Consider the following 54,978-nt stretch of genomic DNA (forward strand, 5'->3'; position numbering starts at 1 on the left):
TTAATGAACCTGAGAGCAACTTTTCTGGTGCTCATTTCAATTCCTATTTCAATTGCCATTGCACTTGTGGTTATGGCGTGGCTTGGCGTCTCGGCCAACTTAATGTCGCTAGGCGGTATCGCAGTCGCGATAGGGATGTTAGTTGACGGCTCAGTGGTGATGGTAGAAAACATCTTTAAGCACCTAACAAAGCAAAAGGAAAGTGATGACTTTTCTGTAGGACTCATTGTTGAGCTCGCAGGAAAGGAAGTGGCAAGGCCAATCTTTTTTGCTGCCAGTATTATCTTAGTGGTATTCACCCCGTTATTTAGTTTTGAAGGAGTTGAAGCTAAGTTATTTCAACCCATGGCAATCAGTATTATTTTGGCTGTTGTTGCGGCGATATTTGTTGCCCTTATCATTGTCCCAGCGCTTGCGACCTACTTATTTAAACATGGCGTTAAAGCGCGAGAGAGTATAATTCTCGTCGCGCTAGAAAAAGGTTACCGCTGGACGTTAAATCGAGTGTTGCATAGGCAAAAGTTGTTGATGGCAATCGTCATATTATTGATGGCGGCGGCCGGTTTTACGTTCACTAAAATTGGTACCGAGTTTGTCCCAGAGCTTGAAGAAGGCACCATCAACCTAAGGGTAACGCTAGCGCCTTCCGCCAGTCTTGAAACCGCGCTTAATGTTGCGCCTGAGCTGGAAAAAATGCTGCTCACTTTTCCTGAAGTAAACTACGCACTAAGCAGAATTGGTCGAGCGGAGATAGGTGGCGATCCTGAACCGGTAAATAACATTGAAATCTATATTGGCCTTGCGCCAGTAGCACAGTGGCAAAGCGCAAATAATCGCTACGAATTACAAGCTTTGATGGAACAAAAACTATCGGCTTATCCCGGCTTACTGTTTAATTTTTCACAGCCTATTGCGACGCGTGTCGATGAATTACTCTCAGGTGTTAAAGCGCAGTTGGCGATTAAGTTGTTTGGCCCAGACTTAGCTGTGCTTGCAAAAAAAGGCAAGGAAATTGAAGCGGCCGTGGTGCAAGTTGAAGGGACTGAAGGTGTACAACTTGAGCAAATAGCAGGTGAGTCACAGCTGATCATCACCCCAAAACGTCAAGCGTTATCGCGCTACGGTTTAGCTGTCGGAGACGTAATGGCATTAGTGCAAGATGGCATTGGTGGCAGTAAAGCGGGGCAGGTCATCAACGGTAACGAACGCTATGATATTTATGTCCGCTTGGCACCCAAGTACCGTCAAAGCAAACAGACTATTGAAGAAATACGTTTACAATCAAGTTCAGGGGCGTGGATCCGGTTGGCTGATGTTGCGAATGTTGAATATCAATCTGGTCCTCCGCAAGTAAGACGAGATGACGTTCAACGTCGAGTGGTGATCCAAGCTAATGTGCAAGGTCGTGATATGGGCAGTGTAGTAAGTGATATTCGCACGGCTATTGATAGTAAAGTTGACTTACCAACAGGTTATGGTGTTGAAATCGGTGGTCAATTTGAAAACCAGCAACGAGCACAAAAACGCTTGGCAATCGTGGTGCCGTTATCTTTGGCGCTAATAGCACTCTTGCTTTACTTTGCATTTGGTTCAATGGCTCAGGCTGCGCTTATTTTAGTGAATGTGCCGCTTGCGGTCATTGGTGGGGTATTTTCTTTATATATCTCAGGACAATATCTCTCGGTCCCAAGCTCGGTTGGGTTTATCACCTTATTCGGTGTCGCGGTACTCAATGGTGTGGTCATGGTTGAGAGCATAAACCAGCGATTGGCTGCGGGAGAATTGCTTCATTCGGGTGTCTTTGAGGGAGCAGTTTCAAGGCTTAGACCCGTGCTTATGACTGCGATAACCTCAGCGCTGGGACTTATTCCCATGCTGCTATCGACAGGAGTGGGCGCTGAAATTCAAAGGCCGCTTGCCAGTGTAATTGTTGGTGGATTATTAACGTCAACCTTGCTGACTTTGTTTGTATTGCCAGCACTTTATCCACTATTCTCAAAGCAAATTAAAAATTCGTAATGCCCGTGGGGGCCATTGAAAGTGGCCCCTTCTTCGGATCAATAAATAGGATTTAGTATGTCTCACGCACATCATCACCATCATGGAAATAAGCTCGGTTGGGCCGTATTTGTTAATATTCTACTGAGTGTCGCGCAGGTCGTTGGTGGCATTCTTTCTGGTAGTCTCTCTTTGGTTGCTGATGCGCTACATAATTTAAGTGACGCCGGTGCGCTTATTATCGCGTTAGTCGCGCAAAAAGTTGCAAGAAAGCCGGCCTCACTTGAACTCACTTATGGCTATCAACGTGCTGAAATAATTGGGGCGTTAATTAATAGTGCGACACTCATCGTTGTTGGGGTTTATCTGTTATTCGAGGCGATTTCTCGATTTTTAAATCCAGAGCCAATTGATGGCTGGATAGTGGTGTGGCTCGCGGCCTTGGCGTTAGTTATCGATGTTATCACAGCACTTATTACTTATTCTGCAGGTGCAAAAACCAGCCTAAATATTCGTGCGGCATTTATTCATAATGTTTCTGATGCTGCGGCTTCCGTTGCGGTGATCGTGGCTGGAACATTAATCATCTTATATCAATGGTATGTGGTGGATCTTATCGCCACTGTATTGATCTCCGCGTACGTGATTTACCATGGTGTTGAACTGAGTAAAAGTAGTATTAGAATTCTCATGCAGGCGACGCCAGATAATTTGAATATTCAAGAGGTTAAGGAATACCTTGAGACTCAAGAGAATGTTAAGACAGTAAGCCATATTCATGTTTGGCAGCTCAATGAGCATGATTATATTTTAGAGGCGCAAGTTGTCATTACGTCCTTGAGCGACCAAAGCACGCTAGTGCGGTTGAAAGAGGGGTTACAGTCGCGGTTTGGATTGTCGCATACCACACTTGAATTAACCGAGGACTCTTTGGTAACACATCAGTGTGTAGAAATTAAATAAATACAAATGAAAATAGTTTGCATTAATGTTTGTGTGATCATATAGTGCTCCAATAGCTCATACTGGTTTGCTTGCACAAGTAAGCTAGTTCGGTATAAGGGTAAAATATGAAAAATCGCATGGGCCTTAGTGCAAATCGCTTAGCAAGCGGAGCTTGCGCGTTATCTTCAGTGTTGTCACCTTGGCAAGCTAAAATACTCTCTGGTAATCAAGCATATCAAGCGCAAATATTTCTGCGTGCCCGTGATGAATATCAGGTTGCATTGACACTCGCGACAGGTATTTTAGATGAGTTTTTATTATGCCAAAAGGACAGCGTCGTGATGAGTGCCATAGAGCACAGTTTACCAGCCGTCGTAGTATCCGCACATAATCTAGCTGATACCTTTATTGCGCTTGACCAACCAAATAGAGCGTGCCAGCAACTTATCTCAATCCATCTGAAGATACATGCAACCTACCTTGAATATAACAATGAACTTGCGCCTACCGTCTTACATCATTTGCATAAAACTCGACAAGAGCTGATCCATTTTGCAACACGCTATCCTCATTTACCTGAGCTTATTCATCAAATTAACGAAGCGATGCTGGTAACGCACCAGCATTCTCGCGTTTTACATTAACATTTGGAGGTCGAATGGCTTATACCTTACCTGAATTACCGTACGTATATGATGCACTGGAACCACATATCGACGCGAAAACGATGGAGATCCATCATACTTTGCATCATCAGACATATATAAATAAAGCAAACGCAGCATTAGAGGGGACGGAGTTCGAGGGTAAAGACACCGAAACGTTGCTGAGAAACATTAAAACGTTACCTGAAACCTTACAAAAAGCAGTGCAAGAACATGTCGGCGGGCACAATAACCATAGTTTGTTCTGGCAAATTATGACTCCGAATTCTGCGCCTTTGTGTGATGGGCCGTTAAAACAAGCGATAGAAAGTGAATTCGGCGGTTTTGATAGCTTTAAAACTGAATTTACAAACGCTGCTGTCAGCCGATTTGGCAGTGGCTGGGCATGGTTAGTTGTAGATGAAAATGGCAAGTTAGCGGTGACGAGTAGTCTTAACCAAGATAGTCCCTACATGGAGCAGCACACCCCAATATTGGGCTTAGATGTGTGGGAACATGCCTATTACCTCAAATATCAGAATCGTCGACCAGAATACATCGCGGCTTTTTACAACGTCATTAATTGGTCTGAAGTCGAGCGCAGATATAATCAAGCAATAGGTTAGTACTTTTTCCTCAGTTATTTAACCTGAGGTTTGGGTAAGTAATGAGCTAACATATAGTTTTAAAATTTATCTTGAATGACTTTCTGTCTAGCCAGAGAGTTTTAGGGATAACACCGCTTCCGCGTCCTGCTCTCGCTAAGGTACCTACTTCCTGTAGGCAAGGCGAATTTACGCATTAATAGCGGGCTATTGGAAGTGAATTCAACGCAGTTAGCGCTAAAACTGGCTGCTAGAAAGGCATTAGTTATCCGAAGCTCAGGTTAGAAAGCCCCTAGCGGGCTTTTTTCATGAATACTCCAAATATGGTTGAGTACCAAAAATGGCTAGTTTGCTATAGTGATAGCTATTAGACTGAGTGAAAACGAAGTACGAGCGAAAGTCATGTATACACCAGAAGTTTGTTCTCAAGCTAGAAATAGTCGCGATGCTAGATTTGATGGGTTGTTTTTTGTTGCGGTAAAGAGCACCGGCATTTATTGTCGGCCAATATGTCCAGCACCTGCTGCAAAAGAAAAAAATGTTGAGTATTTTCAATTTGCCCACAATGCAGCGCAAGCTGGCTTTAGACCTTGTATTCGCTGCCGCCCTGACAGCGCACCGGGTAGTTATGCATGGCTTGGCACGGAAACAACCGCAGTCAGAGCCAAAAAGTTAATCGACGAGGGGGCCTTGATACGTCATTCGACAGAAGACTTAGCCGATAGGTTAGGCATTTCGGTCCGTTATTTAAATAAAGTATTCAATCAATATTTTGGCACCAGCCCCAAACAATATGCACTTTATAAGCAATGTGACTTAGCTAAGCAGCTATTACAGCAAAGTGACCTTCCTGTCACGCAAGTCGCGTTTGCCGCCGGGTTTAATTCATTGCGACGCTTTAATGATGCATTCCAAAAACTGTATCAGTTATCACCAAGTCAACTCAGAAGAGACGCAGGTAGTGGCTCAGCCATTGCGATTTACTTGTCTTATCGACCACCGTACAACTGGGATAAAATGCAGCAGTTTTTAGCAATGAGAATTGTGCCAGGTATCGAGTGGTTAACAGAAAACGGTTATGGGCGAACCGTGATGATAGAAGGGGAAACAGGGCGCTTCACCGCGACTATTGAGCCTGAAAAACATCGCTTTAAAGTGGTTATCGCGCTCAGCGATTTATCCTTGTTAGTTCCGATGATTGCGCAGATCAGGCGTGTGTTAGATTTGGATGCGGATACCTGTTTTATTGAGTCTCACCTTCATGAAGCCGCACCTGATTTGCCGCTACAAGAGGGACTCAGATTACCTGGGATCTGGAGTGAGTTTGAAGCGGGAATGAGAGCTATTTTAGGTCAACAAATCAGTGTTCAAGCGGCGAGAAACTTACTTGCTTTATTGGTTGAAACACTTGGTGAGGTAGCTGAAGATGGCATGCGTTACTTCCCTAAGCCTAAGGCCGTATTTGATAGTGATCTCGCCTTTTTCAAAATGCCTGAGCGGAGAAAAGCGGCTATTAAAGCTTTCGCTGAGCAATATGTTGGTTCGGAACATGTTGAACTTGATGACTGGTTAAAGATTAAAGGGATAGGCCCTTGGACTGTCGACTATGCAAAAATGCGCGGATTGAGTCACCCAGACATATACTTGGGTGGTGATTTGGGTGTCAAAAAGGCAATGGAAAAATCCTTAAAAACAATAGATATCGAAAAGTGTGCTCCTTTTCGTTCTTATTTAACTTTTCAACTATGGCAACAATTATGATTGAAACTACATTAGCCTCGCCCACTGGAGAGTGGATAATACAAGCATCCAATAATGGTTTACGATATGTTGGTTTTTTTCCAAAGACGCGTTATGAGCAAGGGGAAAATCGGCATACAGAAATGGCAAAAAAACAGTTAACAGAATACTTTGCTGGCAAACGCCAACGCTTTGATGTGGTACTTGATGTGGATGGTACGCACTTTCAAAAGCAAGTCTGGCAGGTGTTGGCACAAGTACCATTTGGTGAAACGCATAGCTATGGTTGGATAGCTGAGCGCTTAGGTAACAAAAATGCTGTCCGTGCTGTTGGCGCTGCTAACGGCAAAAATCCAATTAGTATCATAGTGCCTTGTCATCGCATTATTGGTGCAAATGGCAAACTAACAGGATATGCTGGTGGACTTGAAGCGAAAGAGTGGTTGTTGCAACACGAGGGAGTAAGCTTTAAAAAATAGAGTATACTAGTGGTTAATCGTTGTTATTTCGATTTACTACATGTTTGGAGTGAATGTTGAGACTGCTATTTATTGCTTTTTGCGTTTTTACTTCGTGGACCTGTATGGCAACAGAGGTTCGCTTTTGTTATGAAGATAAACATGCTCCACCCTTTATCCATGGTGCAGGGCAAACTGTGCCATCGGCAAATCCAGGCGTCACGATCCAGATAGTGCAACAGCTTGACGAGCACGTAAAAGAGGTGAACTTCACTTACACTCGAAAGCCATGGAGCCGTTGCTTGCATGAGCTGGAAAATGGCAAAGTTGATGCTGTGGTGGCAAGTCACCGAGCATCCAGAGAAGAGCAAATGGCGTATCCAAAGAATCCCGATGGCACTATTGCACAGCAATATGCAATTAATCGGATCAGCACTTGTTTACTCAAAAGCAAAACTAACAAAGCAACATTAAATCTGAGCAAAGAAATAGAACTCGCAGTACCTCGTGGGTATGCTATTCGAGAAAGTATGCCCAAGCATTTTTCCATATTCGAAACCGACTCGTTGGAGCATGCTATTGCACTGGTTGAAAATGAATTACTAGATGCGACCATTGGCCTTTGCCAAATCGGTAATATGCCAATCACATTATCGCCTCCCTTTAACCACTTGGAAGCGGTTTTTCCACCGATAGAAACGTCGTTTGGTTTTATGGCATTTTCTGAGCAGTTTTATCAGCAGCACCCTGAATTAAGCTGGAAAGTGTGGCGTGCAAGTCAGCTTATTAACCTCGACACCTTATATAGTGAGTATTTGCGTTCACAACCCAGCCAAATGGATAAGCAATAGATCTTTTAATCGTTAGCCAGTAAACTAGCGCGAATTTTTATTTCGAAATATCTATTATGGCCCAGCTTTATTTTTACTATTCGGCAATGAATGCCGGTAAATCTACAACTTTATTGCAGTCGGCATTTAACTACCGAGAGCGAGGCATGCGCCCGTTTATTATCACTGCTGCAATTGATAACCGTGCTGGTGTGGGCAAAGTAGCGTCGCGTATCGGCTTAGAAGCTGAGGCGCAAGTTTTTGAAAGCCAAACAGATGTGAAAGCACTGCTGATGTCTGCCCACACCGAGAGTAAAATTGACTGCGTATTGGTAGATGAGTGCCAGTTTCTAACAAAAGCTCAAGTCGCAGAGCTGACGGATATCGTCGATGAGCTGCGGATCCCGGTATTATGCTATGGTCTGAGAACTGACTTTCGTGGTGAGCTGTTTGAGGGCTCACAATATTTACTGGCGTGGGCAGATAAATTGATTGAGCTAAAAACCATCTGTCACTGTGGTCGTAAAGCAAACCGAGTGCTTCGCACCGATGAGCATGGCAAGGCCATTGCGGATGGTGATCAAGTTGTGATTGGTGGTAACGATAGGTATGTTTCTCTTTGTAGAAAACACTATAAGGATGCGCTAAACGCATAAGTATATTTAAACCTGATGTACTGCGAAGAGTGGCTTCTTAACAGTACAGATCCCGTTCTATCGTCACTCAGTATTTTTTCCTACCATAACGCTAAATTTATACTATTTTCTGGTTCGAATAATTTGGTAAACCTGTGGATTTGTACCATCCTAAAGAAATAGGAGTAAGGGTGTCATTTTAATGAGTCAGCAGCAGCCATTATCATTCTTAAACGTTTCAGAGCCTGATGAACAAAACCTAGACGAGTCTGCATCTCCTTGGGTGGTGTTGATTGTCGATGATGAACCTGAAGTTCACGATGTGACTAAACTTGTGTTAACGGCTTATCGGTTTGAATTAAAACCGCTCGAGTTGCTTCATGCCTATAGCAAAAAAGAAGCGATTGATATCTTAAGCAATCGAGATGACGTTGCATTAATTTTACTCGACGTCATCATGGAAAGTGAAGAAGCGGGCTTAGAATGTGCGCAATACATACGTGAAGAACTTGGCTATCATAACGTAAGAATAGTACTGCGCACTGGCCAGCCCGGCAGTGTGCCGGAACATGAAGTCATGCTACGCTATGATATTAATGACTATAAAAATAAAACTGACCTCACAAAATCTCGTCTTTTCACTATGTTAACCAGCTCGCTACGCTCTTACCGAGATTTAAATCGACTTGAGTTGTTGACCGATGAACTAACCAAACTTAACGAAGGATTGGAAGAAAAGGTCAAGCAGCGCACTCATGAACTTGAATCGTCAAATGATGCCTTAAGAGAGGCATATAACCGTATTGCTGAGCAGCAGCAAGCCTTGATCCAATCAGAAAAGCTCGCATCGGTAGGGCAGTTTGCTGCAGGTGTCGCCCATGAAATTAATAATCCGCTTGCGTACTTAAAAAGTAACTTAGAGTTTGTACAAAGTTCGTTGGTTAAGTTGTATCGAGCTTGGCAATTTTTGGCAAATAATTCGCAACTCTCTCCTGAATGTGCAAAATCGCTGAGTGAATTGGAAAAAGAGTATCAACTAAACTGGGCCTTGAGTGAAAGTGATGATGTGATGGCAGAAATGCACTCGGGACTCGACAGAATTCAATTGATTGTTAAAGAGCTGAGTGTGTTTTTTGAAAGCAATCAAACCCAGTTTCAGCAAGTAGAATTCTATTCTCAAATTATGGACTCTGTGATGATTAATTTGGAGTTGGATGGTACAAACTTGAGCCTGATTGAATTTGAAAAAGGTGAACGGTTTGAATTGCACTGTGCCCCTGCACTTCTAGAACACGGTATTTATTGCCTCATAAAGAACGCCTTAGAAAGTACCGGTAGAATGCGCAAGGCCATTAAAATCACCACGAAAGTTGAGAGTAAAACGCTCTCTATCGATATCTTCGATTGTGGTGAAGGGATTGCGGATAAGTTGGTGCATAAAGTATTTGATCCGTTTTATACCACTAAAGCCTCAGAAAAACACGTAGGACTTGGGTTAACGATTGCATCTAATATCATTAAATCTCACGGTGGTGAACTATCTTTAACGTCAGTGATTGGTAAAGGTACCAAAGCAGCCATCACTTTACCCTTAATCTGATTGCTAGTGTACTCTCTACTTTACCTTCGATGCTAAAGTTAGCATGATAAGTGCTATCAGCGCTTCCTCTGCGCTCACACTTATCATGCTTTATTACTTTGTTATTTTACCAAAGTTAATTGAGTCTTATCACTTCGCCAAGTCCTAGCGCCGTTAGGCGATTAGCTTGCGTTTTTGCATCTCCAACCACGATATATATTAGTTTATTCGGATGAATATACTGCTTGGCAAGTCCCTTTATGTCATCAACTCCCAGGCTTTCGATTTGTTCGTTGCGCTGCTGCATAAAGTTGTTTGCCAAATTCAGAGACCCAATTTGCTCAAGTACTTTAACTTTTGCTGTTAAGGTTTCAAAGCGTCTGGCATTACTTTTTAAATAGTAATTTTTTGTCGTTGTTAAATCGGCTAAAGTATACGTGTTCCCGTACTCTTCGACGATTTGTTTTACTAACTCCAGAGACTCCAAAGTGACATTGCTTCGGACGTTAGATTTTATTTCAAACATTGAAGAGACTGGTGTAGCGTCAAATTTTGAACGTATATGATAGGTATAACCTTTGTCTGCTCTTAGATCCTGAACAAGGCGAGAAGAAAACCCACCACCGCCAAGGATGTAATTCATCGCTGTTGCGTTAAAGTAGTCAGTGTGATTTGCTTTAAGTGACGGATGAGCAATTAGTAGTGTCGATTGCTTTGCCTGTGGAATATCATAAAAATATATTGCTGCAGAATTAAGTGCATTTGGCTCAGGTAAAAGAGGAAGTGTTGCTTTTGATGCGGGCCAGTGGTCAATTAGCTGCTCAAGAGACTTTTGAATATCTGCATGTTTGACAGCACCGGCTACATATAATTTTGCCAATTGTGGGGCTATATTTTTTTGATGGTAGGTTTTTAGGTCATCAATTGTTATCTTCGAGATACTTTCTTCTGTGCCCAGTGTATTATTTGCCAACGGGTGATGTCTTGGATATGTAAGCTTGTATAGCTCTTTTTGGGCGATGGCTTCGGGATCTGCTGATGATTGTTGTAGTTGTCCGGTAACCGTTTGTTTAGCAAGTTCAAATTCAGTTAAATCCCACCTCGGTTGAGTCAGTATTTCACCAATTAATGCCATTGTGGCTTCATAATTACGTGCCAGAGTACTTGCTTTTAGCACTATTTGCTCGCGCTCTGCTGTTACTGTGATAGTTGAGCCTAGCTGTCTAATCTCATTGTTTAACTCTTCAGCTGATTTTGTCGCTGTCCCCCGGGTCAGCATATTTGCAACTAAGTTAGCGGTACCATTTTTATCTGGCGACTCGAGTAACAATGCACCATCAATAGTAAGTTTTATTTCAACCAATGGCACTTCGTCACTGTATAACGAAAAAACCTCTAGTCCATTTTTTAACTGAGCTGTTTTTACATCTGGCGTTGGTATTACCGGAGTTTTTCCAAACTCGGGTTCAATGGAACGATCAAAGCTAGATGGTGTTTTGCTAATCTGGAGTGGCTTGGCTGTATCGAGTTCGCTGATGTCTTCAAGGTTGATCTGCTCTTCTTTAATCACTGCCTTTTGGGCGGTGTCAACAGCGAGTTTTTTACTACCTTTGGGTACAAAACTAGTTGAAACAAAAGGCTTATTCTTTAGGTATGTGTTATAAACACGCCAGATATCGTCTGCGCTGACTGCACGCATCAAGTCAATTTCTTTATTAATGTATTCAGGATCATTTAGCAGCAAATTGTAATCGGCAAGCGCGACGCCTTTATTTACAACACTTGATAGATTCCGATAATACTCAGTTTCTATACCCACTTTTACACGATGAAGATCGTCTTGTGAAAATGCTTCTGTTTCGAAGCGCTTTAGCCCAATTTCAATCGCTTGCTCAACTTGATCTAAATCGGCACCGTCGTAAGCGGTTATCATCATGAGTAACTCGCCAGCTAATTCAGAGCGGATATCAAGTAGCATTAAACCAGAGCTTAATTTCTGCTTCTCAACGAGCTCATTGGTTACAGGCGCTTGGTTGCCATCAGTTAATAGCTTAATTAGCACATCCATCGCATAGCTATCTCGGTGAAAACGCGGCATAGAAGGCCAAGCTTGTGTTAACTGAGGAACTTGCGCAAAACTATCTTCATGATAGCGTTTTTTGCTGCTCGTCAACACGATGGGTTGCTTTGGTTGGGGTGAAACTTCCGGTCCTCTTGGAATATCGTTAAAATATTTCTCGACCCAAGCTTTTGCCTGGTTACTATCAAAGTCTCCAGAAATAACTAACGTAACATTATTCGGTCCATACCACCGTTTATAGAAGTCTTTGACGTCTTCGACCGTAGCGCTAGCTAGGTCTTCAAGAGAGCCTAATGGCAGCCAGTTGTATGGGTGATCGACTGGATACAAATTTTTTGTAATTACATCAAATACATGACCGTAAGGTTGGTTAGTGACGCGCTGACGCTTTTCGTTCTTTACTACTTCTTTTTCTTGTTGAAGAACGGGGATTGTTACGGTGTTGATGAAATAGCCCAGTTTATCGGCCTCAGCCCAAATCATCTTTTCCAGTGCATCATTGGGTACCGTTTGCATGTAATTCGTGATATCTCGGTTAGTTGAGCCGTTTGCACCAGAGCCTCCCACTCGAGCACTTAGCTTGTCTAGCCCACCTTTACCTAAATTTTCAGACTCTAAAAATAATAAATGCTCGAATAAGTGAGCAAATCCAGTTTTGCCTACCTTTTCACGTGCAGAGCCAACATGTGCAGCAAGGGTGACGGCAACGACGGGATCGGATTTATCAATATGAAAAACAACATCTAAGCCGTTATCTAAAGTGAACTTCTCAAAATCCACGTGAAAAGACGAGTTGGCATGATCAGGGACATCGGTTGCTGGCTGAACTGTAATATCTTGTTTTTGGAGATTAGAAGTAGAACATCCTGAAAGAGTGAACAAACTTGCCGTGATAGCAAGAGCAAGTGGCTTAACGTTCATTAACTTACCTTATAATTATAATTTCCTGTTAATTTAAACAGTTGCGAAACTATTGTCCATAAATAAGGGAATATTCCCTCGTAACGGTTTCAGATTTCTTATTGTGTCCGCTGCGGACACTTTTTCCGTCCGCGGACACATTTCATCCTCTTCTAAAATAAAATAAATAAATATAATCAACAAGTTAAGTTTTGGCACAAAGTTAGCCTCTTTTACTGCATACAAACTAATAAAGAAGATACGTTATGTGGTTAAGTACTGCTTTTTTAATTTCACCCTTGATGATGTTGGCTGTAGCAACGGTCGTGGCGGTATTTGACTCGTTAATTCGAGGAGAATCATTATGATTAAAGACACAAGCGGACAAGATGAAGTGCTCCAAACTAGTAAATCCAAAAAGAAGCTTGGTCTTGTAATAGCGGGTGTTGTAATTATTGCAGCACTTAGTGCACAAGTCGTGTTTGGTGGGCCAAATGCTAGTAGCTCCGTGGCCAAAGATAGAGTGCAAATTGCAGCCGTGACTTTCGGTGAGTTTACCCGCGATATTGCCGCCACAGGTTTTGTCGTTGCTGCGAATGCACCACAAATTTATAGTCCGGAGCAGGGTTATGTCTCTTTACAGGTCAAAGCGGGTGATAGCGTGACTCAAGGTGAAGTACTAGCCACGGTTAAAAGTCCAACTTTAACCAACCAGCTCCAACAAGAAGAAGCGGAGCTGCAAAGACTGAGTGGTGAGCTTGAAGGGAAAAAGTTAGATGTTAGACGTCAAAACTTGGCGTTAAATCGCTCTTTAGATCTCGCTCGCGTCGAACTATTAGCGGCAGATAGAGAAGACCGACGTGCTCAGTTGTCTATCCAAAAGAACCTCATCAGCCAAATTGATTTAGAAGAAGCGCAAGACGACCTAGCGCGGGCAAAATTAAACTTCAATCATGCAGAGCAAGAAGTTGCGCTAGGCAAAGATACCTTGGCCTTTGAGCTTAAATCTGTTGAGAATCAGCTTGAGCGGCAACGTTTAATTGTTGAAGAATTAAAACGTCAAGTTGCAAGCTTAGATGTGATTGCGCCGGTTTCAGGCATAGTCGGTAATTTATTAGTCGATCAAAATGCGCTGGTTAATGCCAATCAGGGGTTGATGAAACTCGTTGACTTAAGTGCTTATGAAGCCGAGCTTCAAGTACCTGAAAGTTATGCGGCAGAGCTTGGGCTCGGGATGGCCGTCGAGCTCAGGATTGGCAACCAAAATATTTCTGGCGTGTTATCTGCGATTTCTCCAGAAGTAAATAACCGTGAAGTCACCACTCGAGTACGCTTTTCGGACGAAAACATTGATGGCATTAGACAAAATCAACGTTTGTCTGCTCGAATTTTACTAGAACACAAAGAAAACACCTTAATGGTTAAACGTGGTGCTTTTATGAGTGAAGGTGGGCACATCGCTTACAAACTAAGTGGCGATATCGCTGAGCGAATTGAGATCACTACCGGTACCTCAAGCATCAGTGAAGTTGAAGTGCTTAATGGCTTAAAGCAAGGCGATCAAATCATCATCAGTAGTTACGACGCATTCGAACGTGCGCCCAGCATCTTATTAAGATAAGAAGGAAAATAATAATGTTAATTATGAATAATATCGGCAAAGTATACCAAACTGATATGGTGCAAACACACGCACTCAGAGATTTTAACCTGCAAGTAAATGAAGGAGAGTTTATCGCGGTAACAGGCCCTTCAGGCTCAGGTAAAACAACCTTCTTAAATATTGCTGGGATGCTAGAAGGGTACTCTAGTGGTCAATATATGCTAGATGGAATTGATGTTGGTAAGCTTAATGACAACCAAAGAGCTGATCTGCGAAACCAAAAAATCGGCTTTATTTTTCAAGGTTTTAACCTTATCCCAGATTTAAACTTGTACGAAAATGTTGAAGTGCCACTACGTTATCGTGGTATCAAGGCGGCTGAGCGCAAGCGCAGAATTGAAAACTGTCTAGAGCAAGTTGGCCTTGCTGGCCGTGCAAAACATTTGCCACAACAGTTGTCCGGTGGACAGCAGCAGCGTGTGGCGATTGCAAGAGCGCTTGCTGGTGAGCCACGCTTTTTACTCGCCGATGAACCAACGGGGAATTTAGATAGTTTAATGGCGCGTCAGGTGATGGAGTTACTAGAACAAATTAACCGTGACGGCGCAACGATAGTAATGGTTACCCACGACCCGGAGCTAGCAAGGCGTACACCAAGAAACATCCAAATTGTAGATGGACAGGTTGCGGATTTTACTTTGTATCAAGGTAAAGGTGCGGCTTCACAAGCGTTGAAATCTCAGGTGGGAGCTTAAGTTATGTTTGCGCATTACCTTGATTTAGCTTGGCGTAGCCTAAAAGCCACGCCGCTTGCGACTAGTCTAATGACGCTGGCTATCGCCATTGGTATTGGCGTCACTATGGTGAGTTTATCCGTGTATCACATGATGTCCGCCGATCCAATTCCAAGCAAAAGTGGCAAACTCTATGCTGTACAGCTACAAGTGATGGATGAGGGGCAAACCTATCATTCAGCTGATGATATTCCCTTTCAGTTGACATTTTTAGATGCGAAAAACCTGTATCAAACGCTAAATGTCGACAAAAAAGTCGCGATGTTTAAATCCGGTTTTGCGGTTCATGTAAGCAACCCCGAAGTGAGGCCCATGCTGCAAACGACACGGCTAATCACCCGAGAGTTTTTTGCCATGTTTGAGTTGAGTTTTTTGTATGGTGGAGTGTGGAGCCAAAGCCAAGCCGACAATGCTGCACCAGTGGTTGTAATTGACGAAACTATCGCACAAAAGTTATTTGGCCGCAGTGATGTGGTTGGAGAAAGTATTTATTTGGCGCAGCGAAGATATCAAGTAGTAGGGGTAACTAAGGAGTGGCAGCCAAACGTCAAAATGTATGACTTAAACAATGGCGCGTTTGCTGATGCCGAGCGTATCTTCATTCCCTTCAGTCATGCTGCAGCTTATGAGATTGACACTTGGGGTAATACGAATGGCTGGAAGAGGGAAGAGATTAACAACTTCACGGACAAAATGAATTCAGAAATGCTTTGGACTCAGTTTTGGGTTGAATTAGAGAACGAAAAAGAACAACAAGCGTTAGCAACACAACTGGATAATTACATCCAAACCCAACAAGATTTGGGAAGATTTAACCGTAAAACACGAGAGTTTTCACTTCGAAATGTCACTGAATGGCTTGAGTACAATAATGTGGTTAGTGAAGATAACAAAGTCATGATTGGTTTAAGTTTTATGTTCCTTGCCGTTTGCTTAGCCAATATTCTCGGATTGTTACTAGCGAAATTTCTTAAACGAGCCCCTGATGTTGGCGTAAGAAGAGCGCTTGGTGCAAGTAAAACGCAAGTGTTTTACCAACACTTAGTTGAAGTGGCGTTGCTTGGTTTTATGGGGGGAGTGATAGGGATAGTTTTTGCTCAGCTTGGCTTATGGGGGATCCGCAGAACAAGCCATGTATACGAAAGTCTTGCAACGATGGATGTCTCTATGCTGTTAGCAGCGCCGAGCATCGCTATTGTGACTTGTATTCTTGCAGGGCTTTACCCAGCTTGGATAGTGTGTAAAACATCACCTGCTACTTATCTAAAAGTGCAATAAGGAGAGTCCCATGTTGGAATTAAAACCAATTATCAATGCGTTATTGCGCTCTAAAGTTGGTGCCGTACTTGCCATCCTACAACTTGCCTTGACGTTGGCAATTGTCAGCAATTCGCTGTCCATTATTAGTGAGCGCGTCAGCTATCTCAATAAGCCAACTGGCTATCCAGAAGAGTCGATAATCACCTTCAGTGTCATGTCGTTTGACGACAAGGTAGATGCAAACCAGCAGCTTATCGTTGATGAGAGAATACTAAAAAGTATCCCAGGTGTTATAGAAGCTGTGGGAGTGAGTTCGGTTCCGCTTTCAGGAGGAGGTAGCAATTCGGGATTCAGCTTAACCCCAGAAGACGATGGTAAACATACAAACTCGGGGCATTTATACGCCAATGAACAAGTGATCCGTACCTTGGGCGTAAAATTGATAGAAGGCCGTGATTTCACGTCTGGTGATGTCCTGATCTCAAGTGAATACGCTAAGCAACCAGATGTTGTTATTGCCAGTAAGGCGTTTACGGACGAGATATTTGGTGAGGGTAAAGGATTGGGCGAAACGATTTATTATGGTGGCGGCCCGTTAAAAGTCGTGGGGATTGTTGAGCGTATGACTAATGCTTGGCCGCGTTTTAGAAATGCTGATCGCTTAATTATTTTTCCCATGGTCAATGCGAATGGATTTCAAGATTTCTTAGTTCGCACAGATCCGAGTTTGCGTGGCGAAGTAATGAAAAAAATAGAGTCGGTGCTGCTTCAAGAAAATCCAAATAGAGTGATCACCAATATGAAAGGACTTGATGAAGTAAAGGAAAGGTACAACTCTAAAGACATATTGATGCTAAGAATGTTGCTAGTGCTAATCACAGCATTAGTCGTCGTGACGGCGCTGGGAATATTTGGTCTTACTCAGTTTAATATCAGTAAACGTACTAAACAGATTGGTACTCGCAGAGCTTTGGGGGCGCGTAAGTCTGCAATTGTTCGTTACTTTGTGGTAGAAAACCTCATTGTTTGTGCAATTGGCTTAGTACTTGGCACAGTGGCTACGGTTTTCCTAGGACAAAAGCTAATGTCTTTGTATTCAGTGCCACCGCTAGAGGTAAGCTATATTTTGATAACAGCGCTTGGGCTTATCGTGCTTTGTATCGCGTCAGTTATTTTTCCTGCTAAGAAGGCGGCGAACATTTCACCGAGTATCGCGACAAGAAGTGTATAACCTTTATACCAACTAGGTTGTGTAAGCAGCCTAGTTGGTATTACTTAACTTGCCTTGTATTAGTTGTGCTAGTATAGGTAACACGTAATAACAAGAATAAAATCATATGGATAAAATCTTAATTGTGGATGATAATCCTGCAGTGCTTGATGCACTGTCATTGTTACTAGAGCTGCATGATTATCAAGTGGTTACCGCGTGCTCACCGTTAGAAGCAATTAAAGTGGTGTCGTTTCAGCAAATTGCACTAGTTATCCAAGATATGAACTTTAGTGCAGACACCACCTCAGGAGAGGAGGGGGCTGCGCTATTTCACCAATTGAAAGCATTAAATGCAACACTGCCTATTATCTTATTAACGGCTTGGACTGAGCTCACCACTGCGGTTGAGCTGGTAAAAGCAGGAGCGGCAGACTATTTAGCTAAGCCGTGGGACGATCAAAAGTTACTCACCACAATTGCAAATCTCGTTGCGCTTGGTGAGGCACATAAGCAAGTTGCAAACTTTGAACGTTCTGAACAAGAACGCCAACAGTTTAATCAAGGTGCGGATTTATGCGGGTTTGTGTATAAATCGGTGGCCATGCAGCGAGTCATAGATATGGCGCTGCAAATCGCTAAATCTGATGTGTCAGTGTTAATAACCGGTCCAAATGGTAGCGGTAAAGAAAAAATTGCGGAGATCATTCAAGCGAACTCACCACTAAAAAACCAACCGTTTGTCAAAGTGAATGCAGGCGCGCTCCCAAGTGACTTAATCGAAGCTGAGCTTTTTGGTGCTGAGAGCGGTGCTTATACCGGTGCGAATAAGCAGCGTATTGGTCGCTTTGAAGCTGCTGATAAAGGCACGTTATTTTTGGATGAAATTGGTAATTTACCTCTTCCAGGGCAAACAAAATTGCTACGTGTTTTGCAAAGTGGCGAGTTTGAGAAGTTGGGTTCAGTCGAGACAAAAAAAGTATCGGTTCGTGTTATCTCAGCAACGAACGCGGATCTGCTAGCGGATATTCGAGGGGGGAAATTCCGTGAGGATCTATATTATCGCTTAAATGTCATCGAGCTAAACTTACCCGCGTTGTCACAGCGGGTGGATGATATTTTACCTTTGATCGCGCATTTTTTACCTGCAAGAGGACTTACTTCGGATGCCCAGCAAGCATTATGTGAACACCCTTGGCCTGGAAACGTACGGGAGCTTGAAAATGCCTGTAAACGTGCGGCGGTATTGAATCCTGATGGCGAGCTCAGTGCCAAAGATTTTGGTCTTGATGTGCAGGCAAATACAGCACAAGTTAGCGTATCGCAAACCATACGAGAACCCAGTAAAGAAGAATTGGAGCAGGCGCTCAAGACTCACCTTGGTGTGATTGCGAAAGTGGCGCGACATTTTAACATGAGTAGACAAGCGCTTTATCGTCGCTTGCAAAAGTTTGGCATTGAATATTAAGGACAATAATGACGACCTCGCAGCAACATGCATTGATCATTGCCATCAGTATTATTATTGGCCTTATTCCTTTATGGTTCTTACTCGATGACCACAGTGGCTTCATTGTAATAGTGCTGGGCTCCGTCAGTGTTGCACTACTGTTGTATAAACTATTAATGCGTGAAAGCAAAGCGGGGTGGGAGGCGTTAGAAGTCGGCTTGATGAACTTTAAGGATGGCGAATTTTCTACGTCCATTACCTATAACGCTAACAATGAGCTCGGTAGACTGTGTCAGTTATTCAATGAAACAGCAAAGCAGCTGAGAGATGAAAAACAATGGATTTATCAGCGTGAGCTGATGCTTGATAAAGTGCTAGAGTCGTCACCTCAGGTACTTGTCCTTGTCGACTCACAAGATGTGGTGGTATTTGCTAACAATAGTGCAAAAACGTTTTTTAACTGTGAGCACCGCCTTGAGGGTGAGCGTTTTAGTAAATTGTTATCCGAAGTCCCCGATGAACTTCAGCAAGCAGCAAGCAACCAACTTGATGGCTTGTTCTCAATACAAAGTAGCATTGGAGAGTCGCAAATGTGGCATCTCGCCAACGGTGAGTTATTACTCAACAACCACTTTCACAAATTATATATTTTTAAGCAATTCACTCGAGAGTTGAGCCGCCAAGAAGTGCAAGTTTGGAAGAAAGTGATCCGCATCATTAGTCATGAGTTAAACAACTCGTTAGGGCCTATTTCATCTATGCTGCACAGCGGACAGATCTTGGCTGAACGCGTGGATGAACCTAGGCTAAGTCGAGTATTTGCGACGATAGAAGAGCGCATTGTGCACCTTAGCGAGTTTGTTCAGGGTTATGGTAAGTTCGCCAAACTTCCTCTGCCAAACATTGAACCTGTGAATTTGCAGGTTTTGTGTGCGCGACTGCAAAGCCATTGGTCATTCCAGTATCAGCTTAATCAAATGCAATTACAGGCAGACACGACACAGTTAGAACAGTTACTCATTAATTTGATAAAGAATGCGACCGAGTCTGGCTCAAAGATAGAGGAAATCCGCGTTCAATCTGAGCAGCGTAACGACGAGGTTTATATATGGGTGCTCGATAGAGGCGAAGGCATGAGTGACACTGTGATGGCCAACGCCTTAATTCCATTTTACTCTACCAAAGCGTCAGGAACCGGGCTTGGTTTAGCGCTGTGCAGAGAAATTGTTGAAGCACACAACGGTAAGATCAGCCTCTATAATCGCGAAGGTAAAGGTTTGTGCGTCGAAATTCGGTTACCGAACAAATTATCCTGAGTTTAACTCAGGGTAATAAACTCAAGGCTGAACTCATCAATTATTTTGGTGGATCAATCGAATGGTTAATGCTGGCGTTAACCCTAAACCACCCTGCAATTGAATAGCGCTTTTCGTTGGCAACCAGTACTTCATGAGGGAATTCATCACTTAAAAAGGTAACTAGCGTGCCATAACTGGGCAGCACCGTTGTGAGTATCTCGTCGTGATTATCGGGATTGTAAACAACTAGTTCGCCGCCATTGTCTGGTGCCCAAGACTGATTTAAGTACAATACCGTGGTCAAAATTCGGTTGGTCTTTCCCTTAAAGGCGTCCAAATGCTTTTTGTAAAACGCCCCTGGAGGATAAATGGCAAAGTGGCTTTCATAACTAAAGAGTCCCATAAACAGCCGTCTGTTTAAATAGGCTTTTAGCTCGCCCATGTAGTTGAGCCAAACAGATTCCAACTCATTGCTGCTATCTAGCCAGTGAATTTTATCTCTGCGAATTTTCTTATTTTGCTCGTGAGAGGCTAAACGACCAATTCCAGCTTGCTTAAAATCATCACTGCTGAGCTCTGCTATTCTCAATTCCAACTTGGATAAAATGTCGGGACTGACGAAATTTGGCAAAATACTAATGCCTGTGGTTTGTAAGTCCTGAGCTAATTTCTCGAACGGAAATTCTAAGTCTAAATCTAACAATAGCGGTGCCTCTAAAAAAGGTCTTTTTACCCCTTTGTTTGGTACCGATCCAGCGAGTTAATTTTACCTTGTCGATAAGCGAATTTTGTTAATGATGTTTTCGCTGGCGGCTTCGATTAAATCAAGCACATGTTCAAAACCTTGTTCACCGCCATAATATGGATCAGGCACTTCATGCTCACTCATGTCACCAAACGCTAAAAACAGCTGAACTTTATGCGCCAAGCCGGTAGGACAATTAGAGAGTAGGTCGCGGTAATTAGCGTTGTCTGCACACAAAAGTAAGTCGTAATCTTCAAAATCGCTGGGTTTTACTTGCTGCGCTGATATGTCTGAAAAGTCATACCCTCTTGCGCTGCCTGCTGCGACACTGCGTGGATCTGGAGGGTTACCTTGATGATAGCCAATGGTGCCAGCGGAATCGATACAGATTGTTAACTCTGTTGCTGCGAGTTTGTGCTTTAATACCGCCTCCATAGTTGGAGAGCGGCAGATATTACCCATGCAGACGACTAAGATACTAGAAATTGCGCTCATATTGTTGTCCTTCAAGTACGCTTTTATACCAATAGTATTTATTCTCCAAGTCTACCGATTTTTTAATTCAGAGCAAAATATAAGATTCCGGCTAATACCAGTAGTATTCATTCACCCAGTCTAGCGATTTTTTTAGAGCAAAATATAAGGCGTCAGCTAATACCAACTTTATTAGGACGCCAAATTTAACTCGTTAGTTTGGAAGGTTTTCGTGAGGACCAAATACCTCATAGAATATTTGCTCGGTTTGTACACCGGCATTCATCAGTTGGGTTTTGATAAAGCGCATAAAGGCAACCGGGCCGCATAGGTAGAACTCTCCGTCTGTTAGCGGCAAAGTATCTTTGATTGCGTTGATATCCATCAGTCCGGAATGCGTATCGTCGGCTTCTGACTCCAACCAAGTAACCACATTAAAATTTCGGATATTGCTACCAAGCTCATTGATTTCTTGGTTGAAACCTAAGTCACTGTGAGTTTTATTCGCGTGTAAAAAGTGTGCTTCGACTTCAGGTGAATGTTGGCTATGAACACCAAGCATGCAAAGCATAGGGGTTATTCCAACCCCAGCGCTAATGTATACCTTTGGACTGGCTGTGTGTTGTCTGACAAAGTCTCCAGCTGGTGGAGTGAGCTTGAGGGTGTCGCCCGCCTTAAGTGTATGAAGATATTGCGATACGGCACCGTCGTGTTTAGTAGAGATCCTAAGGTACGAACCATTGGGCGCAGCAGACAAAGAGTATTGGCGGATCTGCTGAAACCCTACCACTTCTTTTGGTACAAAGACAGAAACAAATTGTCCAGCTTGGTAATGAGGCAAGGCTTTACCGTCGACAGGCTTGAGATAAAAGCTTTTAATATTTTCAGTATTGCTTATCACCTTTTCAATTGTAAATTCACGCGTTCCTTGCCACCCACCTTGCTGCTCAAGCGCGGTTTGGTACAGGCCATGCTCTGCGGTGATAAATAAATCGGCTAAAAACTGGTAGGCATTAAGCCAAGCTTGTTCTATTTCATCTGTGAATTGATCGCTGAACTCGGCTTTGAGCGTTGCAATTAAATGCCGGCCAACAATAGCGTATTGCTCAGGTAAAATCCCAAGGCTAACGTGCTTATGGTTGATACGTAAAATGGCGTCACTGAGCACTTCTGGTTGATCAATGTAATTGGCATAGGCCGCTAATGCTGCAAATAGTGCCAACGGCTGTTTTCCCGAAGCCTGATGAGATTGGTTGAATACCCCTTTTAACTCTGGGTGTTGATTGAACATGCTATGATAAAACTTGGCGGTGATCTCGGGACCGACCTGAGCCAATAGCGGTGCACTTTGTTTTACCAACTCAATCGTATTGTGTGTAAGCATTAATATCTCCTGTTTGAGAGTAGAGTTAACCTATTCGCCCATCGACGCGTTTTTTTATCAGCATGGGCGCGAAGGTAATGGAAAAAAGCATAAAACCAAAAAACCAAGCCACGGCACTTAACAGCCATGCATTGTGCGGGTTTATAAAATGAATAAGGAATGCGCGGATAAGACCTGATACCGCGATACAGATAAATGCCAGTGTAGTTGTCGTGCCTACCTGTAATAGCCGGCCTGTGTGGCCTAAGGTAACGCGAGTCATCATGGCTAAGATCATTAATCCCATGCCATTAATTGCCACTAAGTGAAGATGACTGCGCAAATGCTCTGGTGCAAAGGTGTTGTTGTATGCGCTAAGTATTAAACCCACTGCGATTGCACAATATGACAGGTACAGTGACCAAAGCAGTGGTACGTTAAATAATTTACCGTTAAACCAATAAATTGCTCTTATCGAATGCAGTAGCCCAAGGAGCAGAAGTGCAGCACTTAAATAGTGAGTATTTTGCATCGTAAACTGCAGGATATAGGTGAAAACGCAGATGATGGCGAGGTAAAAGATCGCCCTGTCTAACCTTGAAGTATGTGGCTTTTGTGCTTGCTGCAATCCTCGGGCAATAAAAAACGGAATAACGCGGCCACCCACTACACCAATCAATAACATGTAAGCAATTAGCGTTGCTTGGCTTGTAGCGCTTAGCAATAAGAAGTGTTGGTTGTGAAGTAAAATCAAAAATACGATGTTGCAGCCACACAACATACTTACAGCAAAAATAAAAACACGATTGTTTCTGGATTTTGCATCAACAATTACGGTCGTTAAATTGATTAGTACAATGAGCCAAAAACTCAGTTGTAGTAGCAAGGTGATGATGATTGATGAATTTGCCACAAAAAAGCTCAGCCTAGCGGCACACCAAATAATACAGAGTGACAGCAGTGCGCCACCATGTAATGTCTGTCTTTGTGTCCAATTTTTTGCAGCGGTTAGCAAAAATCCGGCGACGACAGCACCGCCAAAGCCAAATAGCATCTCGTGGGCGTGCCAATAGGTCGCTGGGTAATCATTACGCCAAACAACATTGCCATTGAGCAATAAAGCCCACACAGAAATACTCACGACAGCGAATAAGCCCGCGAGTAAAAATAGCGCTCTAAAGCCGAGCATCAACACGGGCCAAGTAGATGGTAAATACCAACACACTGCTTTTGGACTGGGCTCTTCTAGCTGGATTAAGCTCATTTACTTAACCTCCAAACCTAGGTGGTATAGACAGACAAGGCGGATGACGTAGGCAAGCTTAATCAAGGCGGCCAATACTATAGTACTAATATGTGCTGCAATTTGTGAGAAGAGGCTGAAGCTTTCAACGCTAAAAAAACTCACTTGCAGTGACAGCATAAACGCTGCGAGTGAAGTGAAAATGGCGATGTTGCTATATCTTAAAAGTTGGTATGCACGGCTCATCGTTAACTCTGCGAATGTTGATATATAGATTGCACGTTGCAGGTGTCACGCCAACTTTAAAATGCTATATAAATCATTGTATTAGTATTTTATTATTGATGTTTGAGTCAAATTGACCTATCTTAATTAGTGTTTATTTGAATAAATTGAGTCTTTTTGACATGAATTCGTTAGCGCTCTCCAAATTGCTTGAGCTTAGTATGTCGTTATCACGACTTTCGTTGGCGCAAGAGGGTCGCGAGGTTAAGCAATACGCTAAGTCCTTGCTTTCAGCATTGAGTCAATCTGTTACCGCTGATGCCATCGCCATTCTTTATGGCGATCAGCATGCATTAACTATCCTAGCTTGCAATGGGTTGAGTGCGGACGCTGTTGGGCGGCAATTTTTGCTTAAAGAGCAACCTAGATTGATGTCCATTTTCGAGTCTGACGAACTAGTTAGTTTTCCTGCCAATAGCGACTTACCTGACCCTTACGATGGTCTGTTGCTCGCCGAAGAAAGTCGCTTACCAGTGCATGCCTGCATGGGATTTAAGGTCGCGCTGCAAAGTAGCATCTTATTGGTGACGTTTGATTGTCTTAAACCGGATAGCTTTGAGCACTTGTCTGAAGTTTATATGAAAACCCTACAAGCAATTGTCTCAAGTAGTGCATTACGTATGTTTGAGGCTGAGCGCCTCTATGAGCAAGCACGTGCATCTACACTTACCCAATCTCAAAAGTCCGTTAAAAAGCAAATTTTAGTAGGAGAGAGTGCGGTGATGCACTCGCTTAAATCAGAAATTGAACTGGTTGCTGGTTCTGAATTTAATGTGCTTATTCAAGGTGATACGGGAACGGGTAAAGAGTTGGTAGCAAAACACGTACATTTTAATTCCCAACGAAATGACAAACCGTTTATACAAATTAACTGTGCGGCGCTTCCTGACTCGATAGCAGAAAGTGAACTCTTTGGTCACAAAAAAGGGGCGTTTACTGGGGCCGATAAAGACCGGTTAGGCAAGTTTGCAGCCGCGGACGGCGGCACGCTGTTTTTGGATGAAGTTGGCGAACTGAGTTTGACTTTACAGAGCAAACTATTACGTGTGCTGCAAAGCGGTGAGGTGCAAGCGGTAGGTGCTGACCGCATTCATATTGTGGATGTTAGAGTGGTTGCTGCGACTAATCGTGATTTAAAAGAAGAGGTGAGACGCGGAAAATTTAGGGCTGATCTTTATCATCGCTTGAGTGTGTATCCTTTATTTGTTCCTCCACTGCTCGAAAGGCTAGATGACATCCCGCTGCTGGTTGGGTTCTTTTTAGAGCAGTTAAGAGGCACGCTCAACGCAAAACAAGTGGTGATGGATAGGCAAGCACTCAGCCGATTAATGCATTACGACTGGCCGGGTAATGTCAGAGAGCTTGAACATTGTGTCAGTCGTGCAGCGTTAAAAGCTAAGCATCAACAGTGGCAGGCTAATATCATTGAGATCCATGACATAGACATCGCGCCAAAACACAATCAACAAATTCAGCAGGCTGAGTGCATGACCACGCAAGAGAAAACACCTCCTGTCGCCATGAAATTCGCCGTCGAGCTACTACAAAAAGACATGATCGTTAACGCGATGGAACGTCATGGGTTTAATTGGTCGGCAGCTGCGAGAGAGCTGGAAATGGATAGAGCAAATTTAGTTCGACTAGCAAAGCGTTTAGGGTTGGATGTTAAAAAGCAGATGAGTTAAGCAGCCAGAGCTGCTTTTATAAATCTCAATAACTTAGCAAGTTTTTTATTCAAAGTTTTGATTGAATACAAGCTGTTCAAAAAATGAAACCCTAAATGTAATGAAAATTGTTATTAATACTCTTATAAGTTGTTTATTTTAAAAGGGTATATTAAGAAAACTGTTATTTTTATTTAATCTTGCGAAGAATAAATATTGAACTAGGGTTATAGGGCGTCACTCGACATTAATAGGGGGCCCTATGCAGGGTAATAAGCAAGTCATAACAGCGCTAAACCAAGTGCTTACGCTAGAGCTAACATCGATAAACCAGTTCTTTCTACACGCAAGAATGTACAAAAATTGGGGGCTTGAAGAGCTAAACGAGAAAGCGTATAAAAAATCAATCAAGGACATGAAGCAAGCAGATGACCTTATCGAGCGCATATTATTCCTTGAAGGGTTACCAAACCTTCAGCATTTAGAAAAGCTACGAATAGGTGAGCATACCGAAGAAATGATGGCGTGCGACTTAGCATTTCAACTCGATCAGCTTCCGACATTGCGCGATGCAATTGCGCTGTGTGAACATGAACAGGATTATGTTAGTCGAGAGCTACTAGAAGACATTCTTGAATATGAAGAGGGCTATGTGGATTGGCTCGAAACGCAGCATTTCTTAATCAAAAATACCGGCATTGAAAACTATCTGCAATCGCAGATTGAGGGGTAAGTTATGCAAGGCAATTCTACCGTTATCGACTTACTCAATAAACAACTTACGCTTGAGCTTTCTTCGATGGATCAATATTTGGCGCATGCCAAAATGTATGAAGATTGGGGACTGGAGAAGCTACACCATAAGTTATCTCACGAATACGAAGAAGAGCTTGATCACGCTAAGCGGATCACGGAGCGCATTTTGTTTTTGGAAGGCACGCCAGATACTGCTTCTCGTGCGCCAATTCACGTCGGTGCTGACGTGAAAGAAATGCTAGAAAATGATTTAGCTGCGGAAATTCTGGTAAAAGATCATTTGAAAAAGGTGATAGCAGTGTGTGAGCAAGCGCAAGATTATGTTACCCGTGAAATGCTCGAAACCCTGTTAGATGACACCGAAATGGATCACATTTATTGGCTTGAACAGCATATCAATTTAATCAAACTAATTGGTTTACCAAACTACATTCAGAGCCAACTTACTAATAGCCCTGAATGATCCCAACCACCGCGCCTACCTTTGGGTGCGGTTTCTTTGTGTGCCATGCGTTGTCTTGGTGATTTAAAACGAGCAAGGTATTCGCTATAAAATTAAGCAATCACAATGATTTGAACTAAAGTTTAGTTATGTGTTGAGTGATTAGTAATACGATGAAAATATTATTACTGTTTTTCTGCCTCCTGAGCTCGGTTTGTCTCGCCGCAAACTCCAAGCAAGCGTTTCGTATTTATCATGACGCTGATTATTCCAATTTAAATGAGTCAGCCGAAGCGATAAAAATGGGGTTTTTAACCGCATTAGATGAAGTAGATAATCAAATCCAAGGTTATAAGATTGAATTGGTGGCCAAAGATCATCGTGGTAATAGTAATCTTAGCTTGCTTCACTTTAAGCAATTTTTAAAAGATCCCAATGCTTTGTTAGTACTTGGAGGCGTGCATTCTCCCCCCTATATCAAATTTCGTCAGTTTATCAACGAGAATAAGGCGCTGCTATTGGTTCCTTGGGCCGCTGGTGGACCAATTACAAGATACCCGAGTAAGGATAATTGGATTTATAGGCTTTCTGTGGATGACACCAAAGCGGGTAAAGTACTCATCAATTATGCAAAGCAACAAGGTTGTGTTGCACCTCATTTACTCCTTGAGGATACCGCATGGGGGCGATCCAATTACGACACACTGTTAGAAGAATATAAAAAATCCAAGCCTAACAACGCACTGCCAGTATCTTGGTTTAACTGGGCAACTAAGAAAAATGAGGCGCGGATCATTATCCATAATATTATTGAAAGTGAGCCACAATGTATCATTTTTGTTGGCAATGCGATTGAGGGAGCTGAGTTTGTAAAAGCCATGGCAAGTATTGACAAGGGGCAGCGCCTGCCCATTTTGAGTCATTGGGGAGTAACTGCGGGTAACTTTTTTGAAGTTATTGGGGATAAGTTATCTGCTGACGTCTCATTGTCGGTCCTACAAAGCTGTTTTTCTTTTGAGAATAAACCATTAAGTGCGTTTTCGGCACGAGTATTTAATCGTGCAAAACAGCTTTTCCCAACCCAGTTTGCTAGGCATGGATTTGTTCAAGCTGCTCCCGGGTTTATCCATGGCTATGATATTGCCAAGCTTCTTATTGCGGCAGCGGAGCAGATAAAACTGACAGATTCAGTCGCGACCAACAGAGCCTTGTTAAAAAGCGCATTTGAGGATTTGCAATCGCCGGTCAACGGTCTAGTAAAGACGTATCAACGGCCTTTTAGTGTCTGGAGTGAAAAAAACGATTCAGCCCATGAAGCGCTAACCGTGCAAGACTTGTGTATGGGACAGTACCAGTCTAATGGCAGTATTAAACTAGTTTATAGTTACCTGGGGTCGCATTGAAAACTAAATTCACCTTAACGAGTAATCGCGCTTTTTACACCTTTTTAGGGCTAACGGCTATCGTTTCACTTCTGCTCAGCGCACTTTTTGTTGGGCTGAGAGCAAACGTCATTGTCGAAGACTTAGTGAAAGAAACGAATGAAACCCAAGCTCAACTCGCAGTTAACAATTTAACTCAGTATCTTGAGAGCCGTAAGCAGATACTCTCTGATCTTTCTCTACACCCTATTATCGTAAATGGTGCGATGGGTACGGGGCTCTCCGTTGCTAAGTTACGAGACTTTATGCGCAGTTTTCAGATCATAGGTAGAGAAGAAAAGTTAATGGTGATTAATGTATTGGGCGATGTTATTTACGCAAACTTTGATTCTCATGAAGTGTTAGACCAAAAACCAAAATGGCTCGATAAAGTGATCAATGCAGAGTTGGGCAGTGCGATAGATCTCACGCAGGTTGGTAACCAGCACTATTTCACAATCGCAGTACCGATTTACTATAACGGCTTTACTGAGGGAGCACTTATTGGCGAATTTTCTACGAGTTTAGAGAGTCTGCTTAGCTCCTCATCATCCACATTTTTTCATAGCATTGGTTTAAAAGGCAGGTGGATTAATTTTTCTAACACCCAAAAAGTTGAAACTTACTTTAGTGTAAGCAGTCTCGATGTTGGCTCCACCGATTTAGTATTGGACTATCGTGTAGAGAAGAGTCAAGTCACTGATGAAGTGAAAATATTTGTGTGGGATCTTATTGGTGCTATTGCCTTTGGACTGTTCCTATCATTTGGCTTTCTCTATTTATTTGGTAAGCAACTTTTGTTAAACCCGTTCAAAAAACTAGAAGAATCAAGGACAACACTCAAACGTAGTGAAGAGCGATTTAAACTTGCAATATTTGGTAGCGATGATGGTCTTTGGGATTGGGATCTTGAGCGGAATGCGGTGTTTTATTCAGACAGATTCAAATCTTTACTAGGCTTTTCGCAAGAGACACAAGCCTTATTCTCTGCGCATATTTCTAGTTTATTTGACCGAGTCCACCCAGAAGATCTCCCCAATTTAGAAAACTCAATTAAGTTTCATATGACGGAAGAAGAGCCTTTTGGTGTCGAGTGCCGAATAAAAACGAGGCAAAACAGCTATCGCTATTTTTGGCTAAAAGGCGCGGCAGCACTTAAAGATGGACAAGCGAAGCGGATAGTTGGCTCACTGTCGGATATTACCGATCAAAAGCTTCACCAAGACGCGCTGAAAAAGGCAAAGGAACAAAATGATTTACTCGCTCAAGCAATAGAGTGCGCAAATGTCGGCATAACGATTGTTGACGCGACTAAGCCTGAATTGCCAATCGTATTTGCGAATAAAACATTTCAACAAATCACCGAATATGGTGATGAAGTACTGGGTAAAAATTGTCGCTTTTTGCAAGGTAAACATACCCAGCAGCAAGCGTTAGAGGAAATCAGGGAAGCAATATTAGCTCACGAATTCGTCAAAGTCGAATTGATCAATTACACCAAATCTGGAAAGGCATTTTGGAATAGTTTACAGATCTCTCCGGTGTTCAACGAACAAAATCAATTAACGGCATTCGTTGGCATCCAACAGGATATTACCGCTGCCGTTGAAGCGAAAAAAGAGCTAGAACAAGCGAAGCAAGCTGCGGAGCAGGGCGCGCAAGCTAAAAGCGAGTTTTTGGCGTCAATGAGCCATGAGATCCGCACGCCAATGAATGGTGTAATAGGCATGTTAAGTCTGCTAGAAGATGAGCACCTTACTCAAACTCAACTACATAAAGTGAGTCTTGCAATGGGCAGTGCCAAGTCACTATTAAATCTCATCAACGATATTTTAGATTTTTCTAAAATTGAAGCGGGTAAGCTTGAGCTTGAGTCACTAGATTTCGATGTTAGGGCATTACTTGGCGAATTGATTGAATCCGTTGCGTTGCAAGCACAGAAAAAGGGACTTGAACTTATTCTAGATGTAACCCAACTTGAAAAGCCATTGGTGCAGGGGGACCCGAGCCGCATTCGACAAATAATCACCAACCTAATTAGTAATGCAATCAAGTTTACCGAGCAAGGCGAGATCATCATCCGAGCTTGGTTTAGTGAAGTGGATAATAAACTGAGATTTCATTGCTCAGTTGAAGATACCGGCATAGGGATACCAGAGGACAAAGCGGATAGGCTTTTTGCTAAATTCTCTCAAGTTGATGCCTCTACGACTAGAAAGTATGGAGGGACTGGACTGGGGCTTGCCATTGTCAGACAACTCTGTGAATTAATGGATGGCGATATCGCCGTTAGTAGTCGGTTTGGACATGGTAGCCAATTTGAATTTTTCGTGACTTTGATCCATGGCGATAATACTCAATTCGAAGCTGCAAAAATTGATTTACAAGGGATAAAAATACTCCTAGTTGACGATAACCTCTCAGCCTTGACGAGTTTGGAATCTCAATTGAGGCACTGGGGGGCGGATGTGTATAAAGCCAGCTCTGGAATACAAGCACTCTCGCTGTGTGAAGCTGAATACCAACGTGATAAAAATGTGTTTGATATCGCCTTACTGGATATGACGCTTAGAGGCATGTCGGGTGAGCAGCTCGGCGCTGCACTAAAAAATGATAAGCGATTCAAAGCGATAAAACTTATCATGATGACGCAAATGGGTACTAAGGGGGATGGCCAGTTTTACGCGGAGCGTGGCTATTCAGGCTATTTTCCAAAGCCCGTGACAACCAAAGACCTTTTTGATGCGTTAACCATTTTAGCTGAAGATGGCAAGGCGCTGGCGAATGCGAAACCACTGGTTACGAGTCACTATCTGAAACTGGTAAGAAAGGCGAACGAAACCGAATTTACGTGGCCAAAACCTTGTCGTATTCTACTGGTTGAGGATAATAAGGTGAACCAAGTTGTCGCATTAAGTATGCTCAAAAAATTGGGGATAACCCATATTGAAGTTGCCGAAAACGGACTGCTTGCCATTGAACTGCTCAAGTCACATCAAGATGAATGTCAATTTGAGCTAATCTTAATGGATTGTCAGATGCCTGAAATGGATGGCTATCGGACTACCGAGTTAATCCGAGACGGAGCCGCAGGTGAGAGTTATCAGGGAGTAAAAATATTAGCCATGACAGCCAATGCAATGTCCGGTGATAGAGAGAAGTGTTTAAATGCAGGCATGAACGATTACCTCACGAAGCCCATTTCGGAAGAGCCATTGAGCGAGAAACTACAATATTGGCTATACAAAAGCGAATATGCTTCCACAGACGATACAGAAGAAACGACTTAAGGGGGTAACTGAAGCAAATTGGCAATATTTCCTATCTATGATAATCTTTACTGTATATAAAAACAGTTGTCTGAATTTGTGTTGAGAAAAGAATTACCCGCCAAATATTACTTAAGCCACTTTAGTGAGCTTAGCGATTATTTACTTAAAGTATGTCAACCGCTATTAAGTAGTGCTCAGCGTGAGCTGCTGGCTGAGCTACACCGCTTGCCTGAAGATGAATTGTGTTTGTTAGTGCGGTTTATTTCCCGCAAAACTCCTTTTCTGGATATCAATTCACTGCGCTACGAAGAGATCAATAATATTTGTGAAGTCGCGTTTTCATTAAAAGCAAAGGGATTACTTCGTCAGGTACAACAAGACGACTTTCAAGCGCTGCTGCATTGCTTAACTAAACCATGTTTAATTGAACTTGCCGAGCGAGAGAATTTAACTACACTGCCAAGTAAATCGGCAAAAAAATCGCTATGGGTAGCGCATATCAATCAATCTGTCTGCGTTGAACATCTAAATGCACAAGAATACCTATCCCAGTATCTCACACTCTCATTTCAAGCCGATATCGACTACTTTCTATTTTTGTACTTTGGCAAGGTAGGCTTTAGCTTAGCGCAATTTTCGATGCGAGATCTTGGTGTAATGAATACCAGGAGCGCTGACGCCGCTTACCATGCACATTTTGAGCAAAAAGCAGAAGCCGTGAGCGCGTTTTATTATGCAAATGCACTCAGTGAGCTCAAAAATGCCCCTGAAGATGAATTAGTGTGGCGTGCTAGACAGGCCGCAGCGCAACAATTGCCAAAGGTTGATGGGCAATATGCAGTGGCTGCACATGCAAATTACCTGTTAACGCTTGCCAGAAAGTTAGGTCCTGAATTTTCCCATTTTAAAACCTTACTAGGTATGACTGAGCACCCTCAAGCTTGTGAGATGTTGATACGACATAATTATAAACAAGGTGAAGTTGAGCTGGTGCGAGAGCAATTAGAGCGCATTTTGCAGGGGGAAAGCGATGAAACATTGATGATCTTTGCGGAAGACTTTTATCAGCGTAAATTTAACCAAAAACGCACTTCTGTACTTACGGATATGCTAAGAAAAAGTCAACCAGCGATCCAAATTGATGAAGCTTTTAAGGGACAAACAGAAGCTGGCGTCATTGCTTATTATAAACGTCATGACATTGAGGCCTATCATGTTGAAAATGAAATTTGGCTGGCCTTATTTGGGTTGACCTTTTGGCAAGAACTCTTTTATCACCCAAAAAGTATCGTTGCTAATGGGTTTTCTAGAACTCCGCTGGCGTTAAAAGAAAATCGCTTTTACAACGAATTTGAGGAGGAGATTGAATGTCGCTTAGCGAGTTTTACAGATACTTCTGCTTGGGTGAACTGGCTTCTACGCCAGATGAGCGAACATTACGGAGAAGCTAATCGGTTGTTTAATTGGCATGATAAGATGCTCGACTCAATAAAAATATTATTGTCTTACTTGGCAATTGAGGATGTCAAATCTGTTTTAAGGCTAATGTGTAGTGATTTTCATCTGATGAAATCTGGTTTTCCCGACCTGATGATAGTCGACGAAAAAGCGGGCTTAAGGTTTGAAGAAATCAAGGCACCAGGTGATAGTCTTAGCCGAAGTCAGCTAGTTAACATTTCTAAACTCTTGCAATGCAATATTCCCACGCGACTGCAAACCGTTGAATGGCATATTTGCAAAGAGCAACCTTATGTCGTTGTCGATATTGAAACCACCGGTGGCAACAAGGAGTTTGATCGCATCACCGAGGTAGCCATGGTAAAAGTCGTTAACGGCGAGGTCGTTGCTAAATGGCAATCACTTGTTAATCCGATGCGTCGTATCCCACAAAAAATCACTGAACTGACAGGGATCACTCAGGCAATGGTGAGTGATGCTCCAAGTTTTTTTGAAATTTTGGAGCAAGTTGAGCTGTTTAGCCAAGGTGCTATTTTTGTCGCGCATAATGTGAACTTTGATTATGGCTTTATTCGGCAGGAGTTTGCTCGAGTCGGCCGAGAGTTTACTCGTGCGAAGTTATGTACTGTGCAGTTAGGCCGAAAGTTTGTGCCGGGCCTGCGCTCATATGCGCTAGGGGCATTTTGCCAAGCGATGAATGTACCTTTGGTTAATCATCACCGGGCGATGGATGATGCTTATGCTACAGCTGAAATTTTCATTCAAATCAACACAATAAGACAGGAAAAGTAGCATGTCAGCGGTTCGTTTAATGCATCAGCAGATGGGCCTATTTTGGGGGGCTGGCGTGTGGTTAGGGGCGCTTTGCGTATCTAAGCTACCTTGGCAAGCGATTATTTCTGCAGCGGTGTTGTTGGTTATCAATGTATTTATATTTGCGCTTTTTTGGTGGGATAAGCGCGCTTCAACACTTGCTCAATCGCGCATTCCTGAGCGTAATTTACTACTGTGTGGGTTACTTGGGCTCAATATTGTCACACCAGTGGCAATGTATATGCTCAGGCATAAAACCATCAAACCTAGCTTTAATTTTAAGCTGTTGATGGTGCTCATAATGCAGACTATTGTATTCGGTATGCTGTTTATTTGGTTATTTATATAGGCCCTAATACGTTAGTAGAATTTTTTATTGATAAATTTTCTTTATTGACTAATTATCAGTAGGATAATTGGTATCAATGAGAGAACAATAATGAATAAACTAGAGACGTTATTAAGTCAGTATGCCATGTATCATCGCAGCAAAAGAAACATTCTGACTCACTTTTTTGGGATCCCGTTAATTGTCATTGCTGTTGTGGGTATGACTTTTATTCCGCTATTCAGTGTATCGGGAGTAGCCATTACCCTTGCCGCACTGATAGGGGTCGTTTTATGTGGCTATTACCTGATGCTATCCCCCATTTTTGGGCTCATGATGAGCGCCATCATACTGGCTTTTTATTTTCTTGTTCAAACGTTGAATCCGCTCATCGTTAATGCAGGAATAATGACGGTATTGTTTTGGGCTGGTGTTTTCTTTGTAGGTTGGGTGTTACAGTTTATAGGGCATTATTTTGAGGGAAAAAAGCCTGCGTTTGTCGATGATTTGATTGGTTTAGCAATTGGACCACTGTTTGTACTTGTAGAGCTTTTATTCGTATTGGGGCTATGTAAAGAGCTCGAAAGCAAAATAGTGAATAATGCTGGAGAGTATAAGGCATAGGTAAATAGTTGGGCAGAAATGCTATTTCTGCCCAACTAACAATATCGCTTAAGTTGTCATGCGAGTTTCTAATTTAGAGCCTTTTATTATCGTGATATCTTGGCAATTCAATCTTACTCGACCACAGCGAGTTTCTAATAAAAAGGTTGCTTCTGGGTAATCTTCGCCACCAGAATCGACAAATTGCTTGCGTGCGCGGTGAACCATAATGTTCATATGGTTTGTTTGTACACCGAGTGCTTTTGCTAAGTCATCGCGGTAAACCCAACCTTGAACATCCGATTCAAGGCCAGCATCTTTATCTTGGATCCGAGTTCTGGCAAGCAGCAACAGTAAGTAGTGATGACTTCTGACGCCTAAATCTAGGTGTTTATCGTCAACACTTAGTGTTAATTGGGTATCTTCTTCGTCTTGACTTACATTGAACTCTAGCGCCATTGGCTTGGCAGCTTTTTGGCATTCAAGGTGCTTAGTTACAGCGATTGTCGTGGCAGAAAAAAACATCCATTGGTCGTTCATCAGCGATACAATGCTGCCATCTATTAAGGCTTGTCGATCTGAAGTATTGAGATCTTCTAAAAACCAATAGTTGAGCAATTTATCATAGTAAATGATGTGTTTAGGATCATCTTCACTAGGTAGTAGAAGTTGATTCGTTACTTCTACTACTTTTTGGTTGTTTGACTGAGAAACTAGATATTGACACTCGGTTTGCAAGTTCGCCGCCACAAACGAGTTTTGACCAGGTGCTGCAAAATCAATCTTATCATTTTCGAATAGCTGATACGGCAGGTTCTTGTCGAGCTTTTTATCGTTTATCCAGATGCCGTTTGTACTCACATCTCTGATAAACCATTTGTTTTCATTGAGTTCGATAATGGCGTGATGTCGCGATACTCCCGGCTTGTCTATCAAGGTATCTACACTATATTTATAGCGGCCTACCGTATGATAGCTTTTAAGATAGACTCGTTCGAGTTTCTGTTCGTCGATTAAATAAGCCATAGTTAGTTCCGTATAACTTTGATGAAAATTACATGCTTATACAAAATAGATATCACAATTCAGCAAGGCGTAAATTTCATCTATATCAATGTATAAGTGCCGTGAAGCATACAATTTTATTTCCTTCTACTCAATGATAAAGACCCACGAGGTGGGTCTCGTTGAGGGAAGAATTCACCAGTACTTATCGTACCGGCTTGGTCTAATTTGGAATTACAGTTTTTCTAGTTTGACGCGGAACTCCAATGCCTAAACCAATTGTTTGATATTAGGGTGATAAATCCTAGCAAACATCTTCAGTCTAATTCGTTTGCTTAAATTTAGCTATTACACGGCATTACACTGAGATTACAGGAGTTTTAGACTTCATTGACTTGAATATATTCACTGTATAAACCATATTTTAATTAGAGAGGAGTGAGGTTAGCTCTCATGTGCTCGAGTTTTCGTAATCTCTCTTACTTTTCCAGTTACCTAAAATAATTTTTTACTGCCTTTGCACTGGTTGTTCTTTTTATTTTTAGTTGTGGATTGTTCACAGCAACATAAAAACCAGACTTTCGAAGAGCTTTATAGAAGCAGGAGTATAAAATGGGCCAATACAAAGCGTTAAAAACCGTTAAGTTGGAAGGGGTATTTCAGCTTTGTGATCACTTCGATTCAGAACCTTTAAATATGGACAGTAGTGCGATTAAGGTGGTGACTGACTTTACTCGCAGGCAGCCTCAGGTGATAGCAAAAGACGTCGATATTGATCATGCTTTATACATGATGAAAAATGGCCATGTGCGCTCAAAGCTCGTTGTCGACGAAGATGATAATTTCTTGGGAGTGGTAAACTGTCGCGACCTTACGGGTAGAAAGGTCTTAAGTGTTGCCCAGCGAAAGCAGGTGTCGAGAGAAGATGTGTGCGTTGAAGATGTGATGGTGAGTAAAGAAGAGCTCTACGCTGTTCCCTATGAAATGGTTGCTAAAAGTACAATAGGAGATGTGCTTGAAACCTTACAAAGTTTAGGATTGCAGCACGTTTTATTGGTTGGTTCGGAAGGGCTCAGAGGTATGATCTCAGCTAGTGACATCGCAAGAGCATTGCATATTCCAGTGAGTATTTTGCAAAAACCGACTTCATTCAAAGAAATCTTTGGGGTTGTTAGCGGTAAGGAAGACTTAGCGAATTAGGTTTTATTATAACAGTTCGTGTTGTTTTCACCGGAAAGTTTAGCGCTTAACAATATGACAACTTGGTAGATCCTGTTCATTCTCCTAGCTCCTAGGTGTGGTTTTTAACAAACCACACCTTCTGAAAACTTATAGGCTTTCGCTTTGTAGGTATTTAATGGCCCCTCTAATTGCTGCCACTTGACCCGCGATACAGTTTTCTGGTGTTGCGTTTTGACCATCAGGGTAAACTTCTGTTGTTGTTACAAAAGCGGCATTTGTCATACCCATACATAAACCTAGTGCAGTACCGTCATAATTAATCACACCGTGCTGTTCTAAATCAACACCGATTAACTGCCCATGGTCATCTGCATCAGCAATCTGTGTTACCGCAGCCACTTCTTCGATAATACGTTTTTGAAATTTAGCTTCCGGTTTTTGTGTATGTCCGACTAAATAGAAACCGTCAGGAATGTTCCAATTGTGATTCTCTTTACCATCTCTTGCTGCCAATGCTGGGCGGAATTCTGAGTTGTCGGAATCTGTGGTTTCGTGTAAATCAACATGACACAGAATATCCGCTGCTTTCTTATTGACAAAGTCTATTGCTGATCGAGACTCAAGCGCTGGACTATCCGCATAAAAAGAGCGATTAGGGTCAATGGCTTCTGGGTTCCAGCGGTTTATCGTTTCATAGCCCCAAGGACTCAAGCAAGGCAAGATAATGAAATTATAAGCCTGTTCATATTGTTGTGCTTCTGATTTGGCAAAAGCAAGAGCGCCATGTACACCGCTTGTTTCATAGCCATGCACGCCGCCGGTAACCAGTATGGTCGGTTTGTTTTGCTGCCAGTTTTTTGTTGTTAATGCATATAGAGAATAAGTTTGGTTGGGGTAGTCAAGCTGACCATACTCGGTGACGTCAAAAGTGTGCTTGAGCGCTTCTATTTGAGTTACGACTTCTTCAGAATATGAGCGTTTTATCGATTGGTTTTCTAACCACAATGTTTTTTCTTTGGAAGTCCAAGGTACGCCGAGCGTACCTATAGCATATTGTCTTTGCATAATAACCTCGTTATAAGTTTAGGTTATCTTACTCAATGCCTCGTTTTGAAAGCAACTTTATGAGACTTACTACACGCGAATAAGGATAGGATTAAATGTACCCGAGTAGTTTAAGGCTATGTTGTTGCGCAAGATTGGGTTTGAAAGACCAGATCCTTAGTTCTCCGGTTGTAAGATAAAGTTTGGTGTAACTAAACCATAGTAATCCTTCTACGGAAATTTTTTCCACTTCTTCTGCTGGAATATAGTGCTTTTGACCTAACAAGCTGTGATAAACCACACCTTGATTGCAGATGATTACTCGGCTTTGACCACTGAATATTGCCCATAGCCCTGTAGCAATATAAAACATGATTGCCGCAGATAGCGTTAATTGGACAAACGAAATCATGCTAATTCTTTCAGACACTATTAAAGTATCTAAGATAAGCAAGCTAAGCGCGATAATAGAAAGGGAAATGAAAAATGATAAGTTCATTCCTAATTTTAACTCTTTCATTGTTGTTCCTATTTTTCTTTGATTGATTTTGAGAGTGTGCAAATTATTTCAACAAAATGAATCAATTGTGGAGGTCTAGAACTTTTCTTACTAATTCAAACTTTAAGATTGATGCTTTTTGGGGAGGCTGGTTCTTTATTCGTATGTATTGGTGCTTGTGACCAGAATACGTAACCCATTTTAGCGATACAGACCGTAATGTTGAAGGAGTTTGGATGCTTCTTATATTGTGAAAAATAAAATGTAATAAGTTGAACTCGATAGTCCTTTTGACCTTTAACAAGCTTTGGAATGAGGTGGAAATGAACTTGCACTTTTTTAATATGACAAATGGAAAAAGTTAGCATATGTTTAAACATTAGCGTTTTTTGTTCCGTCTTGAAATATCTGTGATCTTAATTTGCAGAAAAGGGTTAAGGAAGAATTATGAAATTTGAACAGCTATTAAACCACTTTGATACTGGTGTTTGCGTCGATCAGATGCAAAAAGAAGCTCTAATTGATATCGCACTATTGTTTATTGGTGTTGACGGTGTCATCAGCGAAAGTGAAAAGCATGTTGTGCGAAAGTGGGCAAAAAGCCTACATTGGAACTCTGCAATCGCATTAGACGATTATATTGAAGACAGCCTGTCAAAGTCTGTTGTTGCGATAAAAAATAATGATATTGAAGCTTATGTGCAACACCGCATGAATAACATTATTGATGAACCGATGCGTAAACTTGCGAAAGATCTAGCCGTGCGTGTTATTGAAGCTGATGGCAATGTGAAACAGGCAGAAAAGGAGGCTCTCGCCATTCTTGAGGCGGAACTATAACACTGTTTTATTTGCGAAGTAAGTGGACCTAATTTGTCTAGTAAAATGCTTAGGTCCACTGATATTTAAGAGTAGTTACTGATTAGGCTTTAATGTACGCATACATTAAGTCCTGTTTCACTTTGATTTTTCATGTTTGAGAAAATTGCTGTATTAGGCGCGTTTGCTGCTCGATTTGAGTCAGCAATTCTTGGCTTAAAATAAAAGATTTCTCGCCGTGCTCCGTGCCTTTCTCTGCGAGCGTAGTCACGCTGTCAACGTTTATGCTTATCTGTTTTACCACACAACTTTGTTGTTCAATGGCGGCGGCAACACTGCGATTTAAGTCGGCTAGATGCATCACATGGCTTTGAATGGTATCAAGGCTTGAACCGTTATTTTTTGCAAGATCAACACTTTGATTTGATAAGCTATTACTTTTTTGCACTGACTCAACAGCGGAGCTGGAAATATCATTTAGCTCTTTAAGTAATTGCGTGATTTCTTCTGTGGAAGTTTGTGTGCGTTGTGCAAGTGTGCGAACTTCATCTGCTACAACTGAGAATCCTCGCCCATGTTCGCCCGCTCGGGCGGCTTCGATTGCGGCATTTAACGCAAGCAAGTTGGTTTGATCGGCAATAGAGTTGATAACACTAAGGATATTTTGAATTCGATCATTACCGGAGACTAAGCGGTTCACGGCATTGTTCACTTCCATTAAATGCTCATCAAGGTAGTGAATCGAGTCGATGACATCCTTTACTGCGGCTTTACCACGCCCAGCCTGTTGTTCTGAGTTATTAGCCGCATCAGCAGCGTGGTTTACGTTTTCTGAGAGCTCGTCAATCGTTTGTGAAAATTCGTCCATGCAAACGACCATTTCTTTTGCCTCGCTTGTTTGCTGCTTTAGTAGTTCAGCAACAAATTGGCCGCTTTGTGTAGTAAGTTTTGCATTTTCACTTACTCGAACGGACACGTCGTTTACTCTGCCCACCACCGCAGAAATTTTTGCCTTCTGCATTTCAAATGCTAGTGTAATATCAGCAACCCGATCGCGAGATTGACCGTATACCACAGACATTAAATCATTATCAAAAATCGTTTTGGCTTGTGTGAGCAAAGCTTTATATTTAGAGCGAAAACGTGCGGTTAACGCAATTGTGATGAATAGTAGAGTCAAAGGTAGCAGCGTAAACCAATGGTTATTTAATAGCGATGCTAGAGGCAAAGTTATCGCGATGAAAAGCAATAACATAAATGAGAGGCGAGTGCTGTCATAGCGACTCGTTTTTTGTTGGCTATCAAGAGTGCGATAAGCATTTTCTGCGCGTTTAATTACCTCGGGAGAAGGGCAAGTTCTTACAGATTGGTATTCAACTATGTTGCCTCGCTCGTCTTTAATGGGAGTGACAAAAGCGTTTACCCAATAGTAATCCCCATTTTTTGTTGAGTTTTTAACAGGTCCCATCCAAGATTGGCCATTTTGAATGGTAGACCACATATTTCTAAAAGCCGCTTTTGGCATATCCTGATTACGAACTAAGTTGTGGGGCTGACCAAGCATTTCTTCAATGCTAAAGCCTGATATGTCACAAAAAGATTGATTTGCGTATGTAATTCGACTGTCCAGATCCGTTGTTGAAAGCAATACACTGTGCTTGCCTAACTTTATTTCCCTACCCATTATTTTTGACATTTGTTTTTTATCTCGGTAGCTAAAGACAAGGCGAAATATAAATCTAAGACTTTATAGTCAGAAGGTTTTTTTACCCGAATTGCGCTTTAATAACGTGTTTTCTGACCAAGATCAGGTTTATCTTTGGTTACCTCATTCGAGGTTAATTTGATTGTGATGCATCAATAAATTCAACCAGCTTTCATGTTATTGAGTGTAATTAAAGGTGGTATGGAATTCGCTTTAGTTACAATCATTAAGCTGAGATTGCGCTAATGTCGGCAGATTTTTCTTAGCTGATTTACGCGGTCGGTAATTTCTACTTATGTTTGTAATAAAATAGGGGGAGCCACCAGTGAAAAATGCGACACTTTACCGAATGCATACCTCATCGCACATTTGCCCTTTTGGTCTCAGAGCTAAGGATTTGCTTTCACGAGAGGGTTTTTATGTAGACGACAGAGTGCTCAAGTCAAGGGAACAGACGGATGAATTTAAAGCCACTCATAACGTTGACACTACACCACAAATATTTATTAACGATGAACGTATTGGTGGCTATGAGGCGCTGCGTCGATATCTAGGTAAGCCGTCACATAAGGAAAAGAAAAACGTATACTGGCCAGTACTTTCGATATTTTTAGTCGCGCTGCTGGTCACATTCGCGATACAATTTCCTGTCAATAATCTTGTGGAATGGGTAATGCCCTTTATTGGGTTTTCCATGCTGTTACTCGCGGTACAAAAGATACGCGATGTTCATAGCTTTACAAACTCCTTTATCACTTACGATTTGTTAGCGATGCGTCACCTAAAATACGCGTATGCTTACCCCTACTTAGAGTTATATGCCGGCGTTTGCATGCTAACAACTTTGCCAGCCATTTATTATGCACCAGTGGCAATATTCATAGGGGTTATAGGCGCAATCTCAGTGTTTAAGGCCGTATATATTGATAAAAGAGTGCTCAAATGTGCATGTGTTGGTGGTGACACTGATGTGCCTTTAGGTTTTATATCATTAACCGAAAATGTGGTTATGTTTGGTGCAGGGTGGCTTATGTTGCTCAGCTATTTTAAGCTAACCTAAAGTTCGAATAAGACCTGCTAGGCACTAAAGGGCTACCAACTGGTAGCCGTCATAACTAGCAACCTAGTGGTGCGCTAAGACCGCCGACTCGACCCTCAATGTCGGTGGCTTTATAGCTTGGCAGGCTAGGTAGGATATTCAGGCCTGCTCTTTGTTCTACTTCGTCAATGGTTACTTCTGTTTTGCAGTAATCAAGGTATCTTCCAGAAGTTTGCTCCATGATAAAAGCAGAAGCCTTCACATTTGAGCCAGCTATTGTGACGACGACCTTAAAATAGCCTGACGGAATAGTGTGAGATTCATCAGCACCAGGCAAGGTAGCAAAGTAATATTCATACAAGGGACCCGTGAACACATAGGCATTTTCGCCCGTTCGCACTAAACTTCTCACTGCATTCTCTAATTTAACCCATGGACCCTGATTAAGGTTTGATGATTGTGGGGTAATGTTCGAGAGATAGTTAGTATCGCTCCAATTGGATGTATTGGAAAACGACGCCAAAGGCACTTGATGACCTCTATCTGTATGGATAGTTGCCCACGCATCGCTGTAGTCACTTGGCTCTAGCGTGTATCTACTTGCAATTTTAGGGTCTGATTTCCAAGTTCTAGAACGGCTTGGTCCGTCAATTGTGCTTGGTGTGACTTTGTATGCTACCCAGTCCGCAAACTTTGTTGCGCGATTATTGCTAAGCACATATATAGGTCGCTCAACGATATCATTACTTGATGGTGTGCCAGTTGGGCAACCGTAGTTGCTACATATGTTGGTGTTTGCATTTGCAGTCGCACTGACTGCAAGCATGAGTATTGCGAATTTCATTTTAATCTCCGTGCTTAATTGAAAGTCACGCAATACTAGGTTGGTTATTTGTCAGTATTATTACCTTAATGTAAATATATTGTGTTTTGTGATTACTGCTGTTAGTTGAAAACTACTGTGAAAGAACCGATTTATAAGGCGTTATAGCTATAAATTATGTTAAGAATCCCTCATTTTCATTTTACTAATTAACTGGAAAATAGAGGCTAGGAGCAGAGCCGACATAATGGAATAGGCACAAATAATCCAAGCCTGAGTAATGCATGCCTTTTGGTCTTGTCACGTAGAGTACTGGAAGTAGAAACTACACTGTTTGAAGTTTAAAGTGAGAGGTTGTGTCGGGAGAAAGCATTTAATAGCCGACATCAGCGATATGTTTTGGTGTTCTTATTTCGGCAAATCAATCTATTCAAGCTGAATTAGCCATCAGAGTTATTCGTTTTTGAAGGCTTTGCCTCTGGCGGGAAATTTTTCTTACATTGTTTTAAGGCGCTGACATTGAAAGGAGTCGCTAGCGATGCTCATTGAGGTGAGCTTCTAGTACGTCAAAGAAAACAAAGTTCATAAGTCTGAACAGGAATAACGAACGAAAATCGGAAAAGTTATATTACTAAGATACTAATACAGCGTATTTTACGAACGGAAATGAATGAAGTTAACTATATTGAATAGAGTGTAGAAAAGCTGGTCGGCATAGCAGGATTTGAACCTGCGACCCCTGACACCCCATAAAAGAATTGATTAGTTTTAATTATTTCAAAGTAGCTTTGATTAGATGTGTTCGGCTAATTTAACTTGATTTAAAACAACAGGATAAATAAATAATTGGTTTTGATTAGAAATGAGTAGAAGCAATGAGTTGTTTTTGTTTTCTGCTACATGTATGCTGCATGTAGTTCGTCTAGCTAGATTGGTGCTACATATGTCTACGATAAGAATGTTGCTTAGTGACTCTACGCTCAACAATGTTCCTGCTCAAATAAAGCGAATAAATGATACTAAGTTAAGTGGGTTTCACGCACGCATAGGCAAAGCTTCAGGAAATAGTAAGCCCCGTGTAGCGCTTTATTTAAACTACCGACTTGGTGGTGCAAAAGGCAAACAGCGTAATTATCTGTTGGGCTATTTTGGTGAACGAGATTTAAAAGAAGTCCGTAAAGAGGTAGAAAGCTTAAAAGGGCGAATCGCTTCGGGTGAAGACGTATACGAAACCAAACAGCAAAGCATTAAGCAACAATTTATTGAAGATCACTCGCCAACAGTGGAATTGCTATTCACAGAGTTCCTAGAGCGCTATATCAAGGTTAATCGCAAAGACCCTCTAGAAGTTGAGCGTATGTTTGAAAAAGACGTGCTGCCAGCGATAGGGGGCGTTAAATTAAAAGACATTACCCGCCGAGACATTTTAAGCAAAGTATTAGACCCAATCACCGACAGGGGAGCAGGCACTCAAGCCAATAAAACCCTTTCAATTCTTAAGCAAATGTTCGACTTTGCTGTTGAGCGTGACTTAATGCTGGGCAACCCTATCAGTACCGCTAAGAAAAAGAACGTGGGCGGTATTGAAAAGCCACGTACACGCGCCCTTGAGTTTGAAGAGCTGATACAAGTATTCGAGCGCTTGCCCAAACTTGGCGTAAGCACTCAAGTGATCTACGCTTTGAAGTTTATAGCTCTAACTGGTTGCAGGCCGATAGAGGTGACTGGCGCGCAGTGGCAAGAATTCGACTTTGATAAAATGATTTGGACCATTCCCGCCGAGCGAGTAAAGCAAAACAAAGGCGGGGAGCGAATCCACAAAGTGCCCATCACCCAAAATATGATCATTATGCTTGATGAACTGCGCGCTTCATTCAGCTATTTAAGCTCAAAGTATGTGTTCCCAAGCACCACCTGTACCACAAGCGCTGTAGGTGAACAGCCCATTGATAGGCACTCACTTTCAAGAGCGGTAAACCGAAAACAAAAAGAGCTAGGTGTAGCAAAATTCGTGCCCCATGACCTTCGTAGAACAATGGCTACTCGCTTAGGTGATGATGATATTGGCGCTGATCCGATAGTGGTTGAAAAGATACTTAACCACCAATTGCAGGGAATGCAAAAGGTTTATAACTTGCAGGAGTATATGGAGAAGAGAGTGCAAGCTTTAGGTGCTTGGTCGGATAAGCTTTTTTTATGTAGGCTATAATATTTTAGTTCAAACTTGCTAATTATGTGGTACATTTGATTGTTGTGAGGAGAGATATATGCTTGAAGGTTTAATATATAGATTTTTGCGCCTTAGACGCACAAACGCATCAGTTAGAAGAAATTCCTCTGTAGGTTCGTATAACAGTATCAAAATCGAAGGGCGAGGCACCATCTATGCTGATGCTGAGGAAGTAAGTACAGATATGAAACGTCAGAATCTGTTTGAAAGAGCAGAGAGGATCGTGAACTCTAATTAATGTTTTTGCTGCTAATCCTACCAATACTTGTGAGTGGGTTCATTTACATTCACAGTGATATAGAAAGCTATTATAAACTTCATCGTCAGGAAGGTCAGTACCTTTACTTGAGTACTATAAAAGCAGGTTTATTTCTCACTCTTAGCTCTTTTTTTCTATGCATAGCACTTAACTTGTTACCTCCACTTAAGTTTAATGGTTACAGCTTTGATTTGATCAAACTTCTAGCAAACGAATTCAATATATTCTTTGATAAAGAGCTTGTAGCAATTCAATTTAGTTGGATTTTATCTGTGTCGATTACTTCAATAATTACTGCATATGTATACCCTATTATTAAGTTTAAAACTAAGGTATCTAAGATATATATAGAATTACTCGAAGACAATATGGGTTCTATTCTCGATAAACAGTCTAAGTTTAAAAAGAAGTTTCAGAGTACTGTCAAACATCAGAGTTTATGTTGTTTATTCAAAAAATATTATCTCTATAGAGCAACTGATAAATATCTTAAACGTCTTATACTGAGGCTGTATGTAAAAGCTAGAGTACGTTACCAGGCTAAAATTCTTGGAAGAATTTTAAAAGATAGCCCACTTGATAGGCTTTTGTTTTATGCTTTTAATGAAAAAAAACTGTTAATGTTCACTTTGAAAAATAGGCAAGTGTATATCGGAAGAGTAAATTCAACAGGAGAGCCTACGGAGAATAAAGGTGTGGACCAAGAAGTATGTATCATACCAATTATGAGTGGTTATCGTGATGATAAGAGTTTAGCTGTTGATTTGATAACTCACTACAATAAAATAGAGAAAAATATTTACCTTACTTTGAGGCAGGAAGAAATAATTTCAGCTACTGAATTTGACTTGGACGCCTATGAAAACTTTAAAAATCATAAAAGTAAAAAAAAAGGACTTTCATTTAACCTCAATTGGTAGGACTATTTTTTAAAGATATATGCAATCTCTTACTAAGCATCACCTTAGGTATACCTCAGTAATTTCAGCCCTAAAATGTCCCATCTCTTGCGAAACGGTCTCTAAGGCCGTTTCATACTTATACCCCAAGCTTTTCAGCTCAACCATCCGCTCTTGAGCATAACTATGTCTAAGACCATGTGCGCCAGTTGAAAATAATAAAGCACGGTTTGATGCTTTTGAGAAAGAGTCCGACCACTTTTTACCGCCAGCGATATCATATCGCTGAAGGTAGTTAATTTTTCTGTCTACAACGGTTATCGGTTGCGCTAAACGTTGTTGTTCTAGCTTATTGGCGAGTGTGGTTGGAATCAGCACATGGCGAATTAAGCCGCCTTTACCTTGCACGGTATATAGCTCGCCGCTTCGACCATGCCATTTTGAATCTAGGGTAGGGCGTTTGTCTGGACCTCGATCACTTGCTTTGGCAAGCGTCAGTAGCTCATGGGCGCGCAGGCCTGCGGCATAGGCTATTTGTGTAGCGAGTTGATGCTTTGCTGTTTGCCGATGTGAAATGGCTCTGGCTTGATCTGTAGTGTAAGCCCGAGAGCGCTTGATTTCTTCTAAACATGACTTTACTCGATAGAGTGTTTCTTTTGGCTGTAGCTTACCGTTTAGTTGCATCATAGCTTGTATTGCTTGACGCTCCATATCTAGGGCTTTTTGGCCGACAATTTCAGCTCGGTAGTCGAGATAAATTCGGGCTTGTTCAATACTCAAAGATTGAATACCGTCTATACCAATATCCTTTGACCAACTGGCAACCGTTTTTAGTGCCTGCTCGTAGTTTCTAGCTGTGCCTAAAGAGCGTATATGTTTTGCTTTGGTCAGCCCTTTGATAACGTTTTTGGCTTGTGTGCTGGCTTTGGCAAATTTAGGCATTTTTATCGAGCCACCGCTTAACGGTCGTCCACTGTACAACGATACCTCTCATGGCAAGCCAGCGTTGTAGTTCAGCTTTAGTTGCACCCTCGTCATATAGTTTACAAAGTTGAGTGCGATACTTATCAAGCTTGGATGATTTATGACGTTTACGGGCACGTAGTTTTGTTTGCGCTTTTAATAAAGCGACTTCAGTATTTGGGTTAAAAGCCATGCGTGTTCCTTGGTTGTAAGATTAACTGGCAACACCGTTGCTCAGCGGCACTAAAGCCTATTCGCCCCAGTTAAGCGCAACAGCGCAAGGCTCGGACTGATCTCGCCTAAAATAAAAACCTCAGATACGTGGAAGCGGCAGCAACTAAGCGCCGAATTTGAAAAGCGCCATAAATGTGGCGCGGCATGACATAAATATTAAAACAGTGAGGGTCCTCACTACGTGTTGTCGGCAGCTGAACAGCGCCGGTTTTCTTCAATGCCCTAAGGGCTAAATCAAGTTTAGGTTAGCGTTAAATAAGGTCGCTTTCAATCTGCAAATAAAAATCTGCGTATAAGCTCAGTAAAACCAAGCCCCCCGCTATGAAGCGAGCGATTTATCGCTTCGACATAGCGGGGGGCGTAGCCCCTTTTAAAAGAGGAGGAAATTGCTCATGATGCCTCGATTAAAAGGGCTTGGTTTTTAGCAAATTTGCAGGTATACAAAAGCTCAATTAGGCTTAGTGAAGTAGCGAGCGTTGGAGTAAAAGTATGGGTCCTGTGATAGTTGGAAACTTACTTATTTTAGGAGTTGTTTTGTTTTTCTATGTGTTGTTTGGGGTTGTGAACCGAAAAGAGCCATAACTCAGGAAGCTTCGATGGGGATTGGCTTATCTATTTGAAGAGCATTTTCTTCGATATAGTGTCCAATATTGTGGCTCCAGAGTGATTAAATCCGGGCTTTAATACAAGTTCATACTCTTGCTTGCTTCCTTCAAATAATACCTCAGAGTCAACAACTGTTGTGGAAAATACGGGCCTACATATAATTTCGTTTTCTGAGAGACCTGAAGCCTGATAGTAGGCTTTTAACCCTTCAATGTTTGTAGACCATGAGTTTCCTAAGCTATCTAAGGATTCTCCAACTCTACCTATTCTATATAACTTTATGAGTTGGTTGTTTGATTCATAAGTCTTATTGAACTTATTAAGGTCGAAGCGAAAACAATCATAATTTCCTGAAATTATTGGTGATGTATATAAATCTATATGATCTTGTTCGGTTCCAATACCTTGCATAATACTTGTGATCAAGTTCTTATTTTTATAAAGGAATAATAAAAGGCACTCTAAATTACTCCCTAATGAATCAGTGTAAAAATCGCTTTCAAAGTCTCGTGTTGAGTTCAGTTTATTATTTAACAAATCGAGTTCATCTACTGTTAAATAATGATTTTCTAAGTGGTCGATATCTATAAAAATACTGCTAAATAAGCTAGTTAAATATTGATTCAAATATAGCTCCTCGTAAAGCTATTGTTAGTCTAAATTTAGCTGCAGTGGTCATGTTTACTTTTGAGTGCGAGTATTTGTTCTGCTAGCTTATCTTCTTCACAAAACAAAAAAGCCGTTGGTACGTCTAAAACTTTAGCGAGTGCTTTGACTGTTTTAAAGTCAGGCGCATGAACCCCTTTTTCATACTGGTTCATTCTGGCAGAGGCTGAGAACTCGTCCATTCCCGCCAAAATACCTAACTGTTTTTGAGATAAACCTTTCCTCTTTCGTGCTTCTTTTAAGCGCTTTGGAAAGGGCGACTCGTCATTTGTTTTCATCGTAAATCAATTAATTCTTGAAAACTAAGAGTTTCTTAGCTTTAATGGTGTTCTGATACTCAGGAATCCTTAGTTTTAAAGTGAGAGGTTAAACCATGTTTTTAAAAGTACTGAAAGCAACCGCGTTAATAGCGCTTGAAGTCATGATCGACGACGATAAAAAATCAGGCCAAGACAAGTTTATTGATGAACACAATGATGGAATGGGTAACGTAAACTTCTATGGTGACGAATATACAGAGCAAGAAGCACGGGAAGCCGATGATAGGGGAGAGTTTTATTATTGATTGTCGGAGGTATTTTAGTGTCTGTATCGTGTCGGATTTTTACAGAGCTACATAGGGATCTGCTGTAAGCTGCGTATCCCTATGTAGCTTTTATTGATACATTGGTTTGGTGCTGTATTAAGAGCAACTATTTGTCGGCGTCAACTATTGTTTGCAAATAGTCCCGACCATGTTTTTTACACCATTCACTTTGCAGGCGCCAAACAACATCCATAGGGACTTTCTTTTCAAGTGATGTATCAACTTCTTCCCATAGTTCGACAGGATCGCTGCATTCACAGGCATATAGGGCCTGATAGCATTTTATATTGTTATAAAATTTGGGTGAGGCAATTATGTCGTTATTGTCAGAGTAACTAGCTAGTTTGGACGTGAAATTTACAGTTTTTCCTGCCCACACTTCATTAAACATATCAGTAGCATGATCTTTGCTCTTTCTTAATCCGATTTTGCTTACTAAGATCGGACCTTGATGTATTCCGATATGAGAGCCAGTATCAAAGTCAGCTTTTTTGGCTTGGATTTTTGGTATAAATACAGATGTTGTAAAAGTCTTAAAAGTAACAGCTGCGGCCAAGGCTGTATGCACTTGATTCTTATTAAATAACGCAAAAACACCATCTCCTTTTATATCGATGTAAGCTGCGCCAAGCTTTTTGAAGACTCTGACGGCTGTCCCTGTAAAAAGGGTATAGATTTTACCTGTTGTATTTGCGTGGCTGGAAGCACTGAACTGTGTTGAGTTTTTCATATCGACATAAACACATATAACATCAGTTACTTTAATCCACTTATTGGACTGTTCACTTGGGAAATCGTCGGTATAAAGAGGAATTTCATCTTTTTCAATGATTTCTATGTGCTTTTTAAATTTATCGACTTGCTTATCAATTATATCAATTAAGTGCTGTGGTAGTTGTTCCTTGTTCATGTTAATCACCAGGTAATAATTACTATTAATGAAACTACATAGAAAACCACTGCTGCCAGTGTCATCCATGAAGCAGATATCGCAGCATTAAACTTACTTGTTGCTATTCTAGAGTTGTAAATAATTTGTTTGGCTTGGTCTATTTCATAATCAGTAAAATCAGGTTGATTAAGCCCCGTTCGCTTATTCAAGAGCGACAGGTACTCACCGTGACTATATTTTTGTATGTCGCCAAAGTAGATAGAACTGTCATCATTGTTCTGCATACTGGAACTAAAAAAAACTCTATTAAGCACGGGCATTGCAGCAACAATGGAAACTAGCAAAGCCCCGATAGTTAAAGCATAAGCAAAAATGTTAAGGCAAATACTTAACTTTGGTAGTGAGTCGTATGTGTTCATTAATCGAGAGTAGCCCCATAAAATACCTCCGTTTAAGACGATTAATCCCGCAAGCTTTTGTTCAGCATACTTGAGCCAGTCATTCACTAACTTAAAAACATTATCTAACTCAACTTGCAGTTTTTTTTGCTCGATAGCCATTTCATTCCCTTTTATAAAATATAAGTCAATTAAGCTTTAAAAATGGTTTAAACACAAGATGAATGCCTAAATTTAATAAGATTGAGGTGAATTCACTCTAAGTAAGTATCCATTGCTTTACTTTGAGCTAATCATACTTTAACTTAATTGTACTGGTTCAGACCAGTATCAAAAAAGGCGCTTCTAATTGGCTGCCTGTTACACGTAATGAGGAAACTTAGGGCTTTTTATAAAAAAGCACAGTTGATACGTATTTAACAGGTTTGGTTTGTTAGGAGGGCTCATGTCCACATTTATTACCACAAAAGAAGCTGCAAGGTTTTTAAACTGTACACCGCAGCATTTGTATAATATCCGAAGTCGGCGAAAAGTAGCGATTGAGCAAGGTGACTCCGAGCTTGCTAAAAAGGTTGCGCCAGAAGCAATCAAAATAGGCGGAAAGCTGCTTTTTGAAGAGTCTACATTAGAGGCTTGGCTTAGAAAGTACGGCGAAGTTGCTTAGTTTGCGAATACGGCAGGCGTAAGCGACCAAACTATCCGCCTGCCGTGTTGAATATACTCCAACACGGATATCTTATGACAAATATTGCAGAACAGCTAGCTCCTGCTGCGTCTTTGTGCGCACGAGAACAGCTAATTCAAAGGTTATATAGAACTACACCACCAAGAACACTTTGTACTAATGACGATATAACAATGGGCCGTTACCGTTATGGTGAAATAGCTTTAGGGGAATATCTTCATGTTCAAGTTAACCCAAAAGCTATTCAATATTGGCTGATTTTTGATATAGATGATGAATCAGCGTTTTCTTGGGAAGACAATCTACTACCTGCTCCAAATATAATTGTTAGTGGTCCATCTATAAGCAAATTACGCAAAATAGAGGCGCAAGGAGGAGCGCATCTGCTGTACGCTATTCAGGGTGTTACAACAAGCCTTAAAGGTAGGCGCAAACCAGTGGCGTTTATGAAGTATGTAAATCAAGCTATGCGAATAAAGCTTGGAGCTGATGAAGACTATACAGGGCCTTTATGTAAAAACCCGCTTCATCCCCATTGGAAAACGACTTTCTTACATGCGCATGAGTACAGCCTCAACGAACTAAATGACTTCCTACATAAACCTAAAAGGGAGTATGGCCATGGGTTTGATTGGGAGGCAGTTGCAAACTCTCGTAATTGTTATTTGTTTCACCAACTACGCTTCATTGCTTACAAAAGAATTAACTACGCCAGAGAAAACTGGCGATTTGAGGACTGGCGCAAACACTTGTTTGAGGTTGCTGAAAGCTTAAATAACTTTGAAGGTTTTGGCTTAGCAAAAGAATATCCTCTGAAGTACAAAGAATTGCAGTCGATTACTCAAAGCGTAGCCTCTTGGACTTGGCAAAAATACTTTCCTAACCACAATCGAGGGATTGCAGGAACTTGGTTGTACCAAATACCCATTCAATCCACCGCACTCGCTCAGCGAGAAGGTGCGAGGTATACCCATCAGAAAAGACGTGAAACATCTGAGGCGTTGATAAAGCAGGCTGTTAGCAAATTAATCGACACAGGCCACAAACTTACTCAGAAGAATATTGCTAACAAAACGGGACTTACTCGACAAACAGTAGCGAAGTATAAGCAATTACTTGATGATGTTAAGTATGCTGCCCCTCAGGGTATTAGGGGTTAAGGGATATAAACTTAGGGGAGTAAGCGTAGTATGTATGTAGCTTTAAAATGTAGAAGTAGAACAGGCTACATATATGCTATATCAAAATAAGATTAACTCTTAGAGAGTGCTACATTTTCAAATGTTGATAGAGTTAACTTATTGAATAGGGTAAGGAAAAGCTGGTCGGCATAGCAGGATTTGAACCTGCGACCCCTGACACCCCATGACAGTGCGCTACCAAGCTGCGCTATATGCCGACTTGTGCTTTACTATACGGATTTTTTTTTGAAAGGCAATAAGTGGTTGGTTTGTTTGGACATTAAATGAACTTAAGGGCGTATTTTTGTGTTCTTCGTCATTAATCCTGAGTTTTATAAGAAGAAAGCGCACTAAAAATAAGCTCTAGTGCGCTGTATTGGTCTATTTAGTCCAAATGCCTTTTGGTAGTGTTTTTTCTACTTCAGGGTTGGTACTAGGATCAAACTCTGGGGTTACGCCAGCTTTAAGCTGCTTTTTATAATCGTTGGCAAGCCATAGCACGACTTTGCGAAGCATAAAGAGTGCAACCACGTTTACTACAGCCATTAAGCCCATTGAAATATCAGCGAGTGTCCAAACCAGTCCAAGTTCGCTTACCGCACCAAACATTACCATACCTAATACACAAGCTCTAAATACCATCATGCCTTTCTTTGAATGGTGATCTAAAAACAGTAGGTTGGTTTCTGCATAACTATAGTTGGCAACAATGGAAGTAAAAGCAAAAAATAGAATAGCCACTGCAACGAAAATTGCGCCCCATTCTCCTACATGATGAACCAATGCAGATTGTGTTAATTCAATGCCAGTTAAACCTGAGTTTGGCTCGAGCTGACCAGATAAAAGAATAAGCGACGCGGTCGCGGTACAGATCACTATGGTATCTACAAATACACCTAGCATTTGTACATAACCCTGTGATGCTGGATGGTTTGGATTTGGTGTTGCACTAGCAGCAGCGTTTGCAGCGCTACCCATACCCGCTTCATTTGAGAATAAGCCGCGCTTGATCCCTTGAAGCATCGCTTGCATTACGGCGTAGCCAATAGCACCAGCACCCGCTTGTTCAATACCCATTGCACTTTTTACTATTAACATAAATATATCTGGCAGCTGCGCAAAGTTCACAGCACAGACGTAAAGTGCAAGTATAAGATAAGCAACGGCCATAAAAGGCACGACGAGTTCGGCAAAGCGTGCAATAGTTTTTAAACCACCGAAAATGATAATCCCAGAAGCTGCTACTAACGCAATACCCATCACATATTTAGGCACATCAAAGGCAACGTTAAATGCTGCAGCAATGGAGTTGGCTTGTACTGCATTAAAGACGAAACCAAATGCAAGGATAAGGCAAAGTGAGAATAACACCCCCATCCACTTACGTTTTAAACCTAGCTCCATATAATAAGCAGGGCCACCACGGAAGTTTCCGTCATCATCTTTTGTCTTATATAGCTGCGCTAAGCAACTTTCAGCAAAACTAGTCGCCATACCAATCAAGGCAATGAGCCACATCCATAATATAGCACCAGGACCGCCTAAATAGAGCGCAACGCCAACACCTGCCATATTACCGGTACCAACCCGTGCGGCGAGTGAAGTACAGAATGCTTGAAAAGAGGAGATACCATCTTCAGCACCTTCGCGGCTTTGCATCATTACCTTCACCATATATGGGAATTGAGTGAATTGAATAAAGCCAAGCCTAATTGTGAAGAATACACCTGCAGCTATTAAGAGATAGATAAGTAGATGGCCCCATAAAAGACCACTTATCGAGTTTAAGATATCAGCCATGTATTTAGCCTTTTTCTAAGAACGAGTAAATAATGGGGCGGTAATCTACCACAAAGAAAAGCAAAAGCCGAAATTCCTATGGGTTATCCACAGAAAATGTGGATAAGTTGTTAGGATTCGGTGGGCTAAAAAGCATTTGAAAAATAAATAGAAAAAACCGAAAAAAGGGTTGCACTAAAATCGGATCGCCCTATAATGCGACCCCACTGACACGGGGCGCTACGCTGAAAAGCAAAGCAGCAACGAGTTAGCGTCAAGTAAAACTTAAGTTCGAAACTTCTTCTCAAGAAATTCAAAATTAAGTGTTGACAAAAAAATGGGAATGCTTAGAATGCACATCCCTCGAAACAACGAAATGTTTCGGAATGTTCTTTAAAAATATGAAGCAATCATCTGTGTGGGCACTCGTACAGGTTGAGTTCTAACAGCAGATTCTAGTCCGCTAGATGACGCAAACAAATTTAGAGTCTCAATTGTAACTGAGTGACTATATAGTCAATTCGTTTTGATTTTACTTTTTTGAAAAGTAGAAACAAACAATCAGAATTCAATGAGCACGAAGCTTAG

48 protein-coding genes and 1 tRNA gene (1 of these 49 running past the window's edge) are annotated in these 54,978 nt (G+C 41.7%); 31 read left to right on the forward strand and 18 right to left on the reverse strand.

What is annotated here, in order from left to right; translation table 11 throughout:
* The 9 genes from ABMY45_RS16520 to ABMY45_RS16560 all read left to right on the forward strand — a co-directional run.
* A protein-coding gene (locus ABMY45_RS16520) for a CusA/CzcA family heavy metal efflux RND transporter (RefSeq protein WP_349289185.1) crosses the window boundary here: on the forward strand, positions 1-2,019 show its 3' portion. Its footprint begins 1,110 nt before the window's first position; only the last 2,019 of its 3,129 coding nucleotides appear in the window; the start codon falls outside the window, past its left edge; it ends in the stop codon at positions 2,017-2,019.
* Between the two features lie 57 nt (positions 2,020-2,076).
* Positions 2,077-2,961, forward strand: coding sequence for a cation diffusion facilitator family transporter (locus ABMY45_RS16525; protein ID WP_174170705.1), 885 nt, complete (start codon positions 2,077-2,079; stop codon positions 2,959-2,961).
* Positions 2,962-3,068: 107 nt separating this feature from the next.
* Entirely contained in the window at positions 3,069-3,587 is a 519-nt protein-coding gene (locus ABMY45_RS16530) for a hypothetical protein (RefSeq protein ID WP_349289186.1), read from the forward strand.
* Positions 3,588-3,601: 14 nt separating this feature from the next.
* Positions 3,602-4,213, forward strand: coding sequence for a superoxide dismutase (locus ABMY45_RS16535; RefSeq protein WP_174170706.1), 612 nt, complete (start codon positions 3,602-3,604; stop codon positions 4,211-4,213).
* 381 nt (positions 4,214-4,594) lie between these two features.
* Positions 4,595-5,953 (forward strand): AlkA N-terminal domain-containing protein, encoded by a 1,359-nt coding sequence (locus tag ABMY45_RS16540; RefSeq protein ID WP_174170707.1) that lies wholly within the window; start codon positions 4,595-4,597, stop codon positions 5,951-5,953.
* Positions 5,950-6,411, forward strand: coding sequence for a methylated-DNA--[protein]-cysteine S-methyltransferase (locus ABMY45_RS16545; protein ID WP_174170708.1), 462 nt, complete (start codon positions 5,950-5,952; stop codon positions 6,409-6,411). The genes ABMY45_RS16540 and ABMY45_RS16545 overlap by 4 nt, the downstream gene beginning before the upstream one ends.
* A gap of 104 nt (positions 6,412-6,515) precedes the next feature.
* A complete protein-coding gene (locus tag ABMY45_RS16550) occupies positions 6,516-7,241 on the forward strand; it encodes a transporter substrate-binding domain-containing protein (protein WP_227387831.1) in 726 nt (241 codons plus the stop codon).
* Positions 7,242-7,297: 56 nt separating this feature from the next.
* Positions 7,298-7,876: a thymidine kinase gene (locus ABMY45_RS16555; RefSeq protein ID WP_010607517.1), complete on the forward strand. Its 579-nt coding sequence runs from the start codon at positions 7,298-7,300 to the stop codon at positions 7,874-7,876.
* A 181-nt stretch (positions 7,877-8,057) separates the two neighbouring features.
* Complete coding sequence (locus ABMY45_RS16560) at positions 8,058-9,455, forward strand: ATP-binding protein (RefSeq protein ID WP_010607518.1); 1,398 nt, start codon at positions 8,058-8,060, stop codon at positions 9,453-9,455.
* Positions 9,456-9,570: 115 nt separating this feature from the next.
* Here the strand turns inward: ABMY45_RS16560 and ABMY45_RS16565 are convergent, their stop codons facing one another.
* The gene (locus ABMY45_RS16565; RefSeq protein ID WP_227387832.1) at positions 9,571-12,435 is read right to left on the reverse strand and encodes a pitrilysin family protein; all 2,865 of its coding nucleotides are present in this window, start codon (positions 12,433-12,435) and stop codon (positions 9,571-9,573) included.
* A 343-nt stretch (positions 12,436-12,778) separates the two neighbouring features.
* Here ABMY45_RS16565 and ABMY45_RS16570 point away from each other — a divergent pair, with 343 nt between their 5' ends.
* The 6 genes from ABMY45_RS16570 to ABMY45_RS16595 all read left to right on the forward strand — a co-directional run bounded on the left by ABMY45_RS16570 (position 12,779) and on the right by ABMY45_RS16595 (position 20,047).
* Complete coding sequence (locus tag ABMY45_RS16570; protein ID WP_349289187.1) at positions 12,779-14,035, forward strand: HlyD family efflux transporter periplasmic adaptor subunit; 1,257 nt, start codon at positions 12,779-12,781, stop codon at positions 14,033-14,035.
* A 14-nt stretch (positions 14,036-14,049) separates the two neighbouring features.
* Positions 14,050-14,772, forward strand: coding sequence for an ABC transporter ATP-binding protein (locus tag ABMY45_RS16575; RefSeq protein WP_010607521.1), 723 nt, complete (start codon positions 14,050-14,052; stop codon positions 14,770-14,772).
* Positions 14,773-14,775: 3 nt separating this feature from the next.
* Entirely contained in the window at positions 14,776-16,089 is a 1,314-nt protein-coding gene (locus ABMY45_RS16580) for an ABC transporter permease (RefSeq protein WP_102058592.1), read from the forward strand.
* Between the two features lie 10 nt (positions 16,090-16,099).
* A complete protein-coding gene (locus ABMY45_RS16585; protein WP_266071390.1) occupies positions 16,100-17,302 on the forward strand; it encodes an FtsX-like permease family protein in 1,203 nt (400 codons plus the stop codon).
* Positions 17,303-17,408: 106 nt separating this feature from the next.
* The gene (locus tag ABMY45_RS16590) at positions 17,409-18,749 is read left to right on the forward strand and encodes a sigma-54 dependent transcriptional regulator (protein WP_349289188.1); all 1,341 of its coding nucleotides are present in this window, start codon (positions 17,409-17,411) and stop codon (positions 18,747-18,749) included.
* 8 nt (positions 18,750-18,757) lie between these two features.
* On the forward strand, positions 18,758-20,047 hold the full coding sequence (locus ABMY45_RS16595; RefSeq protein WP_349289189.1) for an ATP-binding protein: 1,290 nt from the start codon (positions 18,758-18,760) through the stop codon (positions 20,045-20,047).
* 40 nt (positions 20,048-20,087) lie between these two features.
* Here ABMY45_RS16595 and ABMY45_RS16600 read toward each other — a convergent pair whose 3' ends face one another.
* From ABMY45_RS16600 to ABMY45_RS16615, 4 genes are all read right to left on the reverse strand, one after another.
* A complete protein-coding gene (locus ABMY45_RS16600; protein ID WP_010374811.1) occupies positions 20,088-20,732 on the reverse strand; it encodes a 2OG-Fe(II) oxygenase in 645 nt (214 codons plus the stop codon).
* 63 nt (positions 20,733-20,795) lie between these two features.
* Positions 20,796-21,269, reverse strand: coding sequence for a low molecular weight protein-tyrosine-phosphatase (locus ABMY45_RS16605; protein ID WP_206471103.1), 474 nt, complete (start codon positions 21,267-21,269; stop codon positions 20,796-20,798).
* 193 nt (positions 21,270-21,462) lie between these two features.
* Positions 21,463-22,632 carry an NO-inducible flavohemoprotein gene (gene hmpA, locus ABMY45_RS16610; protein WP_349289190.1) on the reverse strand — a complete coding sequence of 390 codons (1,170 nt, stop codon included), beginning with the start codon at positions 22,630-22,632 and terminating at the stop codon, positions 21,463-21,465.
* Positions 22,633-22,657: 25 nt separating this feature from the next.
* Positions 22,658-23,875, reverse strand: coding sequence for an NnrS family protein (locus tag ABMY45_RS16615; protein WP_349289191.1), 1,218 nt, complete (start codon positions 23,873-23,875; stop codon positions 22,658-22,660).
* Between the two features lie 386 nt (positions 23,876-24,261).
* On the opposite strand from ABMY45_RS16615, the gene norR reads away from it, so the two are divergent.
* From norR to ABMY45_RS16655, 8 genes are all read left to right on the forward strand, one after another.
* On the forward strand, positions 24,262-25,824 hold the full coding sequence (gene norR / locus ABMY45_RS16620) for a nitric oxide reductase transcriptional regulator NorR (protein WP_349289192.1): 1,563 nt from the start codon (positions 24,262-24,264) through the stop codon (positions 25,822-25,824).
* 241 nt (positions 25,825-26,065) lie between these two features.
* Positions 26,066-26,536, forward strand: coding sequence for a bacterioferritin (bfr, locus tag ABMY45_RS16625; RefSeq protein WP_010374801.1), 471 nt, complete (start codon positions 26,066-26,068; stop codon positions 26,534-26,536).
* A 3-nt stretch (positions 26,537-26,539) separates the two neighbouring features.
* Positions 26,540-27,022 carry a bacterioferritin gene (gene bfr / locus ABMY45_RS16630; protein WP_349289193.1) on the forward strand — a complete coding sequence of 161 codons (483 nt, stop codon included), beginning with the start codon at positions 26,540-26,542 and terminating at the stop codon, positions 27,020-27,022.
* A 152-nt stretch (positions 27,023-27,174) separates the two neighbouring features.
* Positions 27,175-28,404 (forward strand): ABC transporter substrate-binding protein, encoded by a 1,230-nt coding sequence (locus tag ABMY45_RS16635; protein WP_349289194.1) that lies wholly within the window; start codon positions 27,175-27,177, stop codon positions 28,402-28,404.
* Positions 28,401-31,712 carry a response regulator gene (locus ABMY45_RS16640; protein ID WP_349289195.1) on the forward strand — a complete coding sequence of 1,104 codons (3,312 nt, stop codon included), beginning with the start codon at positions 28,401-28,403 and terminating at the stop codon, positions 31,710-31,712. Before ABMY45_RS16635 ends, ABMY45_RS16640 begins: the two co-directional genes overlap by 4 nt.
* 78 nt (positions 31,713-31,790) lie before the next feature.
* Positions 31,791-33,944 (forward strand): exonuclease domain-containing protein, encoded by a 2,154-nt coding sequence (locus ABMY45_RS16645; protein ID WP_349289196.1) that lies wholly within the window; start codon positions 31,791-31,793, stop codon positions 33,942-33,944.
* Between the two features lies 1 nt (position 33,945).
* A complete protein-coding gene (locus tag ABMY45_RS16650; RefSeq protein WP_349289197.1) occupies positions 33,946-34,314 on the forward strand; it encodes a DUF1294 domain-containing protein in 369 nt (122 codons plus the stop codon).
* Between the two features lie 90 nt (positions 34,315-34,404).
* Positions 34,405-34,917 (forward strand): Mpo1-like protein, encoded by a 513-nt coding sequence (locus ABMY45_RS16655; protein ID WP_174170723.1) that lies wholly within the window; start codon positions 34,405-34,407, stop codon positions 34,915-34,917.
* A gap of 48 nt (positions 34,918-34,965) precedes the next feature.
* Here the strand turns inward: ABMY45_RS16655 and ABMY45_RS16660 are convergent, their stop codons facing one another.
* Positions 34,966-35,922 carry an FHA domain-containing protein gene (locus ABMY45_RS16660; RefSeq protein ID WP_010374789.1) on the reverse strand — a complete coding sequence of 319 codons (957 nt, stop codon included), beginning with the start codon at positions 35,920-35,922 and terminating at the stop codon, positions 34,966-34,968.
* A gap of 591 nt (positions 35,923-36,513) precedes the next feature.
* Here ABMY45_RS16660 and ABMY45_RS16665 point away from each other — a divergent pair.
* Positions 36,514-37,101: a CBS domain-containing protein gene (locus ABMY45_RS16665; RefSeq protein WP_010607539.1), complete on the forward strand. Its 588-nt coding sequence runs from the start codon at positions 36,514-36,516 to the stop codon at positions 37,099-37,101.
* Between the two features lie 129 nt (positions 37,102-37,230).
* On the opposite strand, the gene ABMY45_RS16670 is transcribed toward ABMY45_RS16665, so the two are convergent.
* Positions 37,231-38,148 (reverse strand): M14 family metallocarboxypeptidase, encoded by a 918-nt coding sequence (locus ABMY45_RS16670; RefSeq protein ID WP_349289198.1) that lies wholly within the window; start codon positions 38,146-38,148, stop codon positions 37,231-37,233.
* 91 nt (positions 38,149-38,239) lie between these two features.
* Entirely contained in the window at positions 38,240-38,647 is a 408-nt protein-coding gene (locus ABMY45_RS16675) for a hypothetical protein (protein WP_010607541.1), read from the reverse strand.
* Between the two features lie 426 nt (positions 38,648-39,073).
* Here ABMY45_RS16675 and ABMY45_RS16680 point away from each other — a divergent pair, with 426 nt between their 5' ends.
* Positions 39,074-39,466: a hypothetical protein gene (locus ABMY45_RS16680; protein ID WP_010607543.1), complete on the forward strand. Its 393-nt coding sequence runs from the start codon at positions 39,074-39,076 to the stop codon at positions 39,464-39,466.
* A 130-nt stretch (positions 39,467-39,596) separates the two neighbouring features.
* Here ABMY45_RS16680 and ABMY45_RS16685 read toward each other — a convergent pair whose 3' ends face one another.
* Positions 39,597-41,141 carry a PAS domain-containing methyl-accepting chemotaxis protein gene (locus ABMY45_RS16685; protein ID WP_349289199.1) on the reverse strand — a complete coding sequence of 515 codons (1,545 nt, stop codon included), beginning with the start codon at positions 41,139-41,141 and terminating at the stop codon, positions 39,597-39,599.
* A 358-nt stretch (positions 41,142-41,499) separates the two neighbouring features.
* Here ABMY45_RS16685 and ABMY45_RS16690 point away from each other — a divergent pair, with 358 nt between their 5' ends.
* Positions 41,500-42,210, forward strand: coding sequence for a MauE/DoxX family redox-associated membrane protein (locus tag ABMY45_RS16690; protein WP_349289212.1), 711 nt, complete (start codon positions 41,500-41,502; stop codon positions 42,208-42,210).
* A 55-nt stretch (positions 42,211-42,265) separates the two neighbouring features.
* Here ABMY45_RS16690 and ABMY45_RS16695 read toward each other — a convergent pair whose 3' ends face one another.
* Positions 42,266-43,033, reverse strand: a complete 768-nt coding sequence (locus ABMY45_RS16695; RefSeq protein ID WP_010607546.1) for a DNA/RNA non-specific endonuclease — start codon at positions 43,031-43,033, stop codon at positions 42,266-42,268.
* A gap of 922 nt (positions 43,034-43,955) precedes the next feature.
* Between ABMY45_RS16695 and ABMY45_RS16700 the strand changes: the two genes are divergently transcribed.
* The gene (locus tag ABMY45_RS16700) at positions 43,956-45,221 is read left to right on the forward strand and encodes a tyrosine-type recombinase/integrase (protein ID WP_349289200.1); all 1,266 of its coding nucleotides are present in this window, start codon (positions 43,956-43,958) and stop codon (positions 45,219-45,221) included.
* Positions 45,222-45,587: 366 nt separating this feature from the next.
* Positions 45,588-46,421, forward strand: coding sequence for a hypothetical protein (locus ABMY45_RS16705; protein WP_349289201.1), 834 nt, complete (start codon positions 45,588-45,590; stop codon positions 46,419-46,421).
* A 39-nt stretch (positions 46,422-46,460) separates the two neighbouring features.
* On the opposite strand, the gene ABMY45_RS16710 is transcribed toward ABMY45_RS16705, so the two are convergent.
* The 4 genes from ABMY45_RS16710 to ABMY45_RS16725 all read right to left on the reverse strand — a co-directional run bounded on the left by ABMY45_RS16710 (position 46,461) and on the right by ABMY45_RS16725 (position 49,147).
* On the reverse strand, positions 46,461-47,342 hold the full coding sequence (locus tag ABMY45_RS16710) for a site-specific integrase (RefSeq protein WP_349289202.1): 882 nt from the start codon (positions 47,340-47,342) through the stop codon (positions 46,461-46,463).
* On the reverse strand, positions 47,335-47,556 hold the full coding sequence (locus tag ABMY45_RS16715) for a hypothetical protein (protein WP_349289203.1): 222 nt from the start codon (positions 47,554-47,556) through the stop codon (positions 47,335-47,337). Before ABMY45_RS16715 ends, ABMY45_RS16710 begins: the two co-directional genes overlap by 8 nt.
* Before the next feature lie 653 nt (positions 47,557-48,209).
* A complete protein-coding gene (locus ABMY45_RS16720; protein ID WP_349289204.1) occupies positions 48,210-48,830 on the reverse strand; it encodes a hypothetical protein in 621 nt (206 codons plus the stop codon).
* Between the two features lie 35 nt (positions 48,831-48,865).
* Entirely contained in the window at positions 48,866-49,147 is a 282-nt protein-coding gene (locus tag ABMY45_RS16725; protein ID WP_349289205.1) for a helix-turn-helix transcriptional regulator, read from the reverse strand.
* Between the two features lie 95 nt (positions 49,148-49,242).
* Between ABMY45_RS16725 and ABMY45_RS16730 the strand changes: the two genes are divergently transcribed.
* The gene (locus ABMY45_RS16730; RefSeq protein WP_239359970.1) at positions 49,243-49,434 is read left to right on the forward strand and encodes a hypothetical protein; all 192 of its coding nucleotides are present in this window, start codon (positions 49,243-49,245) and stop codon (positions 49,432-49,434) included.
* A gap of 127 nt (positions 49,435-49,561) precedes the next feature.
* Here ABMY45_RS16730 and ABMY45_RS16735 read toward each other — a convergent pair whose 3' ends face one another.
* Positions 49,562-50,365, reverse strand: a complete 804-nt coding sequence (locus ABMY45_RS16735; protein WP_349289206.1) for an adenylate/guanylate cyclase domain-containing protein — start codon at positions 50,363-50,365, stop codon at positions 49,562-49,564.
* Between the two features lie 5 nt (positions 50,366-50,370).
* Complete coding sequence (locus tag ABMY45_RS16740; protein WP_349289207.1) at positions 50,371-50,907, reverse strand: Pycsar system effector family protein; 537 nt, start codon at positions 50,905-50,907, stop codon at positions 50,371-50,373.
* A 283-nt stretch (positions 50,908-51,190) separates the two neighbouring features.
* Here ABMY45_RS16740 and ABMY45_RS16745 point away from each other — a divergent pair, with 283 nt between their 5' ends.
* Both ABMY45_RS16745 and ABMY45_RS16750 read left to right on the forward strand, forming a co-directional pair.
* Positions 51,191-51,409, forward strand: coding sequence for a helix-turn-helix domain-containing protein (locus ABMY45_RS16745; RefSeq protein WP_045988834.1), 219 nt, complete (start codon positions 51,191-51,193; stop codon positions 51,407-51,409).
* A gap of 74 nt (positions 51,410-51,483) precedes the next feature.
* Positions 51,484-52,590, forward strand: a complete 1,107-nt coding sequence (locus ABMY45_RS16750) for a replication initiation protein (RefSeq protein ID WP_349289208.1) — start codon at positions 51,484-51,486, stop codon at positions 52,588-52,590.
* A 162-nt stretch (positions 52,591-52,752) separates the two neighbouring features.
* Here the strand turns inward: ABMY45_RS16750 and ABMY45_RS16755 are convergent.
* Together ABMY45_RS16755 and ABMY45_RS16760 are read right to left on the reverse strand one after the other, a co-directional pair.
* Positions 52,753-52,829 (reverse strand) — tRNA-Pro (locus ABMY45_RS16755).
* Between the two features lie 163 nt (positions 52,830-52,992).
* Positions 52,993-54,411, reverse strand: coding sequence for a sodium:alanine symporter family protein (locus ABMY45_RS16760; protein ID WP_010607547.1), 1,419 nt, complete (start codon positions 54,409-54,411; stop codon positions 52,993-52,995).
* Positions 54,412-54,978 lie beyond the last annotated feature (567 nt).

Origin of the sequence: Pseudoalteromonas sp. XMcav11-Q (assembly GCF_040104525.1) — a bacterium.
Taxonomy (GTDB): Bacteria; Pseudomonadota; Gammaproteobacteria; order Enterobacterales; family Alteromonadaceae; genus Pseudoalteromonas.

Coding starts and splice junctions, on each gene's coding strand:
- ABMY45_RS16525 (WP_174170705.1), top strand. CDS start 2,077: ATGTCTCACGCACATCATCACCATCATGGAAATAAGCTCGGTTGGGCC.
- ABMY45_RS16530 (WP_349289186.1), top strand. CDS start 3,069: ATGAAAAATCGCATGGGCCTTAGTGCAAATCGCTTAGCAAGCGGAGCT.
- ABMY45_RS16535 (WP_174170706.1), top strand. CDS start 3,602: ATGGCTTATACCTTACCTGAATTACCGTACGTATATGATGCACTGGAA.
- ABMY45_RS16540 (WP_174170707.1), top strand. CDS start 4,595: ATGTATACACCAGAAGTTTGTTCTCAAGCTAGAAATAGTCGCGATGCT.
- ABMY45_RS16545 (WP_174170708.1), top strand. CDS start 5,950: ATGATTGAAACTACATTAGCCTCGCCCACTGGAGAGTGGATAATACAA.
- ABMY45_RS16550 (WP_227387831.1), top strand. CDS start 6,516: ATGGCAACAGAGGTTCGCTTTTGTTATGAAGATAAACATGCTCCACCC.
- ABMY45_RS16555 (WP_010607517.1), top strand. CDS start 7,298: ATGGCCCAGCTTTATTTTTACTATTCGGCAATGAATGCCGGTAAATCT.
- ABMY45_RS16560 (WP_010607518.1), top strand. CDS start 8,058: ATGAGTCAGCAGCAGCCATTATCATTCTTAAACGTTTCAGAGCCTGAT.
- ABMY45_RS16565 (WP_227387832.1), bottom strand. CDS start 12,435: ATGAACGTTAAGCCACTTGCTCTTGCTATCACGGCAAGTTTGTTCACT.
- ABMY45_RS16570 (WP_349289187.1), top strand. CDS start 12,779: ATGATTAAAGACACAAGCGGACAAGATGAAGTGCTCCAAACTAGTAAA.
- ABMY45_RS16575 (WP_010607521.1), top strand. CDS start 14,050: ATGTTAATTATGAATAATATCGGCAAAGTATACCAAACTGATATGGTG.
- ABMY45_RS16580 (WP_102058592.1), top strand. CDS start 14,776: ATGTTTGCGCATTACCTTGATTTAGCTTGGCGTAGCCTAAAAGCCACG.
- ABMY45_RS16585 (WP_266071390.1), top strand. CDS start 16,100: ATGTTGGAATTAAAACCAATTATCAATGCGTTATTGCGCTCTAAAGTT.
- ABMY45_RS16590 (WP_349289188.1), top strand. CDS start 17,409: ATGGATAAAATCTTAATTGTGGATGATAATCCTGCAGTGCTTGATGCA.
- ABMY45_RS16595 (WP_349289189.1), top strand. CDS start 18,758: ATGACGACCTCGCAGCAACATGCATTGATCATTGCCATCAGTATTATT.
- ABMY45_RS16605 (WP_206471103.1), bottom strand. CDS start 21,269: ATGAGCGCAATTTCTAGTATCTTAGTCGTCTGCATGGGTAATATCTGC.
- hmpA (WP_349289190.1), bottom strand. CDS start 22,632: ATGCTTACACACAATACGATTGAGTTGGTAAAACAAAGTGCACCGCTA.
- ABMY45_RS16615 (WP_349289191.1), bottom strand. CDS start 23,875: ATGAGCTTAATCCAGCTAGAAGAGCCCAGTCCAAAAGCAGTGTGTTGG.
- norR (WP_349289192.1), top strand. CDS start 24,262: ATGAATTCGTTAGCGCTCTCCAAATTGCTTGAGCTTAGTATGTCGTTA.
- bfr (WP_010374801.1), top strand. CDS start 26,066: ATGCAGGGTAATAAGCAAGTCATAACAGCGCTAAACCAAGTGCTTACG.
- bfr (WP_349289193.1), top strand. CDS start 26,540: ATGCAAGGCAATTCTACCGTTATCGACTTACTCAATAAACAACTTACG.
- ABMY45_RS16635 (WP_349289194.1), top strand. CDS start 27,175: ATGAAAATATTATTACTGTTTTTCTGCCTCCTGAGCTCGGTTTGTCTC.
- ABMY45_RS16650 (WP_349289197.1), top strand. CDS start 33,946: ATGTCAGCGGTTCGTTTAATGCATCAGCAGATGGGCCTATTTTGGGGG.
- ABMY45_RS16655 (WP_174170723.1), top strand. CDS start 34,405: ATGAATAAACTAGAGACGTTATTAAGTCAGTATGCCATGTATCATCGC.
- ABMY45_RS16660 (WP_010374789.1), bottom strand. CDS start 35,922: ATGGCTTATTTAATCGACGAACAGAAACTCGAACGAGTCTATCTTAAA.
- ABMY45_RS16665 (WP_010607539.1), top strand. CDS start 36,514: ATGGGCCAATACAAAGCGTTAAAAACCGTTAAGTTGGAAGGGGTATTT.
- ABMY45_RS16670 (WP_349289198.1), bottom strand. CDS start 38,148: ATGCAAAGACAATATGCTATAGGTACGCTCGGCGTACCTTGGACTTCC.
- ABMY45_RS16675 (WP_010607541.1), bottom strand. CDS start 38,647: ATGAAAGAGTTAAAATTAGGAATGAACTTATCATTTTTCATTTCCCTT.
- ABMY45_RS16680 (WP_010607543.1), top strand. CDS start 39,074: ATGAAATTTGAACAGCTATTAAACCACTTTGATACTGGTGTTTGCGTC.
- ABMY45_RS16685 (WP_349289199.1), bottom strand. CDS start 41,141: ATGTCAAAAATAATGGGTAGGGAAATAAAGTTAGGCAAGCACAGTGTA.
- ABMY45_RS16690 (WP_349289212.1), top strand. CDS start 41,500: ATGCATACCTCATCGCACATTTGCCCTTTTGGTCTCAGAGCTAAGGAT.
- ABMY45_RS16695 (WP_010607546.1), bottom strand. CDS start 43,033: ATGAAATTCGCAATACTCATGCTTGCAGTCAGTGCGACTGCAAATGCA.
- ABMY45_RS16700 (WP_349289200.1), top strand. CDS start 43,956: ATGTCTACGATAAGAATGTTGCTTAGTGACTCTACGCTCAACAATGTT.
- ABMY45_RS16710 (WP_349289202.1), bottom strand. CDS start 47,342: ATGCCTAAATTTGCCAAAGCCAGCACACAAGCCAAAAACGTTATCAAA.
- ABMY45_RS16715 (WP_349289203.1), bottom strand. CDS start 47,556: ATGGCTTTTAACCCAAATACTGAAGTCGCTTTATTAAAAGCGCAAACA.
- ABMY45_RS16725 (WP_349289205.1), bottom strand. CDS start 49,147: ATGAAAACAAATGACGAGTCGCCCTTTCCAAAGCGCTTAAAAGAAGCA.
- ABMY45_RS16730 (WP_239359970.1), top strand. CDS start 49,243: ATGTTTTTAAAAGTACTGAAAGCAACCGCGTTAATAGCGCTTGAAGTC.
- ABMY45_RS16735 (WP_349289206.1), bottom strand. CDS start 50,365: ATGAACAAGGAACAACTACCACAGCACTTAATTGATATAATTGATAAG.
- ABMY45_RS16740 (WP_349289207.1), bottom strand. CDS start 50,907: ATGGCTATCGAGCAAAAAAAACTGCAAGTTGAGTTAGATAATGTTTTT.
- ABMY45_RS16745 (WP_045988834.1), top strand. CDS start 51,191: ATGTCCACATTTATTACCACAAAAGAAGCTGCAAGGTTTTTAAACTGT.
- ABMY45_RS16750 (WP_349289208.1), top strand. CDS start 51,484: ATGACAAATATTGCAGAACAGCTAGCTCCTGCTGCGTCTTTGTGCGCA.
- ABMY45_RS16760 (WP_010607547.1), bottom strand. CDS start 54,411: ATGGCTGATATCTTAAACTCGATAAGTGGTCTTTTATGGGGCCATCTA.